Origin of the sequence: Okeania sp. SIO1H4 (assembly GCF_010672695.1) — a bacterium.
Taxonomy (GTDB): domain Bacteria; phylum Cyanobacteriota; class Cyanobacteriia; order Cyanobacteriales; family Microcoleaceae; genus Okeania; species Okeania hirsuta.
The window spans coordinates 1-57671 of the sequence record NZ_JAAHGB010000041.1; the positions used below are offsets into that span (position 1 = coordinate 1).

At 36.4% G+C, this 57671-nt stretch carries 52 protein-coding genes, 1 tRNA gene and 2 pseudogenes; 23 read left to right on the top strand and 32 right to left on the bottom strand.

Going from position 1 to position 57671, the window contains the following annotated elements:
- The first annotated feature begins 153 nt into the window (after positions 1-153).
- The 5 genes and pseudogenes from F6K06_RS22040 to F6K06_RS34145 all read left to right on the top strand — a co-directional run bounded on the left by F6K06_RS22040 (position 154) and on the right by F6K06_RS34145 (position 6210).
- The gene (locus tag F6K06_RS22040; RefSeq protein ID WP_205127252.1) at positions 154-360 is read left to right on the top strand and encodes a hypothetical protein; all 207 of its coding nucleotides are present in this window, start codon (positions 154-156) and stop codon (positions 358-360) included.
- A 21-nt stretch (positions 361-381) separates the two neighbouring features.
- Positions 382-507: pseudogene (locus tag F6K06_RS34140) on the top strand (CU044_2847 family protein); the annotation flags it as partial.
- Positions 508-533: 26 nt separating this feature from the next.
- On the top strand, positions 534-2450 hold the full coding sequence (locus F6K06_RS22045) for a trypsin-like peptidase domain-containing protein (protein ID WP_124143583.1): 1917 nt from the start codon (positions 534-536) through the stop codon (positions 2448-2450).
- Positions 2451-2598: 148 nt separating this feature from the next.
- Positions 2599-3633: a MoxR family ATPase gene (locus F6K06_RS22050; protein ID WP_124143584.1), complete on the top strand. Its 1035-nt coding sequence runs from the start codon at positions 2599-2601 to the stop codon at positions 3631-3633.
- Positions 3634-3636: 3 nt separating this feature from the next.
- Complete coding sequence (locus F6K06_RS34145; RefSeq protein WP_353734881.1) at positions 3637-6210, top strand: formylglycine-generating enzyme family protein; 2574 nt, start codon at positions 3637-3639, stop codon at positions 6208-6210.
- A gap of 646 nt (positions 6211-6856) precedes the next feature.
- On the opposite strand, the gene F6K06_RS22065 is transcribed toward F6K06_RS34145, so the two are convergent.
- Complete coding sequence (locus F6K06_RS22065; RefSeq protein ID WP_124143586.1) at positions 6857-7240, bottom strand: endonuclease domain-containing protein; 384 nt, start codon at positions 7238-7240, stop codon at positions 6857-6859.
- A 278-nt stretch (positions 7241-7518) separates the two neighbouring features.
- Here F6K06_RS22065 and F6K06_RS22070 point away from each other — a divergent pair, with 278 nt between their 5' ends.
- Positions 7519-8379, top strand: a complete 861-nt coding sequence (locus F6K06_RS22070) for a formylglycine-generating enzyme family protein (RefSeq protein ID WP_124143587.1) — start codon at positions 7519-7521, stop codon at positions 8377-8379.
- Positions 8380-8489: 110 nt separating this feature from the next.
- Here the strand turns inward: F6K06_RS22070 and F6K06_RS22075 are convergent.
- Positions 8490-8576: transfer RNA gene (locus tag F6K06_RS22075), tRNA-Ser, on the bottom strand.
- 214 nt (positions 8577-8790) lie between these two features.
- Between F6K06_RS22075 and F6K06_RS22080 the strand changes: the two genes are divergently transcribed.
- From F6K06_RS22080 to F6K06_RS22115, 8 genes are all read left to right on the top strand, one after another.
- Complete coding sequence (locus F6K06_RS22080) at positions 8791-9159, top strand: 2Fe-2S iron-sulfur cluster-binding protein (RefSeq protein ID WP_124143588.1); 369 nt, start codon at positions 8791-8793, stop codon at positions 9157-9159.
- On the top strand, positions 9149-9670 hold the full coding sequence (locus F6K06_RS22085) for a thermonuclease family protein (protein ID WP_124143589.1): 522 nt from the start codon (positions 9149-9151) through the stop codon (positions 9668-9670). The genes F6K06_RS22080 and F6K06_RS22085 overlap by 11 nt, the downstream gene beginning before the upstream one ends.
- Before the next feature lie 126 nt (positions 9671-9796).
- Positions 9797-10675 (top strand): inositol monophosphatase family protein, encoded by an 879-nt coding sequence (locus tag F6K06_RS22090; RefSeq protein ID WP_287239966.1) that lies wholly within the window; start codon positions 9797-9799, stop codon positions 10673-10675.
- Between the two features lie 237 nt (positions 10676-10912).
- On the top strand, positions 10913-11833 hold the full coding sequence (locus F6K06_RS22095) for a DnaJ domain-containing protein (protein WP_124143591.1): 921 nt from the start codon (positions 10913-10915) through the stop codon (positions 11831-11833).
- A gap of 333 nt (positions 11834-12166) precedes the next feature.
- Positions 12167-13558: a histidine--tRNA ligase gene (gene hisS / locus F6K06_RS22100; protein ID WP_124143592.1), complete on the top strand. Its 1392-nt coding sequence runs from the start codon at positions 12167-12169 to the stop codon at positions 13556-13558.
- Between the two features lie 506 nt (positions 13559-14064).
- Positions 14065-14220 (top strand): hypothetical protein, encoded by a 156-nt coding sequence (locus F6K06_RS22105; RefSeq protein WP_161564359.1) that lies wholly within the window; start codon positions 14065-14067, stop codon positions 14218-14220.
- 25 nt (positions 14221-14245) lie between these two features.
- Positions 14246-14614 carry a GNAT family N-acetyltransferase gene (locus F6K06_RS22110; RefSeq protein WP_124143593.1) on the top strand — a complete coding sequence of 123 codons (369 nt, stop codon included), beginning with the start codon at positions 14246-14248 and terminating at the stop codon, positions 14612-14614.
- Between the two features lie 301 nt (positions 14615-14915).
- Positions 14916-15431 carry a hypothetical protein gene (locus tag F6K06_RS22115; RefSeq protein ID WP_124143594.1) on the top strand — a complete coding sequence of 172 codons (516 nt, stop codon included), beginning with the start codon at positions 14916-14918 and terminating at the stop codon, positions 15429-15431.
- 205 nt (positions 15432-15636) lie between these two features.
- On the opposite strand, the gene F6K06_RS22120 is transcribed toward F6K06_RS22115, so the two are convergent.
- The 3 genes from F6K06_RS22120 to F6K06_RS22130 all read right to left on the bottom strand — a co-directional run bounded on the left by F6K06_RS22120 (position 15637) and on the right by F6K06_RS22130 (position 17907).
- Positions 15637-16059 carry a DUF4359 domain-containing protein gene (locus F6K06_RS22120; RefSeq protein WP_124143595.1) on the bottom strand — a complete coding sequence of 141 codons (423 nt, stop codon included), beginning with the start codon at positions 16057-16059 and terminating at the stop codon, positions 15637-15639.
- 159 nt (positions 16060-16218) lie between these two features.
- Positions 16219-17178, bottom strand: a complete 960-nt coding sequence (locus tag F6K06_RS22125) for a M48 family metalloprotease (protein WP_124143596.1) — start codon at positions 17176-17178, stop codon at positions 16219-16221.
- Positions 17179-17433: 255 nt separating this feature from the next.
- On the bottom strand, positions 17434-17907 hold the full coding sequence (locus F6K06_RS22130) for a hypothetical protein (protein WP_287239970.1): 474 nt from the start codon (positions 17905-17907) through the stop codon (positions 17434-17436).
- Between the two features lie 331 nt (positions 17908-18238).
- On the opposite strand from F6K06_RS22130, the gene F6K06_RS22135 reads away from it, so the two are divergent.
- Both F6K06_RS22135 and F6K06_RS22140 read left to right on the top strand, forming a co-directional pair.
- Complete coding sequence (locus tag F6K06_RS22135) at positions 18239-18676, top strand: DUF4079 domain-containing protein (RefSeq protein ID WP_124143597.1); 438 nt, start codon at positions 18239-18241, stop codon at positions 18674-18676.
- A gap of 147 nt (positions 18677-18823) precedes the next feature.
- A complete protein-coding gene (locus F6K06_RS22140) occupies positions 18824-20068 on the top strand; it encodes a WD40 repeat domain-containing protein (protein WP_124143598.1) in 1245 nt (414 codons plus the stop codon).
- 80 nt (positions 20069-20148) lie between these two features.
- Here F6K06_RS22140 and F6K06_RS22145 read toward each other — a convergent pair whose 3' ends face one another.
- The 8 genes from F6K06_RS22145 to F6K06_RS22180 form a co-directional block, all read right to left on the bottom strand.
- Complete coding sequence (locus F6K06_RS22145) at positions 20149-22650, bottom strand: CHASE2 domain-containing protein (RefSeq protein WP_287239972.1); 2502 nt, start codon at positions 22648-22650, stop codon at positions 20149-20151.
- Positions 22651-23240: 590 nt separating this feature from the next.
- Positions 23241-24644, bottom strand: a complete 1404-nt coding sequence (locus tag F6K06_RS22150; RefSeq protein ID WP_124143600.1) for a serine hydrolase — start codon at positions 24642-24644, stop codon at positions 23241-23243.
- A gap of 658 nt (positions 24645-25302) precedes the next feature.
- On the bottom strand, positions 25303-26064 hold the full coding sequence (locus tag F6K06_RS22155; protein WP_124143601.1) for an RNA methyltransferase: 762 nt from the start codon (positions 26062-26064) through the stop codon (positions 25303-25305).
- 300 nt (positions 26065-26364) lie between these two features.
- The gene (locus F6K06_RS22160; RefSeq protein ID WP_124143602.1) at positions 26365-27141 is read right to left on the bottom strand and encodes an amino acid ABC transporter ATP-binding protein; all 777 of its coding nucleotides are present in this window, start codon (positions 27139-27141) and stop codon (positions 26365-26367) included.
- 133 nt (positions 27142-27274) lie between these two features.
- Positions 27275-28540 (bottom strand): RNA-guided endonuclease TnpB family protein, encoded by a 1266-nt coding sequence (locus F6K06_RS22165; protein ID WP_124154183.1) that lies wholly within the window; start codon positions 28538-28540, stop codon positions 27275-27277.
- A gap of 85 nt (positions 28541-28625) precedes the next feature.
- Entirely contained in the window at positions 28626-29837 is a 1212-nt protein-coding gene (locus F6K06_RS22170; RefSeq protein WP_124143603.1) for an amino acid ABC transporter permease, read from the bottom strand.
- Positions 29838-30896: 1059 nt separating this feature from the next.
- Positions 30897-32063: an amino acid ABC transporter permease gene (locus tag F6K06_RS22175; RefSeq protein WP_124154182.1), complete on the bottom strand. Its 1167-nt coding sequence runs from the start codon at positions 32061-32063 to the stop codon at positions 30897-30899.
- A gap of 176 nt (positions 32064-32239) precedes the next feature.
- Positions 32240-33289, bottom strand: a complete 1050-nt coding sequence (locus tag F6K06_RS22180; RefSeq protein WP_124143605.1) for an amino acid ABC transporter substrate-binding protein — start codon at positions 33287-33289, stop codon at positions 32240-32242.
- Positions 33290-33514: 225 nt separating this feature from the next.
- Between F6K06_RS22180 and F6K06_RS22185 the strand changes: the two genes are divergently transcribed.
- Positions 33515-34780, top strand: a complete 1266-nt coding sequence (locus F6K06_RS22185; protein ID WP_124143606.1) for an RNA-guided endonuclease TnpB family protein — start codon at positions 33515-33517, stop codon at positions 34778-34780.
- Between the two features lie 18 nt (positions 34781-34798).
- Here F6K06_RS22185 and F6K06_RS22190 read toward each other — a convergent pair whose 3' ends face one another.
- The 10 genes from F6K06_RS22190 to arsS all read right to left on the bottom strand — a co-directional run bounded on the left by F6K06_RS22190 (position 34799) and on the right by arsS (position 45820).
- Positions 34799-35833, bottom strand: coding sequence for an amino acid ABC transporter substrate-binding protein (locus F6K06_RS22190; protein WP_124143607.1), 1035 nt, complete (start codon positions 35831-35833; stop codon positions 34799-34801).
- 290 nt (positions 35834-36123) lie between these two features.
- On the bottom strand, positions 36124-36360 hold the full coding sequence (locus F6K06_RS22195) for a hypothetical protein (RefSeq protein ID WP_124143608.1): 237 nt from the start codon (positions 36358-36360) through the stop codon (positions 36124-36126).
- A gap of 936 nt (positions 36361-37296) precedes the next feature.
- Positions 37297-38004, bottom strand: a complete 708-nt coding sequence (locus F6K06_RS22200; RefSeq protein ID WP_124143609.1) for an HAD family phosphatase — start codon at positions 38002-38004, stop codon at positions 37297-37299.
- 458 nt (positions 38005-38462) lie between these two features.
- The gene (locus tag F6K06_RS22205; protein WP_287239980.1) at positions 38463-38597 is read right to left on the bottom strand and encodes a hypothetical protein; all 135 of its coding nucleotides are present in this window, start codon (positions 38595-38597) and stop codon (positions 38463-38465) included.
- A gap of 75 nt (positions 38598-38672) precedes the next feature.
- Positions 38673-39398 (bottom strand): TVP38/TMEM64 family protein, encoded by a 726-nt coding sequence (locus F6K06_RS22210; RefSeq protein ID WP_124143610.1) that lies wholly within the window; start codon positions 39396-39398, stop codon positions 38673-38675.
- Between the two features lie 532 nt (positions 39399-39930).
- The gene (locus tag F6K06_RS22215) at positions 39931-40734 is read right to left on the bottom strand and encodes a DUF928 domain-containing protein (RefSeq protein WP_124143611.1); all 804 of its coding nucleotides are present in this window, start codon (positions 40732-40734) and stop codon (positions 39931-39933) included.
- Positions 40735-41276: 542 nt separating this feature from the next.
- Complete coding sequence (locus F6K06_RS22220; RefSeq protein WP_287239983.1) at positions 41277-43220, bottom strand: adenylate/guanylate cyclase domain-containing protein; 1944 nt, start codon at positions 43218-43220, stop codon at positions 41277-41279.
- Between the two features lie 100 nt (positions 43221-43320).
- On the bottom strand, positions 43321-43761 hold the full coding sequence (locus tag F6K06_RS22225; RefSeq protein ID WP_124143613.1) for a pentapeptide repeat-containing protein: 441 nt from the start codon (positions 43759-43761) through the stop codon (positions 43321-43323).
- A gap of 575 nt (positions 43762-44336) precedes the next feature.
- Positions 44337-44666, bottom strand: coding sequence for a helix-turn-helix transcriptional regulator (locus tag F6K06_RS22230; RefSeq protein ID WP_287239985.1), 330 nt, complete (start codon positions 44664-44666; stop codon positions 44337-44339).
- A gap of 167 nt (positions 44667-44833) precedes the next feature.
- Positions 44834-45820: an arsenosugar biosynthesis radical SAM (seleno)protein ArsS gene (gene arsS, locus F6K06_RS22235; protein ID WP_124143615.1), complete on the bottom strand. Its 987-nt coding sequence runs from the start codon at positions 45818-45820 to the stop codon at positions 44834-44836.
- Positions 45821-46088: 268 nt separating this feature from the next.
- On the opposite strand from arsS, the gene F6K06_RS22240 reads away from it, so the two are divergent.
- A complete protein-coding gene (locus tag F6K06_RS22240; protein ID WP_161564360.1) occupies positions 46089-46235 on the top strand; it encodes a hypothetical protein in 147 nt (48 codons plus the stop codon).
- Positions 46236-47908: 1673 nt separating this feature from the next.
- On the opposite strand, the gene F6K06_RS22245 is transcribed toward F6K06_RS22240, so the two are convergent.
- The 3 genes from F6K06_RS22245 to F6K06_RS22255 form a co-directional block, all read right to left on the bottom strand.
- On the bottom strand, positions 47909-48370 hold the full coding sequence (locus F6K06_RS22245) for a DUF2267 domain-containing protein (protein ID WP_124154179.1): 462 nt from the start codon (positions 48368-48370) through the stop codon (positions 47909-47911).
- Positions 48371-48523: 153 nt separating this feature from the next.
- Positions 48524-48781: a hypothetical protein gene (locus F6K06_RS22250; RefSeq protein ID WP_124143617.1), complete on the bottom strand. Its 258-nt coding sequence runs from the start codon at positions 48779-48781 to the stop codon at positions 48524-48526.
- Between the two features lie 1437 nt (positions 48782-50218).
- Positions 50219-51415 carry a methyltransferase domain-containing protein gene (locus tag F6K06_RS22255; protein ID WP_287240113.1) on the bottom strand — a complete coding sequence of 399 codons (1197 nt, stop codon included), beginning with the start codon at positions 51413-51415 and terminating at the stop codon, positions 50219-50221.
- Between the two features lie 533 nt (positions 51416-51948).
- On the opposite strand from F6K06_RS22255, the gene F6K06_RS22260 reads away from it, so the two are divergent.
- Together F6K06_RS22260 and F6K06_RS22265 are read left to right on the top strand one after the other, a co-directional pair.
- Positions 51949-52152, top strand: coding sequence for a hypothetical protein (locus F6K06_RS22260; protein ID WP_124143618.1), 204 nt, complete (start codon positions 51949-51951; stop codon positions 52150-52152).
- Between the two features lie 150 nt (positions 52153-52302).
- Positions 52303-52536 (top strand): tetratricopeptide repeat protein, encoded by a 234-nt coding sequence (locus F6K06_RS22265; RefSeq protein WP_124143619.1) that lies wholly within the window; start codon positions 52303-52305, stop codon positions 52534-52536.
- Positions 52537-52961: 425 nt separating this feature from the next.
- Here the strand turns inward: F6K06_RS22265 and F6K06_RS22270 are convergent, their stop codons facing one another.
- From F6K06_RS22270 to F6K06_RS22280, 3 genes are all read right to left on the bottom strand, one after another.
- Positions 52962-53168 (bottom strand): antitoxin, encoded by a 207-nt coding sequence (locus F6K06_RS22270; protein ID WP_287239990.1) that lies wholly within the window; start codon positions 53166-53168, stop codon positions 52962-52964.
- 4 nt (positions 53169-53172) lie between these two features.
- Complete coding sequence (locus tag F6K06_RS22275; RefSeq protein ID WP_287239992.1) at positions 53173-53457, bottom strand: BrnT family toxin; 285 nt, start codon at positions 53455-53457, stop codon at positions 53173-53175.
- Positions 53458-53560: 103 nt separating this feature from the next.
- Complete coding sequence (locus tag F6K06_RS22280; protein ID WP_287239993.1) at positions 53561-53722, bottom strand: hypothetical protein; 162 nt, start codon at positions 53720-53722, stop codon at positions 53561-53563.
- 200 nt (positions 53723-53922) lie between these two features.
- Here F6K06_RS22280 and F6K06_RS22285 point away from each other — a divergent pair, with 200 nt between their 5' ends.
- On the top strand, positions 53923-54057 hold the full coding sequence (locus tag F6K06_RS22285; protein ID WP_375340279.1) for a hypothetical protein: 135 nt from the start codon (positions 53923-53925) through the stop codon (positions 54055-54057).
- A 322-nt stretch (positions 54058-54379) separates the two neighbouring features.
- Positions 54380-55117 (top strand): annotated as a pseudogene (locus tag F6K06_RS22290) (Uma2 family endonuclease); the annotation flags it as partial.
- 553 nt (positions 55118-55670) lie between these two features.
- Here the strand turns inward: F6K06_RS22290 and F6K06_RS22295 are convergent.
- Both F6K06_RS22295 and F6K06_RS22300 read right to left on the bottom strand, forming a co-directional pair.
- Positions 55671-56129, bottom strand: coding sequence for a hypothetical protein (locus F6K06_RS22295; protein ID WP_124143620.1), 459 nt, complete (start codon positions 56127-56129; stop codon positions 55671-55673).
- On the bottom strand, positions 56122-56325 hold the full coding sequence (locus F6K06_RS22300) for a hypothetical protein (protein ID WP_124143621.1): 204 nt from the start codon (positions 56323-56325) through the stop codon (positions 56122-56124). The genes F6K06_RS22295 and F6K06_RS22300 overlap by 8 nt, the downstream gene beginning before the upstream one ends.
- A gap of 379 nt (positions 56326-56704) precedes the next feature.
- On the opposite strand from F6K06_RS22300, the gene F6K06_RS22305 reads away from it, so the two are divergent.
- Complete coding sequence (locus F6K06_RS22305) at positions 56705-56911, top strand: hypothetical protein (protein WP_124143622.1); 207 nt, start codon at positions 56705-56707, stop codon at positions 56909-56911.
- A gap of 66 nt (positions 56912-56977) precedes the next feature.
- On the opposite strand, the gene F6K06_RS22310 is transcribed toward F6K06_RS22305, so the two are convergent.
- Entirely contained in the window at positions 56978-57652 is a 675-nt protein-coding gene (locus F6K06_RS22310; RefSeq protein WP_124143623.1) for a response regulator transcription factor, read from the bottom strand.
- Between the last annotated feature and the right edge of the window lie 19 nt (positions 57653-57671).

Here is a 57671-nt window from a genome sequence, read left to right on the forward strand (position 1 = left end):
TTGAAGAAGGAGACAGGAGACAGGAGACAGGAGACAGGAGGAAAATTACATGGGGATTCTAACCCCAAGTAATTTTGAACACCGTGTAGACGGTGGGGTATTAAACCCACAAAGAAAATGATAAAATAAACTTTACTGACAGGAGACTAAATAGTGGCACGATTGGTTAAATTTCAGTTAGATGATGATGAACAGTCCTTTGTCTACATGGAAGTGGACGAAAAACTACCAGTAGGTAGCGATGAAGATAAAGATTTAATTGGAATTGGGGATGAGGTCGCTCAACAAGCTAAACAAACACTAGGAAAGGCTTTTTCTAGTATTAAGCCTGTGGCCAACGCAATTATTAAAAAGGTCTAGGATTTAAACAAACCTGCGGATGCTGTAGAGGTTAAATTTGGGGTAAAAATGAGTGGCGAACTGGGAGCTATTATTGCATCAGGAAGCGCAGAGGTTAACTATGAAATTACTCTGAAATGGAACAACACGGTGAGTAAAGCTGACTAGGGAAGCTCTCTATTGGATAAGGTTCTATGGGTTTAGAATTAGCTGTTGTTCGGGTTTTTAAGCTTGGAGGTGGTGTCGCTGGTTCTGGGTTTTTGGTTTCTACTGAGTATATTTTAACTTGTGCCCATGTAGTGGCTTACTGTTTAGCTTCTACTTCAGAAACTGCCAAAAAAATTATGAGGCAGAAAGAAATACCTCACCAAATTATTGAAGTTAATTTTCCTATTTTTACCAAAGGTAAGATAGGTCAAAAACTTCAGACAAAAGTGGCTTTTTGGCAGCCTCGAAATAATGATGAAAATGTACAAGATATTGCAGTATTAAAAGTAGTAAATCCCGGTCTACTTCCTCGAGGTGCTAAACCAATTAACCTAATTAAAATCGGAAATCAAAGTCTTTGGAACAATAAGTTTAGAGCATTAGGTTTCCCAAAAGAAGGGAGTGATGGGGAATGGGCTAAAGGAGAATTGAGAGAACGAGTAGGCCAAGGTCTTATCCAACTTGAGGGCACTACAGAGACAGGACTTCGTTTGGAGGGAGGGTTTAGTGGAACTGCTATCTGGGACGAAAGACTTCAGGGTGTTGTCGGTATGGCAGTAAAAGCAGACCAGGAACGTCCTGAAGCTAAGGTAGCCTTTATGATCCCGACGGACTTGCTGCTGGAAGTGGGGGATTTGGCCAATGTTTGTCAGGTTGATGGCAGGATACAACAGGCGATCGCTATCCTCGAGAATTATTTTCTAAGTGATGAGATACGTTATGCTTACTACCAATCTTTGCCAGAAAATTCTATTCCTCTGAGTTCTGGGAAATCTCTACACGAGTTTCCCGAATCTTTGAGGGAGATGATTCAAAATTTGGATAACTGGATGAAGGAGAATTATTCTTTACTGGAGAGATTTATTTGTTTTTTACTACTGCATCTCCAGGATTTAGAAACTCTTCCTAAACTTTGCCAGGAACTAGAAAAATGGTTAGAAAGTTACTTGCAAAATCATCAAAATTTGATGGGTGCTTTAAGAAAAGAGAAGGCGATCAAAAATCAGCAACCATTTCAAGTGGGAGAACAAGAAACTTGTTTATTAGTAGGGGCAATTGAAAAGAGTAGTACGTTTTTAGTGAAGGCATGGCTAATTGAAGATGCACGAAATTATACGCCCGAAAATGCTCAAGGTTGTCATTCTTTAATTGACGAAGAAGATATCCTGATCAATGAGAAAGGGACTATAATTAGTCAAAAAACTACCTCGGAGTCAAAAAAAGCTAAAAATTTAACTGAATTACTACAGTTATTTTGGGCTGATGTTCCGTCCCGTTGTAATTCTAACCTGAAAAAAATTTCAATGTTTCTGCCTTACAAGTTAATTGACCGAGATATCAAGCCAGTAGATCAATATTTGAGTGATGAGAATGTACCTGAGGATTACCAAAATCTATTGGGGACAGAATGTGAAGTAACCGTGAGGTTTTCCGAACGCCTTAAGTTATCACAAAAATCTAATCCTTATGTAGGTAAGTTTGAGGAAAAGTGGCGATCGCTAGCCAGCATACAGGGCGAACAAGCAGCTAATATTTTTCATCCTTCAGGCATTAGCAATGTTAAGAGGTTTTTCAAACAAATTCATCCTAATAACGTGCTTGCAGTAAGATTAACAGAAATGCTGCAAGCAGAGAAACGAGAATCAATTATGGAAGCCTTTTACTACGCCGGAATTCCTGTGGCACTGTGGATGAGGTCAGAAGCAGAAAATCTTGATTGTTGCGAGGCGCTCAAAGGTGTATGTCAAACTTGTAACTGTTGGTCAAAGTTACCTGAAGCTATAAAAGCCAAACGTTATGAAGCTTGGGAAGCAGAGGTTGACACGCATATTGGCAATCACTTATCATTACTCTGGGATGATCCTAATCTTGTACCACCTGTTCAACAACTGAGGATGCCTTAATCAGTTATCAGTTATCAGTAATAAATTTACAGTTAATTATTCTGAACAAAACTATAACAATTCCCACAGTTATTAGGTACATTGACGATCCCCCTAAATCCCCCTTAAAAAGGAGGACTTTGAAGTTCCATAATCTTTTCTACTAAAAATGAGTGATTGGGAAATTTTTAAACAAAACATAGAACCTCACGATGGCATCGAAAATTTGCCACCGCCTCCCAGTTGGCGACCCTTTGGTCAAAAGAGGAAACCTGGTGAAAGTCGCCTGAAACGACGGGGTGAAACTTTTCAGGTGCGTCCTGATGAGGTAAAAATGATTAACGCTGCATTATACTTGAGGCGACCGCTACTAATCACGGGAAAACCAGGAACGGGTAAATCTTCCCTCGCTTATGCTGTAGCTCGACAACTGAAACTGGGAGAAGTGCTTTACTGGCCAATTACTACCCGCACTACCTTGAAAGAGGGACTATACAGTTATGATGCTATCGGTCGGTTGCAGGAAGCTAAACAACAGGAAAACCAAAATAATCAAACTCTTTCCCCAGAGCAACGTCGAGAACAAATTCAACAGATTGAAAAATATATAACTCTTGGGTCTTTAGGGACAAGTTTGCTGCCCTCAAAATATCCTCGCGTTCTCCTGATAGATGAGATTGATAAAAGCGACATTGACCTACCCAACAACCTACTGGCTATTCTAGAAGAAGGGTCTTTTGAAATTCCGGAATTGGTGAGAATTAAGAAAGAGGTAGACAAGGTAACGGTGCGTACTGCTTACACTGACGCAACTGAGGAAAAGACAGCCTCTGAGATGGAGGCGGAGGTTGAGAATGGGCGGATAACTTGCACCGCTTTCCCTTTTGTGGTAATGACCAGTAACGGAGAGAGAGATTTTCCTGCACCTTTTTTACGGCGGTGTTTGCGCTTAAGGATGAAATCTCCCACAAAAGAGGAATTGACCAAAATTGTTACTGCTCATTTTAATAATGATACTGCTGAACAGGAAAAAATCCAAAAGCTGATTGAAGATTTTATTGACCGACGAGAGGAGGGAACCCTGGCAACTGACCAGTTACTCAATGCAATTTTCATGGTAACAGAGGGTCGCATTCCTGCTACAGAGGATAAATTAGTGCAGCAACTTTTCCAAGATTTAGGAAGAGTTGACGATGAGGATTAAGGGATGAGTGATTCTAGTTTTCATCGTACCATTGAACGTTTGATAGACCGACTCGATCAAACCGGAATGTTAAAACGTCTGGAACTCAGCAATGAAGATATTGCCGATAGTATCTGGTTAGCTTTACAAATGGGTACGGTAGAGACTCAACAAAAGCAGGAGCAAAAACCAGAACCCGAACAACTTCTGCCGATCGAATTTGAGGAAGGCGAACCCCAAGAATCTGTAACTGACAGAGAACCCATTGTTTCAGTAATCACTGAAGAATCAAGTTTTCAAACTCCCGAACAACCTCCAGTCAAAGGTTTATCTTTTCAAGCTCCAGCAGCAGCAGCTCTCCTGAATGTACTGGAATTAGGCCGTGCGCTGCGCCCTCTGATGCGGAAAGTTCCCTCTATCACAGGAAAAGCACTAGATGAAGAAGCAACCGTGAATTTAATTGCCGAGCAGGATGTGTGGTTGCCTGTGACTAAACCAGAACCTGAACGCTGGCTTGATTTAGAATTGGTGGTAGAAGAGTCTAGTTCGGCTTTTATTTGGAGAGAGACTGTTAATGAGCTACAACAAATCTTTGAAACTCAAGGAGCATTTAGAAATGTGCGAGTCTGGAGTTTGCTCAGTTCAAATAGCAAATTAAAATTAGTCCGGCGAGATAGCAGTGGAAAACCCAGGCAACGTGAACATAGTCACCGTGAATTGATTCATCCTAACCAACGGGGGGTAGTTATTTTCGTGAGTGACTGTACCTCTGCGGTTTGGCAAAATGCCACCATTCACAAATGGTTAAAAGTGTGGTCAGAGAAAAGCCCTACTACAGTGCTACAATTGTTCCCCGAATATCTTTGGGATAGTACCCAACTGGGAGCGGGAAGAAAATTATTTGGTACTACTATTACACCAGGAGTTGCTAACCCCCGTCTGATGTTGGAAAATCTACCCGCTTGGATACCTATAGACTGGAAAAATGCTTTGGTTTTACCAGTTATTCTGCCGGAACATGAACTGTTGAAAAGTTGGTGTCGGGTAGTGTCGGGAGCAAGTAATGCACGAGTACCTACATTTTTATTTGATTTAAAATTTGTCGAGGAACAATATTACGATCAACCTGAGCAACCCGAATCTATAACGGAACTTTCAACCACAACTAGGGTGAGGCAATTTCTGGCAACAACTTCTATTACTGCTCAACGACTGGCAGGAATGATGGCAGCAGCTCCCGTAAATTTATCTGTGGTTAACTTGATTCGCAAAAATCTATTACCAGAAGCTAACCCAGTTCATGTGGCAGAAGTTTATATGGGAGGTTTGCTTGCTGCAACTGACTCTAATGGTCAAGAACAAATCTATGAATTTTTTCCCGGTGTCCGGCAAGAGTTGAATCAGGCAATGGGACGCAATGAAACTACAGCCGTTCTGGATGCTATTTCTCGTTACATAGCTGAAAAAATTGACCGACCTATTCGTAGTTTTCGGGCGTTGTTGGCGTTATTGCCTCAATATGAGGAGGAAGACCGGGAGAAAGTTTTACCTTTTGCCCAAGTTGCTGTTGAAGTATTGGAAAATCTAGGGGGAGAATATGCCGAATTTGCCCGTGAAGTTGCCCAGAATATTTCCGGTGTTTCAGGTTCAACAATGGGGGAAACTGGAGAAGTGACACCAGAACCTCAAATTGAAATTGATACCTTTGACGTTGCCTTGATTGAGGTTGAGAAAACTGTAACGTTTGAGTTTGATGTGGCAACGTTGGAAAAAAGACGTTCAGGATGGTTGAAATTATTGGGAAATAGATGGGTAATCAAAAAACAACGCCGACGAGTTACTGGTATTGTTGAAAACTTGGGCGATGGAATTAAACTTGAACTGGTGGAAATTCCCGCAGGAAAGTTTATCATGGGTTCAAATGAATTCCGACGCGCTACATTTGCAAGTCCTCAACATGAAGTGAATGTTTCAGCTTTTCTCATGGGTCGCTATCCCATTACTCAAGCTCAATGGAAAGCCATTGTTAATAATGTGCCGAAAATTGAACGTGACCTTGACTCTAACCCCTCATATTTTAAAGGAAATAATCGACCTGTGGAAACAGTGTCTTGGTACGATGCAGTAGAATTTTGTGCCAGACTGTCCAAATATACGGGGAGAAACTATCGGCTTCCCAGTGAAGCTGAATGGGAATATGCTTGTCGTGGGGGAACAACTACGCCTTTTCATTTTGGAGAAACCATTACTACAGGTTTAGCAAATTATGACGGCAATTACAGTTATGGTCAAGGGGCAAAAGGTAAGTATAGACAAGAAACAACTCCTGTAGGTAGTTTTGAAGTGGCCAATGCTTTTGGCTTATACGATATGCACGGTAATGTTTATGAATGGTGCGAAGATGATTGGCATGAGAATTATAAGGGGGCACCCAATGATGGTAGTGCATGGCGATCGGGTAATCAAAGAACTACAAAACTCCTTCGTGGCGGCTGCTGGCGCTTCAAGCCTTTGTGGTGTTGCTCTACGTCCCGCCACTTCCATTCTCCCGCTGTCTCAAGCTACTATATTGGTTTTCGTGTATTGCGTGTCTCTTGAATAGCCCCTCTTTCACCCTCTTGAGTCCTGTCTTTGGCCAGAGAAAAGAGCGATCGCTCTTTCCCAAACTATGGTCTCCCTCTTTTCAGGGTTAGGGGGGATCGAAGCCCAAGGTAAAGTCAACAGAAAAAAATCCCTGCTGTTGATCGGAAATTTGAAGTAGGGGAGTGATCGATTGAGAGGTAGTAGTGGGAGTGGTTGAGTTGGGATTTGTTGTGGGTTTCTCAAAGCCTGTGTCGATCCCCCCTAACCCCCCTTAGAAAGGGGGGACAAGAGTAATACCAAATCCGCCTTAGAAAGGGGGAAAAAAGTAAGTTGCCTTAACAGTTATCAGTTGTCTATTAAAAGAGTGATGCTATATCTGCAACCCTGCGGGTTCTGCTCCTGACCAAAATCCGGACGCATTCCGGTTCCCCCCTTGAAAAGGGGGGGACAAGAGTAAGTTGTCTCCCTTAGAAAGGGGGGAACAAGAGTAAGTTGTCTTAAGAGTTATCAGTTGTTGATTAAAAGAGCGATGTTATATCTGCAACCCTGCGCGATCTTGTAGCGGCGCTAGCACTATTGCTCCTGACCAAAATCCCGACACATTCCGGTCCCCCCCTTTTCAAGGGGGGTTAGGGGGGATCGCAAGGAGTGTTATGAGGAATCAATCTCTCAGCTCATCAATCAAACCCTCCAACTGCCAACAAACCCCCTCAAATTCTTGCAAAACATCAACATTAGTAAACCTAACCACCCGCAACCCATAACCCTCCAAAACAGAAGTCCTCTCAGCATCATAAGCTTTTCCCTCTTCCGTAAAGTGGCTATCCCCATCAACTTCAATTACTAACCCAAGAGCAGCACAATAGAAATCAACAATAAAGTTATTAATAGGTCGCTGTCTCAACACGCGCAGGGGAAAAGTTCTGAGGAAATCTTGCCATAGTTTTTTTTCTGCCGGAGTGGGGTTTTTACGGAGTTGTTTGGCGATGGGGACGAGTTGGCGGTTGTAGGGGAGGTGGAAGTTGGAGTCGTTAAGTTTTGGCATGGTAGGTGTTTGTAGTTGGTTTGTTTGAGTTACCTGGCTTTTAGATCCCCCCTAACCCCCCTTAAAAAGGGGGGGACTTAAAAGCCCTTAAAAAGGGGGGGATTGGAGTAGTAAGATTAGGGAGTAATTATAGTTAAAGGATTTCACGGTTTTTCGATTAGCTCAATGTAAGGGTTTCAACAAACAATAGTAGGATAGGTTCTAAAATAGATAGGGCTAGAGCAATACTACTAGCCCTGATTATAATTATTCAACTGGACATGATATAATTCAAATTAATGGTAAGGATAACTATTCGTAAGAAGAGGCAACAGGCTGAATACTATATCGAAGACCTGGGCAATAATGTTGAGCTGGCTATGGTGAAGATTCCAGAAGGCAAGTTCCTTATGGGTTCCCCTGAAGATGAATTAGAGCGATGGAGTAGGGAAAGCCCCCAACATGAAGTTACAGTGCCGGAATTTTACATGGGACGTTATCCTATTACTCAGGGTCAGTGGAAAACGGTTGTTGAAACTACTGAAAAGATTGAACGTGACCTTGATTCTGACCCTTCAAGATTTAAAGATGACTATGAAAACTATAAGCGTTGGAGTCGCCCAGTTGAGAAAGTTTCATGGCTAGACGCTAAAGAGTTTTGTGCTAGGTTAAGCCAGAACACAGGGAGAGAATATCGCCTACCCAGTGAAGCAGAATGGGAATATGCTTGTCGTGCAAGAACGACTACACCTTTTCATTTTGGAGAAACCATTACTACAAATTTAGCTAACTACTGTGGAATAGATAGAGAGATTAATCAAAATACTGACAGTGGTTCCTATGGCAGAGGTCCAAAGGGAGAACATAGAGAACAAACCACTCCAGTGGGTTACTTCAAAGTTGCTAATCTCTTTGGCTTATACGATATGCACGGCAATGTTTTTGAATGGTGTGAAGATTATTGGCAGGATAATTATCAGGACGCACCCAATGATGGTCGTGCATGGCTATCAGGTAATCAAAATACTACAAAAGTCCTTCGTGGTGGCTCCTGGTACGACCTTCCGAGGAGGTGTCGCTCTGCGTACCGCAGCTACTATCTTCCCAGTGTCACGCTTGACCTTATTGGTTTTCGTGTATTGCGTGTACCTCACGTTTGATCAATTGCTGAAACCTATTGCTGGATATAAAAGATAGGCTAAATCGACTTATTTCAACCATTAAACCAGGGCAAGATTTTTAGGAAATTGCTGAAAGTTAATTTATAGAACGGAGAGGGGGGGATTCGAACCCCCGTATAAGTCACCCCATAACAGCATTTCCAGTGCTGCGCCTTAAACCACTCGGCCACCTCTCCAAAAAGCAAAAGTATTAAATTTTATATTTGCTCACAATTATACTATTGTAGCAGAATTATTCTAAATTTTGCAAGTCTTTCTGGCAAAAAAATTTTATATTGGATATTGGGCCTAAATAACATAAGATAAATATTAAATCATGTTTTAGTTTATTAATTAAAACTTAATTTCTAAATCGCCAGCAATAACTATAAATTATAGTCTCAAATTATTATGGCCCGTAATCACCAAATTCGCATACACGATCGCCAAAAAGATACATATCATACAGTCCAGGTTCCTGAAGACCGCTACATCCTCCACAGTGCTGAAAACCAAGGAGTAGATTTACCATTCTCCTGTCGTAATGGTGCTTGTACTACTTGTGCAGTGAGAGTTATATCTGGCCAACTCTATCAACCAGAAGCAATGGGACTATCATTAGAACTTCAAAAACAGGGTTATGCTCTTCTGTGTGTCAGCTATGCTCGTTCTGACCTACTTGTAGAGACACAAGATGAAGATGAAGTATACGAACTCCAATTTGGCCGCTATTTTGGCAAAGGAAAGGTAAGAGCGGGATTGCCATTGGATGAAGATTAGAATCATTTTTCTAGTTATAGCCTGGATACTTTTCGCTGGCTGCCAAAACTCAAATCCCCCCTCGGGCAAAATAATCAGAGTAGAAAGGGTTGTTAGTGGACAAACCATCGAGATAACTGACCGTTCTGCTGCTGTACCTATACTAGAACCCATTCGCTTGATTGGTATTCAGGCACCAGATGTCAGACAAAAACCTTGGGGACAAGAAGCTAGAACCCAACTAGAAAAGTTAACCTTGGGGCAAGAAGTTTTATTAGAGTTTGATGTCCAGAAAAAAGATAAATTTGATCGCCAACTAGCTTATATTTGGCTGAATGGGAAATTAATTAATGAATATATGGCAGAAGAAGGTTTGGCCTTGGCAGAGCCATATTTTCCTAACAATAAGTATACAGAACGTCTTGCTAATGCCCAAGAAAAAGCTAGACTGATGGGGCGAGGTATCTGGAATCCAGAACGTCCAATGCGTCAAACTCCAGCACAATTTCGTCGTGAAAATCTTAAACAGTAGAATTAATAAAGTCAAAAGTCAAAAGTCAGAAGTTATTGTTGTTATGGAGATGAGTTAGCAACCCTCCAAAAATATTTCGCTAATCAAGGTGGGGTTTCCTGTTAATTATGTAAGTTAATTATTTTTATGAGTGCAGAACAATTACAAGTTTTCTTAGATATTGCCACTGAAGCTGCTCTTGCTGGTGGTGCAGAGTTGATGTCTTATTGGGGCAATCTTCAAGATATTCAAGAAAAGGGCAGTCCAGTAAATTTGGTAACTGAAGCTGACAAAGCTGCTGAAAAGGCGATCATCAAGGTTTTACAGCGACATTTGCCAAACCATGGCATTCTAGCTGAAGAGTCGGGAGAGTTGGGAGATACAACAAGTAGATATCTATGGGCAATAGACCCTTTGGATGGTACTACTAATTTTGCTCACCAATATCCTTTTTCAGCATCCTCGGTAGGATTATTAATTGATGGGGTACCACAGGTGGGGGTGGTATTTAATCCGATTTTAGATGAACTTTTTCGTGCAGCTAAAGGTTTGGGGGCAACTTGTAACCGCAAACCAGTTAGTGTGTCTCAGACTACTACGTTAGAAAGAAGTTTGACGATAACGGGTTTTGCTTACGACCGACGGGAGACTACTGATAATAACTACAAAGAATTTTGTCAAATATGTTATCTAGCTCAAGGTGTACGACGTTCTGGTTGTGCTTCTATGGATCTATGTTCTATTGCTTGTGGTCGTGCAGATGGTTACTGGGAAAGAGGTTTGTCTCCTTGGGATATTGCTGCAGGTATAGTGGTGTTGCAAGAAGCAGGGGGTAAAGTTACAGCTTATAATGGTAGTCCTTTTGATATGAGTTCGGGTAAAATTTTAGCGACTAATGGCAAAATTCACGATTTAATGAGCAAAGCGTTGATTGAAACTCCGCCTCTATCTCATTGGTCTACAATAGACATCTCTAGAAAAGAGGCAACAGGCAACAGGCAACAGGCAACAGGGAGAAATAATTGATAATTTATTGATAATAATTAATTTTATTTTTGATTTTTGGAGATGTCTATTAGATATCTCCGAGAAAGAATAGACTTTTTGCAGAAGTAGGCAATAGGCAATAGGGAATAGGGAAGAAAATTTCTGAAAAAAGACACAAAAAATGATCTATATGTCTAATTTCCGGAGATGTCTAATTAGAGGTAAAAAGGATTAAGTTTAGATTCAATGTCATTTTGTTAAGGAAAAGTTGTTATTATGTCTTTTACATTTAAACAAGGATTATTCCAATTTGATTTCACAGACCATCACGCAATTTTAGGGGTTTCTCTAGATGCAGAATTTGGTGAGATTCGTAAACGGTATATGCGAGTGGCGCGTCGTTTACATCCTGATACTTCACCCTTTGAAAGTGAAACTGATAAAGAATTTGCTAATCAGTTGTTATCTAAGTTGGTGAGTCCTGCTTATAATAAATTTTCTAAGGAAGGCGATCGCGCTGAACTTTTTGTTGTTCTCAAAAATCTCAGTAATACTGTTTCTCAACAGCGCAGTCAAATTCAGTTGACTACTGATGCAGCAAAAAAAATTGCTAAGGCGGGAGATTATCAAAACATATATAAGGAAACTCTCAAGGAATTAAGCGATCGCGAATATGAATCTATTGACAAAACTTTAGATATCATTGGAGAAATTAGTGAACTGAATTTAGCTTATTTACTGCGCAAAAGTGGTTCTGGAGTTGTTAAACCCTCACCTCCACCTACACCGAAACCTCCTAGTGATTCTGCCAAACCCACAACTATAAAACCCTCAACTAAAAATCCTTTGGTAGAGCAAGCTTGTAATAGGGCTAAAATATTAATATCTAATAAAAATTATGTGAAGGCAATTTCAGAGTTAAAAGGAGCTTTGAAATTTGAGCAAAATGATAGTCTTTGTCATGCTTTATTAGGTTTTTGTTACTTCCAGCAAAAGCAAGGCACAATGGCGAAAATTGAAGTCAAAAAAGCTCTTTCATTAAATCCTCAAGAGCCAAAAGCATTAGAAGTAAAAAAATTATTAGAACAAGCGGCAACTGGCAATAATAAACCAAGTAAAAAAACAGGTAAAAAAGGAACTAAATCTGATAAAGGCGGTGGTTTATTTGGGGGTATTTTTGGTGGAAAGAAAAAGTAAGGAAGTAAGCAAACAGCGACCAGCTAGCCTCCTATGGTCGAAACTGCGTTATCAGCTATCAGCTTCCGAATAATCCTTTTAATAATTAATAGCCAGTAGTGCGTTAATTATTTATATTTTTCCCGATAAATTGTGGTCTAAAGCCTCCCTTTTTAAGGAGATAAAAAGCGGTCGAGAGATGGCGAAGTTTCCTCACCATATCTAATCGACCAAGAGAAGAATAAATTTTCCTTTGACTCAATCCTATCCGCTTTCAAGGAGAGGTAATTGTTAATTATTAATTATTAATTATTAGTTGTTGAATACTCCCCTACTCTAAAGATGAGGTAAAAAATGGCAAAAACAGATAAAATTAATTATAGTTGTCCTAGTGGATTTCCAGAATTCCTCCCTGGTGAAAAACGATTAGAATCTTACTTAATGGATACAATTCGTCAGGTGTTTGAACGCTACGGATTTACACCTATTGAAACTCCAGCAGTTGAACGTTTAGAGGTTCTACAAGCAAAAGGAAATCAAGGAGATAATATTGTTTATGGTTTATCTCCTATTCTACCTCCAAATCGTCAAGCAGAAAAGGAAAAAGCTGGAGATACTGGCTCAGAAGAAAGGGCGTTAAAATTCGACCAAACTGTGCCTTTGGCTGCTTATATTGCTCGGCATTTGAACGATCTAAATTTCCCTTTTGCTCGTTATCAAATGGATGTTGTTTTTCGAGGGGAGCGGGCAAAAGATGGTCGTTTTCGACAGTTTAGACAATGTGATATTGATGTTGTTGGTAGAGGTAAATTAAGTTTATTATATGATGCACAAGTTCCAGCGATTATTGCTGAAATCTTTGAAGCGATTAATATTGGTGATTTTCTCATCAGAATTAATAACCGCAAAGTTTTAACTGGTTTTTTTGCATCTGTGGGAGTAGCAGCAGAGAATATTGTGTCTTGTATTCGGATTGTTGATACTGCGGAAAAAGTGGGAGAAGTAAAAGTTAAAAAAGCTTTGAAAGAAATTGGGTTATCTGAATATCAAGTAGAAAAAGTTGGGGATTTTACTAATATTAAAGGTTCTGTTGATGATGTTTTGGATAAGCTGAAAAGTATGACAGAAACTTTGGATAATTCTGAGGTTTTAACTCAGGGAATTTCTGAATTAGAAACAGTAATTTCTGGTGTCATAAATTTGGGAGTTTCAGACAAACGTTTTTGTATTGACCTATCAATAGCTAGGGGATTAGATTATTATACGGGCACAGTTTATGAAACTACTTTAATCGGACATGAAGCTTTAGGAAGTATTTGTTCTGGGGGTAGATATGAAGAGTTAGTCGGAACTTTTATTGGAGAGAAAATGCCAGGAGTTGGTATTTCTATTGGTTTAACTAGATTAATGAGTCGTTTATTAAAGGCGGGTATTCTGGAATCTTTTGCTCCTACTCCAGCAACAGTTATGGTTGTGAATATGCAAGAAGATTTAATGGCAACTTATTTAGATGTTTCCCAAAAATTGCGTCGTAGCGGGATGAATGTTATAACCAGTTTTGATAGTCGTGGAGTGGGTAAACAATTACAACAAGCTGATAAGCAAAAAATTCCTTTTTGTATAATTATTGGTTCTGAGGAAGCAGCAGCTAATATGTGTAGTTTCAAAGATTTACGAACTGGCGAACAAATGAAAGTGCCAATAGCAGGTTTAGCAGGTGTATTAAAACAAAGATTGGTTCAATAATTGATAATTGATAATTGATAATTGATAATTACCTCTCCCTTTTAGGGAGAGGATTGACACGGTAGGGAAAAAATTTATTTTTTTACCCTTGAAAGGGGAGACTTTAAACCTGAATTATTTAATTATTAATTCTTCGGTAATGTTGTAGAGTAATTAATTAGTAGTCAGATATCAGCAATTAGCTTTTTTATCTGGCTATTAATAGACATTTCCATTAAGATTTAAACCTTTTCTGAAAAGCTTGTAGAGTCCTTCGGTGGAACAGCAAGCAATTCTGTTTAAGGAGACATTGATATGACTACCAACGATTTTTTGCCATGAAAAAAATGGTATAATATTGTTTATTGTTTGTAATTGCCAGAGATTTAGTTCTCAAAATTGTTATCAAATCAGAATAGAAATTGATCGCAAGTAAGTGAAAAAATAACAGAAGTTGAATCGATATAAATACTATGTTAGAAATCAGATTAGCTCGGACTCTTGAAGAAAGAGAATAAATTTTCAAATTGCGCTATCAAATCTATGCAGAAGAACTAGGATGGTTGGAAAATTTTCCAAACTATGAACCAAACCACCAACAAAAGAAAGTAGAAGACCTATTGGACTTATCTGCTAATCTATTTATGGCTCTCGATCATCATCAATTGGTTGGTACTATTTAGATGCAATTATACTAAAGACTTAGGCTTGGAAAACTTAGATTTAGACTACTATATAAAACTCTATCAAATGGAAAAAGTAGGAGATATAAATACCTTATATACATCAATTACTGGGAGATTTATGGTTCAAAGTAATTTTAGAGGAAAAGGTATAGGGTTGAAAATAATGCAAGCATTATACAAACAACAGTTGCTAGATGGAATCAAATTTGATTTTGTAGATGCCGAATTATACTTGGTTCCTTTTTTTGAAAAACTAGGTTATCAAACTATTAGTGAAATTGATTATCAAATGTATGAAAGTAGTGTGCTGATGGTGCTAGGCCTACTTGATTTTAAACATTTAGAGAAAGTTAAATCACCTTTTCAATCTTTGTATAGAAACTTGTTATAATCTAAGAAATAATATAGTTTTTTCAATAAAATGTAAATCTATAACGTGGTTTTTTATCATAAAAAAATGCTGTATTAAGTAGCTCTTCCCTTTTATTTTTCAGAATTTAATACTGTTTTTCATCCTTTAAAATTGCTAATTGCCTATTCCTTATTCCCTTTTTAAGAGGATTTGGTTTCCGCATCTCAAATAAAAACGCTATATCTCTAATTATGTTAGAAATCAGATTAGCTCAAACTCCTGAAGAAAGAGAAAAAAATTTAAATTGTGCTATCAAATCTATGTAGAATAACTAGGATGGTTGAAAAATTGTCCAAACTATGAACCTAACCACGAACAAAAGAAAGTAGAAGACACATTAGACTTATGTGCTAATTTATTTGTAGCTTTTAATAATCATGAATTAGTTGGTACTGCTCGATGCAATTATGCTAAAGATTTAGATTCAGACTATTATATAAAGTTTTATAAGATTAGTGAAACAGTAGGAGATGCAAATGTCTTATCTACATCAATTAGTAGGAGATTTATGGTTAAAAGTTATCTTAGAGGAACGCTAATAGCTTTGAAAATAGTGCAAGCACACTATAAACAACTGTTGTTAGATGAAATCAAATTTAATTTGATAGATAATTTAGCATACTTGGTTCCCTTTTTTGAAAAATTAGGTTATCAAACTATTGGTACAATTGATTCTTCATTTTATGAAAGTAGGGTGCTGATGGTATTAGATATAGTGAATATTGAGCATTTAGAAAAAATCAAATCACCTTTGTATAGAAATTTATTAGAATCTAAGAAAGAATATCAATTCTAAATATTTCGGAAAAAAAATATAGAGACGTTAAATAAAACGCCTCTACAAAGTTTGCTGAATTGGGTGCATTTCATATTTGCAAAAATACTTTTTTTTCCTATATATTCCCTATTCCCTGTTGCCTGTTGCCTGTTGCCTAAAAGCGATAAATTTTTGGCTTTATTCTTGCATTGAGATGCTCCCGCTGAAGTAGCATGAATTGTAATTAATTTTGCTCGATTTTCTCTGGTGGAAATGTCAGAAAATTTCCCACTGCTCCAATAGTCTGATATCTATTACCACGAAACTCAGTTGTATAAACACTAAATAATATTAAATTCTGACGTTGAGTGGCATTATCCATTAATTCTTTAATCGTAGTTCTTTGACTCTTAATTAGCTTTTCACAACTTTGAACTAAATCACCTGTAAAATCACTCAAAAAATCTGGAACTTTTGACTCTTTACAAACAGATTCTCTAATCTCACTTGCCAGTTTATTAGAAGCATAATTAACATATTCACTTCTAGGAGGATTAGTAAATCCCATGACTGTCGCTGCTACTGTCAGAGCGATCGCTCCTGCTTTGCTCAGACCCCAAAATATAGGTGCTTTGCTATAACCATTCTTATTTTTATCTTGTAACATAATTATAAATACCTGATTATTTTGTATAGTTTTAGATACAGAAAACAGTAGACTAATATTTCTTACTAAGAGAAACAAATATTTGTACATATTTCATACTATTAACTACATCTAGATACAAGCTAGTTTCCGGATAAATTTAGGAAGTAGAGTATATTTTTAATTCCCCTTAATTCGATTAATTTCCTTTTGCAGTTCCTGAATTTGACGGCGCAACTCTTCAGATTCATTTTTTGGGGATTCAACTTCAACCTCAACAGCACCCTCAGCACCAGCTCTTTTGTAGTTACCAGCACGAATTTGACGATATTCTGAAGAATTTGCCCAGTTTTGTAAATACTGTAGCCTTTCTACAGGGAAAGGATGACTCAACATTACACCCTGACCACCATTATAAAGCAAGAATTTATACACTTGATTTAGGCCATCTTGGTCTAAGTCTTGATAATTATCGGACTGACGAATAAACTCTTGTAAACTACACTCATTGGCATACTTACTACTTACCCCAGCCAACTTCATCATAGTTTCCATGACTAAATTTAGGTCATCCATCACTAACAAAGCCGCCCGGTCTGCTGATAACTCAGCTTTGCGTCGCCACTCATAGAAAGCATAAATCAATCCACTACTAACTACATTACCCAAACCAAATGTTACTTCCCCAATCATAGAAGCTATACCCATTGCCCAAATTGCCATCTGGTTTAAAGTTGGGTGGCCACATTTAATATGTCCTAATTCGTGAGCTAGTACAGTCTTTAATTCTTTCTCATTTAATAAGTCTAAAAGACCAGTATTTAGGATAATTAAAGGTTGTTCTTTGCCTAGAGAATAGCTATTTACTTGAGGATTTTGAGATACAAATAAAGTAGGTTCGGGGAGTATATCTAAATCTCTAACGCATCCCCGAAATATCTGATAGATACTAGCATATTGACGAGGCCCAACTTGAATACTATTTCCCATTAAATAAACATATTGTGGGCGTTCGTAAACAAATTCTACAAATTTGCTGGCAATCAAGTCAAACCCAGGCACGCTGCGTAAAGCATTTTCTGCTTCCCGGTCCAAGGGATGGCGAAAAGCTTCACTAGAAATTCCAGTATAGGTAGGCATGATAAAATTTTTGGCGTTGCTGAATTAGTGTATGATATTAATTTTAATACTTTAGGAGTCAGGATTCAGCAGAGGAGTAGGGGAGTAGGGGAGTAAGGGAGTGTGAGAAGTGTGGAGAGTTCAAAATTTTCTACCTTAATACTGTGACAATTTCCCACAAACAAACAGCACCAAGCCTGCTGAAGTTATTGTCAGTTGAGCTGCTCTGAGCGAATAAATATTTTTTAGTGATGATATTCTATCTTTGAAAGCAAACTAGATGAAAATTTGTTTGCTAGATTGCCTTGCAGTGGCTGGATTGGATTGAGTATCTATGAATTGCACAGAATCAAAAGTATTAATCCACAGATGAGCGCCACAACCTGCTGGTTTATAAGGTCGATAGACGATTTGGCAAGGACCTGAAATATATAACTCATAACCATAATAGTTATGACCGCTGTGCTTGAGTGACACTACAGGTTCCAATTCTGTTGGAGGCTTACCTTTATTACTTTTAATTATGTTTTGATTGACATGAATCATTTTTGGTGTAGTAGATTCTTGCTTGCGCCACATACCTTTCGGACCGCGCCGAGCCGGAATTATTACAGGCATTCCACTTTCTGATACTGGTATTTCCCAGAATCTACCTTTTTTCTCAGCTCCTTTAACTCTTCCTTGAGCAAGTAAAACTAATAAACGTTGACGAGATATACCTAATAAAAAAGATGCTTCTCTAGTACCCATGATTTTTTTCCTTAACTGTTGGACAATAGTTAAATGTCCAAAAATAGAACAACATTAAATTAAGTTATCTAAATATTTTTTTTGCTAATTTTAGCTATGTTAGTGTTAATTATTATTATGTTTACTTCTCCCCCACTTCCCTACTTCCCCTCCTGGGAGCAGTAGGGGTGGGTCTCCTGCTCAAGAAAGCGTAGAAAAGTTTTTGAGAAATGGTCTAATTTATTAGACATCTGGTAAAAATCAAGAATAAAATCAATTATTATCCATAAATTATCAATTGCTCCTCCCTGTTCCCTCTTTATCTTGAATGTAAACATTACAATCAATATACATGAATTTACCTTCTTTTCTCTGGCTATGGAAAATAGCAGCTTGGTCTATGGGTCTTTCCCTATTTGCCTATTCATTATTAGCAGTAACAGGCGGTTGGATGTTTTTTGCCCGCCATAACAAACAAAAACGCCCCCAATGGTTACGAGGTTTTCATTATATTATTGGTGGTACAATGGTATTTCTAGTAATTTTGTTACTGGCAATTGGTTTGGTGGGAACTATTGGTTATTATGGTAACTTGGGTCATTCTGCTCATTTACCTGCTGGTTTAACTGTTGTAGCTTTGGTTTTAGTTTCCGCGTGGAGTGCGACTCAGATTGATCCTAAACAACCTTGGGCGCGATCGCTCCATATCACGACTAATATTATTTTGTTGTTTAGTTTCGCAACAGTATCTTTGACTGGTTGGAGTGTCGTGCAGAAATATTTGCCTTGAAGCAAAGAATTAAGGTAGGCATTATAACATACGAAACTCGATCTTAAAAAAATTGGTAAATCCACTGATGCAGAGCTAACCAGAAAAAGTTTATGTTGAAATCAAACACACATTTTTCTTGACCCAAACATTAGTGGGTTTCTAGCAATGAGCAAAAATTTACCTGAAAGTCTTCCATATATATCCATAGGCGCAACAACTGGCGCAACCTTTTCTACCACAGTCGGCAATATTGGATTAATAGGTAGTTTTGGAGGTATCAGCATCGGCGCAACTCCTATTATCGGTGCAGGTGCAGTTGTCGGTGCAGCAACTTATGGAGCGGTCAAAGCTATCACAGAATCAGACCCCACTGCTATTGGTTTTATTGGTATGGGTAGTTATGGAGGAGTTACTCTTTCTTCTACTATTGGTGGTATAGGTTTGGGAGTTGGGGGGACTGCTTTTGGTGTTGGTATGGGAGCAATGGCAACTTTTGGTGGAGTAGTTGGTCTTGGTCTTTATGGATTTTTTCAAGCGATTAACTCATCCCCACAAAACCGAATAGTTGATTCTTTTGCTATTTTTGAGCAGATGGAGGGGAAATTTTTAGATCGAGTTTCGTGGCAAGAAGCTTATAATCAAACCATGGTTGAATTGGATTTTGTCTTGACTGAAACTGTGGCAAAGCAAAAATTTACTGATTTGGAAATAGAGGCAGAGTTGACACAACTGAAGAAAAATATAGGTTGCCAAAATAAATCAAGTTTTTCTACCTCACCCACAGAAACTTCGGAGCTACAACCGCAGCAAAAATTAATTTGGAAATGTACAAAAGTTATCAAAGCACATACCGCCTCAATTAATGCTGTGACTGTTAGTGGAGATGGTCAAACTTTTGCCACAGCAAGTAGCGATCGCTCAGTCAGCTTATGGAATATCAAAACTGGTAAACGTCTCTACACTTTTTTCGGATATTCACAGGAAGTACAAACTGTCGCTCTTAATATCAAGACTCCCATACTCGTTAGCGGAGACTTCGACGGAAAAATCACCACATATAATATAGAGACAAAACAACATTGTCACACTTTTTTTGCTCCCAACTCTCCTACCAGTCATGGAGACTCAGTTTTTGCAGTTGCTATTAGCAGCGATGGAAAAAATGTGGTTAGTGGGAGTGCCGATCAAACTATTCGGTTGTGGCAACTAGAAACAGGAAAACTCAAACGTATTTTTAATGGTCATCAGGATAAGGTTTGGGCAGTTGCTTTAAGTAGCGATGGTAAAACTATGGCTAGTGGAAGTGCTGACAGAAGTATTCGTTTGTGGAATATCAATAGCTATCAACCACCTCGTATTCTTCAACAGCATTCTGGTTGGGTAACGTCTTTAGCTTTTCACCCGAATTGATTGATTTTTTTATTATATTTTCTGTCTTTTTTCCTTCCCTACACCATTTGTAATATTTTTTTTCAAAATCATATAAAACCTCAATTAAAATAACGTGACTTACGGTTAATCAAATATAAAAAGATATAAATCCAAAATGTTAGACTAGGTAACAACCAAGGTAATAAAATTGCTGCTGAAATATAAATTTGTAGACTCGCCAGTGCATAAATTAAAGTTAATAAAAACAATAACAGAATAATTTCTTGTTTTTGAGTATTAGTACTATTCCCTAATACTAATACTGTTCCTTTTCCTAACAAAGCAGCTAATACAATTAACCATAAATTAGGAATAGGTATAACTAATCTTTGATTGAGCAAATGATGAACCATATAAGCATGAATTTCCCCTCCAGTAAATACTGTACTGGGGTTTGCAGGATGTTGAGAGCGCCAGAAACCAACAGCAGCAGGTAAAGGAAAATTGTCTCCTCCTGGAGCAACTAATCCTGCATCTTTATATCTAGCAGCAATAATTACTATTGATGGACGTTTATCTAGTGTAATTAGTGGTAATAATGGGGAATCATTACTCTCCAAAAGTTGCCAAGCAGGTAAACGTTGAAAAACTGCTTCTGGGGGAACAGAAAAATCTATAATTGGATGCATCCACATTTGCCCTAATTTATAGGAAAATTTAGTTAAAGGTTGTAAGCGAGATGAATTGGAAAATAAATCCAAAAATCCATATTCACCTGTGGTCTGATTAATATGATTTTTCACTTGAGATACCCAACTCTCTGAAGAATTAATCTGAGGTTGAAGCAACTCCCCAGATTGTTCAAAGTTTAACCGGTGAGCAACTGCTAACCAATAAGCAAAGGGCAATGGTCTCTTGCTAGAATATTGCCTTGGTAGCAGTGTAAAATGGGTAACGTAACTGTCATAACCGACAACAAAAGTATCTCCCTGTAGTTGCCAATTTGGAGATGCTAACTCTGGCAAGGGTTCAAACCAACTACCAGCTAGATTACGAGATGTCGCTAAAACAAACCAAGTATTTTGTTTTTTTATGGATGAGCGCAGAGTACGAGCTAGTTGTCGGTCGTTTTTTGGTTGATGGCGATCTAATAGATAATCAACACCAATGATTTTGGCGTTTATAGATGTTAGTCGATCGATGATTTTGGCTATATAGCTACGATCCATAGGTCTAGGATCGGATATTTTGGCTTTTTTGATGGACTCTTCGTCGATTTCAACTAATAGCACGGGAGGCGAATTTTTGCTATCAGGTTGATTGGTAAATTGCCGATACATAGCTTGCACTAATACTCGCTTTTCAATTAAAAAGCTTTGAGTTGATAATTGCCAACTGCATAAAATTAATGAACCGAGCGCCATCGCTTCTTGTTTGCTAGGTAACCACCGTTTGCATTTGTCTTTAATTCTAGATGGTTGAAGACAAAATAGTGGAGCATCCGGGTGGCAAAACAAAGACGGTATTAAATATGTACTAGGATAGGTGAGATTTTTCTCTAACTTTAAAAATTGACACGCTGATAATAATGATTCGTGAACATCTTTGTATTCGGCTAAACTTTGTAGAAAGCGCACTAAAAATTCTTGGGCGACTTGGTTATGAATAGGTTCTCGCATGACGGCAACTTGACTTAAACCCAAGTCTATCAAGGTGTTAGCGATGCTTAAACCACTACAGGAATTGAAGATGGCAAATTGTAAACCTCTCTGTTTGGCTATAGTTAAGGATTGAGCAATTTCGATCATGGATAGAGATATCCCTGGAGCGATCGCTAGTTCCCCTCCTGTATTCAGATTTTCATTACTGTGTCCTGCGAAAAATAAGATATCCCACCCACGTTCGTCTTTTATTGCTTTGACAATTTTGTCTTTTAGCTGTGCTTGACGCTCATGAGGTTGCCAACCCACAAACTCTACTTCTGCTATTGGGGATAATGATTTTACTGCTTCTCTATCTACCTGGAAATTTAAACCTGTATCATCTCCCAGTATTGCTAATACCCTAGCTTTACCTCGACAGGGTTTGGATTGATAATTGACTGGTGTATCGTGGATATTAATAGGTTGGCGGACTATTCTAATTTTACTGGATGCAGCAAATTCTGTAATTTCCCATACTTCCCAGGGTAAACGACATAATTCTTGGCAGTTACAAGTTAAAAATATGTCAATAGTAGGTACATGAGTGTTGTGCTGTGATGGTAGGAAATTTTCTGTTTTTTGTTTGGCTGCTTGAGCAATAATTGCTCTAATTTCAAACAGTTCTTCGTGTCTTAACCAACGATGAAATTCACACAGAAGTTTTGCTTCTGCTTGGACCAATTTTTGTTCCCAATCAACTTGTCTGATTATTGTTCCTGTACTTACTACCCTTCCTCGTAAAGCTCTATGATAAAAACTTAGATATTTTGTTTGCCAATCTTGATAAAATATGGTAAGGTTTTCAGGATAAGGAATAGTTATACTTAATTGTTGTCCTCTACCCCAGGCAAGTTCAAATAAGCAGACTTTTTCAACTTGTTGAATCTTCAGGTAGAATCTATAAGCAGTCTGAGTCATTTTTCTTTGATTTTGATCGCATACCTCTTTACTTTAGCAATTATCAATTAATTACAGAGAACTTAGAGATATATAAGGACAACTCTATTAAGCTATAAAAACAGCGATCGCTATATCTTTTCTTCCGTAAAATAAGCGATCGCCAAAGTTTTAAATAGAAAGTTGAAAGGGAAAACGCACGATGCAAGAGAATATTAAAACATCCGAACCTGTATTCACAGTGTTATACCTTCTTTTTATACTAATTTTCCCTCAATAATTCTATAACACTAGTTAGGGCTTGCTGATTAAATCTAAAAGCACTGACAGGTAAAGGTTTTAGCTTTTTTACACCGAAAAAAAGTGCAACTTTTTAAGCTTGAGCGACTAAAAAGTTAGGATAAAAGGCAGAATAATTGTAGAAAAATCAAGGGATAAAATATCCGACTCCCTCCTCTAAATTCCCTATTCCTCCTGGCTTGGTCTTCCTGAGGACTGACTCCTACCCCATACCAAAAGACTTATTCAGCAAACCCTAAGTTAGCGAAATATAGCAATTTGTAGAACACCTAGAAGACTTATTTGTAATATCTTACTTACATAACAAACAACTATTGCTCTGAAGATTCAAGATATTGATAAGTTTTTTTGGATACATCGCGAATCAAGTCTACGGCAGTTTGTTCGTCATCTAGGCGTTTCACCAATACAGCCAATAGATAGCGCTTGCCATTGAGCAAATCAATCATACCCACATCTGCTAATACGGACTTCAGGTTACCTGTTTTGTGAGCAATAATAGTACCTCTACCTATGCCCCGAGGTAACAATGAATCATTTTTAGTCCTTTCCATAATTCTAAACAGGCGATCGCGAGACTTTAGAGATACCAACCCACCTTGATTTACCTGTGAAATTAAATTTATCAAATCCTTGGGAGTTGTTGTATTAGTGCCAGAGAGGTCTGGTAAGGAGTCATTAATAGTAGTATTCTTCAAACCCCAACTCTGAAACAACTGATTCAAAACTTCAGATCCACCAAGTGTTTCAATCAACATATTGGTTGCGGTATTATCACTAATCACGATCATTTTTGTCGCTGTTTGCAAAGCCGTATATTTAGTACCAGGTCTGCGAAACTGCATATCTCCCGAACCCTCAGCTACATGAGATTCCTCCATTGTCAACATATCATCTAGTTTGATGCGGCCTTGGTCCACAGCTTGAAAAAAAGCTACTAATATTGGCACCTTAATGGTACTAGCTGCTGCAATAGCGACATTTCCATTAATATCTAGATAAGCACCAGTATCAACATCAATCAGGAATATTCCTGGGGTGAGTTTTGGATATTCTGCGATGACTGTATCTAGCTCTGTTTTCAAAGCTGTAATTTCTCTAGTTTGTTGTACTGCTAAAGGTACAATGGAGGGAGATTTCCATTCTTGATTTGGTTCTATATCTGCTGCTTGAGAAAGGACACTAGAACTACTTCCAGGTTTCAACATTGATAGCAATGTTCCACTAATTACCGCTATTCCCATACCCAAAATTAACATCCGAGTTGTGTACAACACTACCGAAGAAGACACAGAGCGTTTACGACTTGTGAGTGGGGACTTTTTTTGGAGTGGTGGCTGAGAAATAAAAGATTGGGCTTTTTCTAGCCGTTTTTGGGGTCGAGTAGATGTTTTGGGTTGTTGTTCTGCGATGGATCTTAATCTAGCCAGTTCATCTCTTCGACTACGTTTAGCTCTGTGAGATTGAAATCTAGGAACTTCTGTTTTTAAGGTTCTAGGGGGAACAACTTTCTTTCTTGGGGGGACAGACCTAAGATAAGGTTCCTCAGAAGGTGGTAGAGGAAATTTAGCTACGTTACGCTTTCTTTTGAGGGGTAGCTGCGGTTGTACGGGATGATTTTGTTGTCTACTACTAGATTGCTTCGATTGAGAATCTGGCCTAGTAGGGGATGATACTACTGAAAGAATTGATGGACTAGGAAATCTCTGAACCACTCCAAATACCTTAATTTATAACTATAATTTTGTTTATCTAACAGAAGTAAATCAAAATCAACAAAAATTGACTATTTCTGCATGAAAATTTATTGGACTTTCAGTTTTCAAGAGGTATATTAATTTATTCCATTTCACAAAAGTCAAAAGTCATATAACTAATATATCAAGGGAAAAAACTTAAGACCAAGAGAAAATATAGATAATTATTTGATTTCTCACGGGTTGTGACATTATTAATATTATTAATATTGAGTTAGATTGGTTAGAACTAGAAAACTAACTTAATCTCAGATTAACTTTGCTCGATCGCCTATAATTTAGGTAAGTTATCTATTACTTTAGCGCAAGTCGTAACTATATTTTGACTATTCTAGACAAAAAAACACTTTACAGATAAATCCAGAAGATTTTCACAAGCATCTCTAACTTGGTTCTCAGATATTTCTATTCAGCCATTTATTTATATATTGGACTTGTCGCTTTATAACTTAAAAATGTCGCTTTATAACTTAAAAAAATCCCAAAAACCTTGTTCTGTAAGGATTGTAGCTATTATTATGCAAAAATGCTTGTATTTATTGCTCTGTCTAGGTTAGAGTGATTTTTTCCCTTTATTTAGCGACAACTCTATTAAAGAATACCCAGAAAAAATAGATTAACTATCATTTTCACAATGATTAGAAAGTGCCCAATTCATTTGCCTAATCATTCCGCGTAACATGGCCACTTCTTCAGTAGAAGGATAGGCGCGATTGAATAGACGACGAATTTTTTCCATCCTGCTAGATGCTGTATGGGGATAAAGATAACCTATTTTCAGTAGCAGGGTTTCTAGATCCTGATAATATGCCTCTATTAAATCTATTGGAGCTTCTAAATTAGGGGCCGGGTTAGGTGGACTATCCTGACTTTTTTGGTCGCTCAGTGCTATAGTTTGCAAATGATATAGTTCATAACAACAGATAGCTACTGCTTGAGCCAGATTTAGTGAACGATAGGTATTATCTGATGGAATACGGACAAATCTTTGGGCATAGTTTAATTCTACATTAGTTAAGCCTCTGTCTTCTCTGCCAAATATTAAGGCTGCTGGATATCCTAATAGCCAAGGTAGGGAATGTCGGGGGTTTTCTAGCTTGGTGGGTAATGAACGGTCTAGGGATGTTGTGGCGATCGCTCTTTGACATCCTTTCAGTGCTTCAGGTAATGTTTGAACTATGGTGGCCGTTTCTAAAATTTCTGGGGCATGAACTGCCATTTTCCTGGCTTCTAGTCCATGGGGGTCGCATTGAGGATTAACTAAGACTAGGTGATGGAAACCCATATTTTTCATAATCCGGGCTACAGAACCAACATTCAGTGGTCCGGCAGGTTCTACTAATACTATTCTTATTTGTGTTGATTGTTGTTTAAGCATTAAGGGAAGAGGGAAGAGGGAAAATCTGGCGTTATCTGAGTTTGACAGCGCAATTCATTATATGTATTTGGTTTTTACTCTGATTTTTTAGTTGAATAAAAAGTCATGTATATGGGCAAACGCAACCCAATATATAATTCTATTCTCAGATTATCACGATTTTTTGTGACATACAACCCCTAATTTTTTGAGCTTCAGAAAATGAAGTTGATGAGTAAATCAAATCCCTTCCATTTGTTCTGTGCTTCTGAAAGCGAGAGAACTCAAAGGCATATTTTCTCAACTCCAGCTTTTTGAAACCTACAAAATCTGTGACAAAAATTGGCGCGTGCGCTCCTCCTTCGGGTTTTGAAAAAATTCTTCTGGGGTCGCCTCCTCTACCAATAACCCATCAGCCATTAATACGATCCGGTCTGCCACCTCCCTGGCAAAACCTACTTCATGAGTCACAACTACCATCGTCATTCCCGAATTTGCCAAATTTCGCATTACATCCAAAACTTCTCGCACCATCTCTGGGTCTAATGCAGAAGTCGGTTCGTCAAACAACATAATTTTTGGTTGCATCGCTAAAGCGCGGGCGATCGCCACCCTTTGCTGCTGACCGCCAGAAAGTTGACCGGGAAATTTTTTTGCCTGTTCCAAAATACCCACTCTTTCCAAAAGTTGCATTGCCACTTCTTCCGCTTTGACTTTTGGCCATCGACGCACCCATATTGGCGCTAAGGTGACATTTTGCAAAACTGTGAGATGGGGAAATAAATTAAACTGCTGAAATACCATTCCCACATCTCGCCTAATTGCCTCAATATTTTTCAAGTCATGGGATAAACTGATGCCATCAATAATAATGCTACCTTTTTGATATTCTTCTAAAGCATTAAAAGTACGGATAAAGGTGGATTTACCTGAGCCACTTGGCCCCATAATTACTACTACTTCTCCACGTTTTACTGTGAGACTTACTCCACGAAGGACATGAAAATTATTGCTGTACCACTTTTGAACATCTCTAGCAACTATTGCTAAATCAGAATTTATTTGTGCTTCAGTTTGTTTGGTTTTTGTTTCTGTCATGGAAGGGAATAGGGAATAGGGAATAGGGAACAGTAGGAAAAATATTTCCCTGTCTAAAGATAATTATCAGTATAAGTCCGCGCCTTATCTGTCTATTTCTATAATACCTGTGACATCCTCCCGACGCTGACCTCTAGGAGGTGCAGTGCGGGCTTCCAACATCGCTGTTAGACATTGCTGCCCTGCGCCACTTGTCTAGACAAAAAGTCCCCGACAGCCCGACTTGACAGCCCATTTCTTGCCCCCAGAGTCCCTGGGTACTAAGTTGCTCATAACCTCGGTTACATATTTCCTGTGCTGAAGCTACGTCTCTATCAGCCTCATATTTGCATTCTGGACAGCTATGCCATCTATTAGAGAGTTCTTTTCTGACTAGACTACGGCAGTTTGGGCAAGTTTGAGAAGTACCTTTGTGGTCTACTTGAGCAACGTATACTCCCCGCTGTTTCCCAACATCAAATAAAATACTCCTAAACTGTCCAAAACCTGCATCAACAGTATGTTTACCCAAGAAACCTTTAGCCATGGTTCTAAAATCTATGTCTTCTACAAAGATAGTCTCAGCCATGTCGCATAATTTATGGGCTAATTTGAGCTGATAGTCTTTGCGTCTGAATGCAATATGATTATGCTGTTTCTCTACTTTAATCCTTGCTTTCTCATAATTAGCAGAACCCTTATTTTTCTTAGACAATCTGCGTTGTAGCACTTTCAGCCGACTATGCTCTGTCTGGAAAAATTTTCGTCCAGGTTCTACGAAACCATCACTGGTCGCTAGGTATTTATCCAGTCCTACATCTACCCCGATGAAATGCCCGTGGGGTAGGGGTTCTGGAATAGAAATATCAGATTGAATAGTAATTACAGCAAACCACCCCATTGCCTTCTTTAGTATCCTGACCTGCTTGACAATAAAATCTTCAGGTATTGGACGATGCAAGTTTATTTGGACTTTTCCTAATTTAGGGAGTTTGAGAAGCCATCCTGTAATCGGATTGACTTTAAATTGAGGAAACAACATAGACTTCATTTGTCCGTACTTTTTGAAGCGAGGAAATCCATAACCTCTGTTCTGGAAAAAGTCCCAAGCATCGTGCAATCTTCGGATAGTTGTCTGCAATACCTGAGAAGGAACAGCAGCTAGTCGCGGAAACTCTTTCTTAGCCTTGGGGAGATTGTTTTGCTGTTGCTGATATCCAGGGAATGGGTAATCAGCACTCATAATATACTCACTGTCCAAACTACACCGGTCTATTGGACATTTTCTCGAGGCAATCCAATCCTTAAGTTCTCGAAGAGCATAGTTATAAGCACTACGAGAAGTTTCGAGCCATTCATTCAATAACTCGACTTGTTTTTGGTCGGGATAAATTCGATAAGTGTAGTTGAGTACGAGCATAGTTTGAACGATACCACAAAGCGCAATTGCTGTAAATGCTGATTTGAAGGGATCGATAGATAACTTTTGACTACTTTTGTTTTTGTTAATGATCGGTATTTAATTTTTTTTCTAACTGCCGACTTCCAATTGACATGGCATAACAAATAATCCAAAAAAGTATGCCGTTAAATAAATAAACTTCTGCATAATCTCCTAAAAATTGTGGTTGAGCTAAGATTGAGCGACTCATGCGTAATAATTCTGATAATCCGACGATTGATAATAAAGTTGTATCCTGAAATAGACTAATAAACTGACCTACAATTGAGGGAATAGCAACTTTTAATGCTTGGGGTAATACAATTAATCCTAATGCTAATGGAGTATTAAAACCTAATGCTTTTGCTGCTTCTGTTTGACCTCTTGGTACGGACTGTAAACCTCCTCTAATATTTTCTGCTAGGTAAGCTGAACTAAATAAAGTTAATCCTAATATTGCTCGTAAAATCCGGTCTGGTCGCATTCCATCTGGTAGAAATAGGGGAATCATAATTTGCCCCATAAATAAGATTGATATTAAAGGTAATCCTCGGATAATTTCAATATAACCAATAGAAAATATTTTGATTACTGGTAATTTACTTTGTCTGCCTAAAGCTAATAAAATTCCTAGAGGAAAAGATAGAAAAATGCTAACTATAGCCATTAATATAGTTAACATTAAACCTCCCCAGTCGTTTGTAGATACAGATTTTAAACCTAATCCTCCTCCGATTAACCAGATAATTAAGAGAAAGGCTATAAACCAAATAAAAGATATGTATTTACCTATATTTGGAATTTTTTTGCCTAAAATTTTTCCTACCCATGCAGTACTAATAACTAAAATAACTATTCCTATTAGTAAGAGTTTGAATGGGGTTGTTACTGGAATTAATAATAAAATGGCAGGTATGACAGCTAGAAAAATTAATACTGGTTGGGAAAATAATGTGGCTGAGTTTCTGGCAATAATTCCCCAAGAGAAACCAGATAAACTAGAAATTATGCTAACTATTAACCAGATGCGCCAATATTGGTCTTTAGGATATCTACCTACCATTAATAATGGCAAATTAACTTTGATTACTTCCCATTCTGCTTGAGTTGTTGCCCAAGAGATAAAACCTGTTATTCCCTTGGTAATAATGCTGAGTAAGATAATAGTTAATAAGGTGTTATACCAGGTACTAAAAAAATTTTGTCTGAGCCATTCTATAGGATTATTTTCCTGAAATGGAGGTGCTGATGATTTATTAGTATTAATTGTTTTCATATAATTAGGGTTTACCGAATAATTAATAATTAATAATTAAGAGTTGATAGTTGATAGTTGATAGTTGATAGTTAATAATTATTAATTCAACAATTCACGCCTTGAAGCAGCCCCTTGGATAGGGGACAAAATAAGTGCTTATGCAAAATTAATTACACATTAGTTCTTATGCAAAATTAATTACACATTTTATTATATATCTCCAATCTTATCCAGAAGTTATCAATTATTTCTCCCTGTTCCCTGTTCCCTGTTCCCTGTTCCCTGTTCCCTCTCTCAACTAGGAAATTGATTTTGCACGACTACTTAAAAAAATCATTTTAGTCAATCCTATCCGTTTTAAGAAGAAGTAATTATTAATTATTAATTGTTAATTGTTAATTGCTGAACTATCTAATCTCAAAGCATTGACTGATATTGGCTAAAGTCTTTTTAGGGTTGAAAAAACTGCCTGGTTTTCAGTCCAAAACCCTCAAGGGGAGCGGAGGAGTTAGGGAGATGGGAGGATTTTTCGCTGGTGGTGAATTGCCATTATTTTTGTGACGTAAGGAGAGTTCATTAATTGATAATGGATAATTGATAATTACAAGAAGGTTAAAACCGTTACGGAATTGAAAATAAGGAAATATTATTTCTTCTCTTGGTCGATTGGATATGGTTAGGAAACCCATCCATCCCACCCTTCGGGAAGCTCCGAATATCGACCGCTTTTTTGCCTTTGAAAGGGGAGGCTTTAAAGCAAAATTATTTAATTAATAATTATTAATTATTCGGTAATTATTAATTAGGGCTTGCTGATTTAATATTAAAGCATTGACTGATATTGGTTGTAGCATTTTTTTGTCTAAAAAAGTATGAGCTTTTCGGTGGAAAGAGCTGCATAAAGCTATTGTTTCGGGATGATTATGACAGAAAAATTAAGGGAAAACTTTTCCGACTACCTCATTTATAATTCCTATTTTTCCTGATTTATGACTCCTGACTTCTACCCCTAGCACTCATACTTGATTCAGCAAACCCTAATTAATAATTATTCATTATTCATTATTCATTGTTTTGTTATCTTTCTTTGAGTTGAACGCTTTTATTTAAGGAATTCATAGACAATGAAATTATCAAATTTATCAAAAGATAAACTGCCATAATTAGAATAAATACTTCTACTGGACGACCTGTTTGATTATAAGTAGTATTAGCAACGGAATATAAATCTGGATAACCAATAGCTATTGCTAAACTAGAGTTTTTTGCTAAGTTCATATATTGACTATTTAATGGTGGAATCATTACCCTTAATGCTTGGGGAAAAATTACCAACCGCATGACTAAACTAGATTTTAATCCTAAAGATTTTGCTGCTTCCCATTGTCCTTTTGGTACTGCTTGAATGCCGGAACGAACAATTTCAGCAATAAATGCACCTGTATAAAATACTAATCCTACCAGTAAAGCTGACAGTTCTAATGTTAAATTTAATCCCCCTTCTGTTGCGCCTGTTTCTGTTGCTATTGGTGGTTGCCAACCTAGAGCAAATATAATAATTAATAATTCGATAATTCCAATACTAATTACAGCGATAAGTTGAGGTTGACCAGAGGTAGCTTTTTCCGTCATTAACTTATTTCGCCACTGCCAAATAAATATAACAGCGATCGCTCCTAAGACCAAAACTATTAACCATAACCAAACATTCTGAGTATTTTCCGGCCAAGGAATAGATATTCCTCGTTTACTCATAAATATTGGTCCTGGTAATTCTAATTTTTCTTCTGGTTTGGGAAGAGTGAAAAAAACTGCAAAATACCAGAAAAATAACTGTAATAGTAGAGGGGTATTTCTGACAACTTCTACATAAACCCGATTCAAATTTCGTAGTAACCAGTTTTCGGAAAAGCTAGTAATTCCTGCTAATATTCCGACTATTGTTGTGAAGAAAATTCCCAAAATCATTACCCGCAGAGAATTAATCAGACCTGCTAATAATACTTGATTATAGGGGTCTTTTGCTTTGTAGGGAATGAGACTTTCACTAATACTAAATCCAGCTTCGTTTCCTAGAAAACTAAATCCAAATTTTGTACCTTGTTGTACTAAATTACGGTTAAGATTGCTAATCATTATAGCTACAACCGCAACAAAAATTACTATAGCGATAACTTGTAAGGCAATACGCCAAAATCTTTCATCTCGCCATAGTGGAATTTTTTGATTTTCCTGGTCAATCATTTTTATACCAAATTCAAGAAAGATTGTTACAGTAAAATATAGATGCTGAACGGAATTGAAAAATCTTCACTGTTTATTTCTTATACCTACCACCTACCACCTAACACCTAATACCTTGAATAGCCAATGTAGCAATATTTTTTGAAAATGGCATTATTGTTTAAAATTTAAAATTTTTAGCGAAAGGGAGGTGAATAAAGTAAACCTCCATTAGTCCACAAATTATTTTGACCGCGAGGCAGTTTAAATGGAGAATTTTTTCCTAGGTTTCGGTCATAAATTTCACCATAGTTGCCTACTTGTTTAATTACACGATAGACAAAATCATTACTTAAACCTAGACCTTCACCTATATTTCCTTCTACTCCTAAAAAACGTCTTATTGTTGGGTCATCAGAATTTTTATTCTCGTCTACATTTGCTTGAGTAATACCTAATTCTTCAGCTTCTATCAAAGCATAAATTACCCATTTAATTACATCAAACCAAGCTGAATCATTATTCTTTGTTGCTGGACTTAAAGGTTCTTTTGAAAGGTTAGTATTTAAAATAATATGTTGTTCGGAATTAGGTAAAGTGCTACGACGACCCAATAACTGAGATTTATCGGAAGTTATCCCATCACAACGTCCTTCTTCTGCATAAGCAGCATAAGCTGAGTCTGCTTGTTGAAATGTTAATGTCTCAGCTTGAATATTTCGTTTAAGGAGATTATCTGATAAAATAAGTTCTCTGGTCGTACCTGCTTCAACACAAATTGATTTACCTTCGAGGTCCTTTAAAGATTTAATTCCACTATCAGCACGAACCATCATTCCTTGACCATCATAAAATGTTGTGGGGGCAAATTCTAGACCTACGGTGGTATCTCGACTTACTGTCCAAGCTGTGTTTCGAGAAAGCATATCTACTTCTCCACCATTGAGAGCTGTGAAACGCTCAGTTGAATCTAGGTTACGATACTCTATAGCATTTTGGTCATTAAATAAAGCTGCTGCTACTGCCTTGCAAATATCCACATCTATTCCGGAATAGTTGCCATTTTTGTCTACAAAACTAAATCCGGGTATGTATCCTTCTACACCACAATGTAGTTTGCCACGTTCTTTCACAACATCTAAACGACTTTTTCCTGGTGGGGTTGGTTCAGATTGGGAATTTTCACAAGATGTCAAGTATGTGGAAAATAGCAAAATTGTCAATAGCAAATATACCCATTTTTGCATAATTTCTTTTCACTCTCCTGCTAAGAACTTTTCATTTACCGAATAATTAAGGTTTAAAGCCTCTCCTTTAACTTTTGAGGGGGTTTGGGGGAGCTATAAGTCCCGCGCTATATTCGCGGATAATTAGCGCCGGGATACATCGACTCCCCCAAGCTAATTTTATCCGGTCAAACCCGGTAAAATTAGCAGTTACTACAATCTGTTTTTTGTGGTAAGATTCTTTTCATGCTAAATCTAAACTACACCTATCGCATTTACCCCGATCAAAAACAAGTCGAGTTGCTCAATGAATGGCTCGAAACTTGTCGAGTAACTTACAACTACGCGCTCAGGGAACTGAAAGACTGGATTGCTTCTAGAAAGTGTCCAGTAGATAGGTGTAGCTTGGAGTCAGAGTACATAATGAGCGCCGATTATCCATTCCCTGGGTATCAGCAACAGCAAAACAAACTCCCCAAAGCTAAAAAAGAGTTTCCTCGTTTAGCAGCAGTCCCCTCTCAGGTTCTGCAAACAACCATCAGGAGATTGCAGGATGCTTGGGACTTTTTCCAGAATAGAGGTTACGGATTTCCTAGGTACAAAAAGTATGGACAAATGAAGTCGATACTTTTCCCTCAGTTTTCCACCAACCCAATTACAGGGTGGCAAATCAAGTTACCCAAGTTAGGGAGAGTCCAAATCAACTTGCATCGACCAATCCCTGACGGGTTTGTTGTCAAACAAGTCAGAATTCTCAAAAAAGCGATGGGGTGGTTTGCTGTTATTGCCATTCAATCTGATATTTCTATACCAGAACCAGAGCCTCATGGTCATTTCGTGGGAATAGATATCGGACTGAACAGTTATCTGGCAACCAGTGACGGCTTTACAGAACCAGGACGCAAATTCTTTGCAACAGAGCATCGTCGGCTGAAAGTGCTACAACGCAGATTGTCGAAGAAGAAAAAACGTTCTGCTAACTATGAAACAGCCAGGATTAAAGTAGAAAAGCAGCACAATCATATCGGTTTCAAGCGCAAAGACTATCAGTTCAAGTTAGCTCACAAATTGTGTGACATGGCCGGAACAATCTTCGTTGAGGATATTGATTTCCGAGTTATGGCAAAAGGATTTCTTGGCAAACACACGATTGATGCGGCTTTTGGGCAGTTTCGGAGTATTCTTTCTTATGTGGGAAAAAAGCGAGGGGTATATGTCGCCGAAGTAGACCACAAGGGGACATCTCAAACCTGCCCAAACTGCCGAATTGAAGTGAGGAAAGAACTGTCTGATAGATGGCATAGCTGCCCAGAATGTAAGTATGAGGTCGATCGCGACATAGCCTCAGCTCAGGAAATCTGTAACCGAGGCTACGAAGCACTTAGTACCCAGGGACTCTGGGGGAAAGAAATTGGCTGTCAAGTCGGGCTGTCGGGGGCTTTTTACCTAGACAAGTGGCGTAGGGCAGCAATATCTAACAGTGATGTTGGAAGCCCGCGCTTTATCTATTGATTCAGCGCCGGGAGGATGTCACCGGAATGGAGGAGAATAAAGTAATCCACCATTTGTCCATAAATTATTTTGACCGCGAGGTAACTTAAATTGAGATTGTGCTCCTAAATTACGGTCATAAACTTCACCATAGTTGCCTACTTGCTTAATAACTCTATAAGCAAAATCATTACTCAAACCCAAACCTTCACCTAGGTCTCCCTCTACTCCTAAAAAGCGTTTGACTGTGGGGTCATCAGAATTTTTCTTTTCATCTACATTTGCTTGGGTAATACCTAACTCTTCTGCTTCTATCAAAGCGTAAGTTACCCACTTAACCACGTCAAACCAAGCTGAATCATTATTTTTCGTCACAGGACCTAAAGGTTCCTTGGACATAGTAACATCTAGGATAGTATGAGTATCTGGATTAGGTAGAGTACTACGACGACCCAATAACTGAGATTTATCAGAAGTCATCCCATCACAACGTCCTTCTGCATAAGCAGCATAAGCAGGGTCTGCTTGTTGAAATGTTAATGTCTCTGCTTCAATGTTTCGTTTACGGAGATTGTCTGTTAAATTTAGTTCTGTGGTTGTACCTGCTTCAACACAAATTGATTTGCCTTCCAAACCCTCCAAAGAATTAATCCCACTATCAGTACGGACCATCATCCCTTGACCATCATAAAATGTTGTGGGGGCAAACTCTAGACCAACGGTGGTATCCCGACTTACTGTCCAAGTTGTGTTTCGAGAAAGCATATCTACTTCTCCACCATTCAAAGCTGTGAAACGTTCAGTTGAATCTAGGTTACGATATTCTACAGCATTTGGATCGTTAAATAAAGCTGCTGCAACTGCCTTACAAATATCCACATCTATTCCTGAGTAGTTGCCATTTTGGTCTACAAAGCTAAATCCTGGTATAGCTCCTTCTACCCCACAGTTTAATTTACCACGCTCTTTGACTATATCTAGACGACTGGTGGTTTGTTGACTTTCTTCTTCGCAGGCTGTTAATGGTAGTACCATTAACACAGTTGCTATTAGTAGAGATAAGCATTTTTGCATAGTTTATTAAGATTTTTTTAATCTGGGAAAAATAACCTATTCAAAACTACCATAACGTTTAACTTAGCGATCGCTTCTGGAGGATTTCAAGTAAATACTTTCCACATTTAGCAGGGAACAGGGAACAGGGAATAGGCAATAGGCAAAAGTTGGAAAAACATTTTCTAATCTAAGATTTGTCATTAGTTTATGTCTTAACCAATTCTTTCTTAGCTATATTTATTTAAATAGTTTCTACTTATATTTGACATTATTTGAATATATAGGACTATATTTCTGTAGAACTTTTACTATACCGATGGTGAAGGTTCGCTACCCAAACGTTCTTCAGCTAAATCTCTAATTAAAGACAGCCGAGACTGGATATATTCGTTAATTAAATCTGCTTCCCTGCCATTTAGGGAATTTCTAGTTTTCAACTGTTTGATTAACCACTGAACTAGGGTAGCATCATCTAGGGATATTAAGGTTGTAGCTTGGGAGTTCTCGATTAAAGACCAAAGCTGACGCAACATTGTGGGAGTCATAGAACCTCCATATAAGTATAAATAATCATCTTTTTGGCAGATTGGTACAGGCTAGTTAGTAACCAGGACGTAACCCAAAGCATATATATTCCCAATCTTATGCTTTCTTAACTATTCTTTTATATTTAGTTAATAGTAACTGAAATCTACTAATATCAGAAGCAGTTAAACACAATAAGTTACAATTATTACCAATATCTTTACAAACCGATGTTGTTCTTTACTTATTTTTGATGGGACTCAAAAGGTTTCATGGGTATTTTATCGGAACGAAAATTAAAGTTAAAGCAGTTTCCAAGTTGATTAAGTACATATATTGATGGTTTTAGGGAGTAGGGAGTAGAGGAGATGGGGAGGGAGGATAGGGAACAAACAAAAAAAATATTTACCCCGTCAGTGCTACCACATTAATCACCTAATCTGTTGCAGGTTGATGTACATATTTGTGAGGTAAATGATACTTTCTTTTGTATAAAAAACAGTATTCTTCTATACAAATATCTAATAGACATAGGAGTGGAAATTATACATATTAGAGATATCCAGAAAATAAATCTTTTAATTAGAGCAGACTAAGGATACGAAAAATTCACCCTAAAAAATCTTTTTTCGTGCCTTCGCGCGTAAAAACATCTTACCTGTTGCCTGTTGCCTTTCGGAGCTGTTGCCTACTCCTGCAAAAAATCTATATCTTTTTCGGAGATGTCTATTGATCATTTTTTGTGTCTTTTTTCAGAAATTTTCTTCCCTATTACCTCTGTTGGTCAGCATTCCCTTGCGTCTGTCGCCGAGGCGGGGTCTGACCACTTGTGGCTAGCCTTTTCCAGAGGAGCTAAAACTAACGTCGTCGCGGGGTCGCACCGCTGTTCCCTGTTACCTGTTCCCTACTTGTGCAAAAAGTCTATTCTTTTTCCCAGATGTCTAATATACAAATATCTAAGAATTAATTTGTTGATCAACTTTTTGTATTCTGTCCAATTCAAGGTCTGATAGATAATCTACACACCAGTTGGCCAAACGCTGGAGCATATGAAAAGGATAAGTATGAGCGACACCAACTACAGACATTCCTGCGAGTTTAGCTGCTTCAATTCCGGCAAAAGTATCTTCTATTGCTAAACATTCTGAAGGCTGTAGATTCATGTCTGGATATTGTTGATTTAGAATATTTACTGCCAACAAATAAGCATCGGGTTTTGGCTTACTAGCTTCTACATCATCTCCAGCAATAATTGTCTTAAAAAAATCAATTAAATTAGCTTTATTTAAGACTAATTCTACTTCGGATCGAAGAGCGCCACTAACTACAGCCATTTTCAGATTAGCTTGAGCGACCTGAGAAATAAAATCTATCGTATCTGAATAAATTGGTAACTCTTCAAGACTTTCTAATTGTTGTTGATAAGCTAGAGCTTTACGTTTAATTAACTGGTCTAAATACCCTTCATTAATATATCTACCTCTTTCCGTAAGTATTCCTTCTAAACAAGCACGATCGCTTCTTCCTAAACAGAATTGGTTGTATTCTCCTGGTCTAAGTAGCAAATTTTCATCAATTAATACTTGTTCTATTAATTTTTCATGGAGAAATTCATCATTAATAATTACACCATTAAAATCGAACAAAATAGCTTTGATAGTCATAAATTATAGCCATTTATATTTCAACTAATTATAATCAAAAAAAAATTCAGAACTCATATTTTTAGTGGTCTAAAATTATAGTAATTTAAAATAAGAATGAAACAGTTTTTATACTGAAAGTCTTTCAAGGCAAGAAACCCTATCTCAATCTAAATTTAAATGACTATATAATACTAAATAAGGTGGCAAAAACCAACTTTTCAATATTGATAAATATTTTTATATCAAGCAGTTACGGTATAAAAATAAGACATTTATGAAAACCGGATTTAGTATCAATAAGAAAAAAAGTATCTCAGGTTATAAGTTGACCCAATAACCTCTGGTTGTATAAATAGCTGTTTTAGCATTAAGGTCATTTCAGTTATCAGTTTAAGAAGAGGATTGACTAAAAAAGAATATTAATTATTTTCCTCCTTAATTTAAAGAGAGACTTCAAACCTGAAATTATCAATTATTCAGTGAGGCGATCGCTTTATGCCTCCCAACATAATACTATTGCGGAATAGTTCCATAGCTTCTTGGTAAATTAAAAAGTTGCTGACCAATGGCGCTAGAAATTTTTCGTATTTTGTATTTTTCTTAACGGCCATCAAATTTTTCCTGTCTTAATTTCCTAAATGTCAGTATAAGGTGAGTTTTTCTTGCTTGCACTATGGAGCAAAAAATTAGGAAATTTTCTTCTGTAGAGCTTTTCTAGCAATTTTTGTCACATAAACGGTTACAGCAACTGTAGCTATTAGACCTATTCCATAAAGAATCCATTCTGCTGTGGTACGCGTCCCTCCTTCTGTGCCCAAAGTTGCCAAACTGCCAGCTAGGGAACCAAGATATACATACATTACTGTTCCTGGCATCATCCCAATCCAAGAAGCGAAAAAATAGTCTCGTAAAGATACTTGAGTTACGCCAAAAGCATAGTTTAGTAGGTTAAAAGGAAAAATAGGAGATAAGCGAGTTAGTCCAACAATTTTCCATCCTTCATCAGCTACTGCTTCATCAATGGCCTTAAAGTTTTCATTTCCTTCTATCTGTTTAGAAACCCAACCTCGTGCTAGATAACGACCAACTAAGAAGGCACAAGTTGCACCTATAGTTGAAGCAACAGAAACGTAGATGGAACCGAAAATAGGGCCAAATAACAGACCTGCACCTAGAGTTAGTAGTGAGCCTGGAAGGAAGAAAACTGTGGCCAGAATATAAATAATGATAAAAGCTATGGGACCCCAAGGGCCAAGAGTTTTTATCCAATCTAGGGCATTTATCAAGAGTTGTTGAGCGTTAAATTTATGAGCAATAACTAGGAGAGTTGCGACTACAAAAACGATTAAGAGTGGTTTGAGTAGTTTGTTTGATTTTGACTTTTTTTCTGTTTCTTGTTCTAGGTTATTCATCTATTAGTATATACGACATTTACAATAATCTTAGTATTAATGTATATGATACTCGTATATAGAGGTAAAAACCTTTATTTTCATCGTAGTCTTATCAGATTTTTATCTAATTTTCATGTAACATTGATTCTGACTATGGGGTATTTTGGGATAATTTTTTTGACGATTTCTTAGATATCTCTGATACTCATTTTTGACTGAGTTGCTTTATCAATAGAGATGTTTGGTAAACATTTAAAATTGAATGATTCCTAGAAAGAGGATTTAATTCAAGTTTAGATGTTATGCCTACTTTTCTAACAAATATAGCAATTAGAAATCATTTGTAAAAAATCTAAGGATATATAAAAACTCTGAAACTTTTACCTCTATTCCCAGCTCCGGTGTTCCCTAAATTAAAAGATATTTTTACCCGCAACTGAAATAGGATTGCTACATTTTTATAGTCATTCTAAAATAGTTATTTTTCTCCATACCTTATTTGTTAAGTAGTGTAGGTGATATGACTAATTCGAGTCTTCAAATTAACTTGCTAATTAGTTGAAGTTAATGGCTCTGTAGCTACATCATTTAAACCTACTGAATTAAGTAGATTTTGCCATTCTGATTTAAGTTTGTTATCGTTCGGATTCAAACTAATTTTTTCTGCTAAGGCATCCAGTTTTTCGTGCCATATACCTGCGTCCGAATAAATTAACCAGCGGTCTCTCTCTGATTTTTGCTGTATTTCTGTTGTCAAATTTGGATTGGGATTAACTCTTTTAATTGAGCTTTGAACAATAGTTCCAGAACCACTTCCTTCGCAGCTCAAAGAGAATGTCCATTGATAATTTTCTCCTACTTTTAATTCTGGTTGATTGTTGGGAATTTTAATACGTATAATGCCCTGACTATTTGACACTGGTAGTAGCTTTTCATAAACTATTTTTTGACTAGAGTCTTTCAAGATAAATTCTCCAGCTATAGCTGTATTTTCTGGCACATACATATAAATTGTTGGATGTGAGGCTAAGGTTACTAGGGTTAATTCTTGTTTTTGATTTATCTTGGGAATTAGAGGAGTTAGAGGTTTTTGACCTTCATCTATACAATTATTTGCTCCTCGCGATCCTCCACCATAAGTACCTGTTGAACCACCTTCGACTCTAGGAACAATATTTGCTAAGGTATTTTGAGAAATACCTAGAGTAGTATTTGCTTTCCTATTAGTTGAACTAGCAGAATGAGTAGAGTTTGCTGATGTACTGTTGGGAAAAGAAGTAGTAAATAATCCTAAAACTAATGTCAAAATCATAGTTTTGAGAGTAATAGAAAAACGGAAATTTTGTAGATACATATTCTAAATTCCTTTTTTGGGTAACTGTTTTAATTACTTATTACTATTATAGTTTATCCATTTATGAATTGTGTAACTAGCTAGTTGAAGAAGGAATAAAGCAGGAAGAAGAAGGTAAGAAAGATTGTACAATCAGCTTTTTAAGCTGATTTTAAGTGGTTATACCGATTCCCATGCATTAATGCTATACTCGCTATACTTAGGTAAAGTTCAGTTATTAAGTAATTAACACAGGCCGAATCACCTTTTTACTAATTTGAGTCAAATTAATGTTAATTATTCTTATGTTTACTTCTCTGTAAGGATGTTGCATACAACGTCCTGTACGGATGTTAACGACCGCACATACTTCCCAGGTGCCCCTACTCCCCTACTCCCCAGCTAAAGAAAATGTAGAAAAGTTTTTGAGAAATGGTATTAGTTATTTCCACCATCCTGCACTAATGTGTGAAAAAATAGTTTAATATTTTTTTGTGGTTGTAGAAAAATAGCAACATTGATGAGGAGTCAAAATTGAAAATTATTTGTTGTTTATGGTTAATTTAAAAATAGTTTTTCCCAGTAACTAAATATACATTTACTGGTATTTTTTTTCCTTTTAAATTTAAATTACCCCAAGCTTCTACTGAAAATTTTCTATCTAAATATTCCAAAGTTTCTTGAGCAATCAAAACTCGACAAATTCCTGGATGACGTTCTTTATCAAAACTTTCTAAGCGAGAAGCAATATTAACACCATCGCCAATTACTCCATATTCTAAGCGATTTTTTCCACCTAAACTACCAACTGTAACAGTTCCTGTATAAATCCCTATACGCATTTTTAATTCAGAAGAATTTTGTTGTTGCCATTTTTGATTTAATTGTGATAGATGTTGACCCATTGCTAAAGCACAATTAACTGCATTTTGGGCATCTATAGCAATCTCTTCAACACTGGTACGAGGTACTGGTATTCCAAATACTGCCATAACTCCATCTCCAGTAAATTTGTTGACTATTCCGTGATGATTTATGACAATATCTGTCATGGCACTCAGATATTCATTCAACCAATTCATTAAAGCTTCTGAAGTTTTTTTTTCAGAGATAGTGCTAAAGTTTTTTAGGTCAGTAAATAAAATTGTTGCTGTAACTGTTTTTGGAGGCAAAATTCCACTATTAATCAGATATGAACGTTCTTGCCAAAGAGCTTGAGCAATCTCTGGAGAAGTTTGTTGACCTAATAATTTCATCACCATATTTTGTTGTTGCCATGATGCCTGAATTTTGTAGACTATTACTACCCCAGTTGTCATGATTATTCCTAATATTGGTGCTGCTACAGGTATCCATCCCATCTTGATAAAAATGCCATAACTAATAGCTATTAAAGCTCCTAAAGCTAGAACATTAATTAGCAACAAAATAAAAGGTCGTCTGATATGCCAAGCAATACTACCACTGACTATTGACCAACTGAAAATCCATAGTATTTCCGTTGATTCATCCCAGTACCAAAATAGCTTTTGATCGTCAAGAACTGCACTAATAATTTGACTAGTAGCTTGGGCATGAATCTCTACACCTGACATCTTTGACTTTAATAAGTTTAACTGAGCAAAACTGTAAGGAGTAAAAAAAAAGTCTTTGCTACTAGAAGCTGTATTACCAATTATGACAATTTTGTTTTTAACTAATTCAGGGTCAAAGTTACCTAATAAAACATCTTTGATTGTAATTTTTGGAGCTATAGATTGAGAATTACGATAATTAATTAAAATTGGATATCCCTGAGCGTCTATTTGTTGATATCCTCCAGAGTTAGGTTGTAATTTTTTAAATATTGCGTCACCTAATTGATATTCGTTATTTTCAGTTATCTGAGGGGATATTTTGTATTCTTGGAGATAAGCGAGAGCTAAATGTAAGCCAAACGCCACCATTGTTTCTTGATCATTATTAATAAATAATGAATAGCGACGCACTACACCATCTGGGTCTAGAGGAATATTATTAAAGCCAATTCTTTCCTTTGGAATACTAGGAGGTGGCGGTGTTGTACTCACAAATTGATTGCCAATAAAAGTAATACCAAAAACATTCGGTTTCTGTAGTTGTTCTACTAATTGTGTATAACCGGGATATTTAGGGAAATCTCGGTATAAATCTACACCTATTACTGAGGGTTGATGCTCTTGTAGAGAGGCTAAAACATCTGCTAAATTTTTGTCGGATATTGGCCACTGTCTTAAATACTGTATATCTTCTTCAGTAAGCTCTACTACTAATAATCTGGGGTCAGAGATTTCATCAGGCCCCAGACGCACCATCCCATCAAATACAAATAGCTCTAGTCGCTGTAATACTCCTAAGTACCTGAAAAATAATAAACTCAGAATTGCTCCACCAGAAACTAAAATTGCTGATATTGGTATTCCGTAAGAATGGACTTTTTTATCTATCCACTTAACAAAATGTATAGGATGCATAATTTTGATGGCCATTCATCCTGAATCTAATTAGGATGAAGCAAGTATTCTCCACACTCTTGGTCAACTTAAACAGAAAAAAGCATGGGAATTACTCAACTTCACCTAATTGCACTTACTCATGTCTTCCGCCATCTGGCATAATTGCACCGCTGAGGAGCGCCCCTTCTATACTAGCTCCTTCGAGGTTTGCTCCCCCTAAATTTGCTCCTTCTAGATTTGCTCCTGCTAAATTTGCACCTTCCAAATAAGCTCCTCCTAAGTTAGCTCCTGATAGATAAGCTCCTTCTAAATTTGCACCTTCCAAGTAAGCTCCACCTAAGTTAGCTCCTCCCAGATAAGCTCCTCCTAAGTAAGCTCCTCCCAGGTTAGCTCCTCCCAGGTTAGCTCCTCCTAACTTTGCTCCTGCGAGGTTAGCTACTGGTAATTTTGCTTCTCCAAGATTAGCTCCTCCTAAATTTACACCTCCAAGTCTGGCTCCTTCTAGGTAACAGTTTGGACATTCGCGAGTTTCGAGCAACAGTCTAATGTTTCGTTCTATTTGTTGGTTAGTCATTATTTGGAATAATAAAATATAGTCTAGATATCTATTTTATAAACTATAGTGCTATAGAGTGGATTAAATATTTTTACGACTGCTTATTAAGATATGATGTTAGTTAAATTATGAGATTAGTTAAAGCACCTATCTGTTGAGGATTAATTTAGAGGGTATTATTTTATATGTATTATCTATAATGTTGATTTTTATAAAAACTGGAGTCATATTATATCAGCTTAGATATTTGTAGTACTAAATTTGATTTACTTAAGATTGTTGATGAAAGGAGGAAGTAGAGCAAAATCATCAATTTTTTTTCATGTATGATACTTAGTATGAATCATGGGAAACAAGGAAAAAAGAGAAGACAAAATGAGGATTGGATAGAATTTTTTGGATTTTTAATTAAGCGGTGATGATATTAGTATTACCCTGATTTTCAGATTTGCTGCCAAATTTTACTGAAAAATTTGTGGGTATGCGCCTCCCCTTTTAAGGGAAAAAAAAGAGAATATTTCTTATGCCAAGCATCCTGATTGTAGAGGTACTGATAACTGTTAACTGATAACTGAAATAATCAGGCATTTCAGTTAATCATTATTGACACAAAGGTGAGCTGGTAAGGGGCTAATTTTTTGATATTCTGATAGGTACTTTTCTAAACTTTCAAGTTGAGATAAATTAAGACTGTAATATATCCAACGACCATCCTGGCGACTTTTAACTAAAGCAGCTTCTTTGAGATTTTTGAGATGAAAAGATAGTTTGGACTGAGAAACTTGAAGGCGATCGCATATATCACACACACATAGTTCTTGTGTACGCAACAGTTCTAATATTTTAATTCGTAATGGGTCAGAAAGTGCCTGAAAGCTTGCTGCCATAGAAGTAGGGGATAAGTTTAGTGATGTTTCTAGCATTATTCTTGTGATAATTTGCTGGCTTTGTATATAAGTTAGTAATATATAGTATTGCTAATTTAGATATTATCATAGATTTGGGAATTCAGGAAATTAAACATCTCTAAATTAATCCTTTAGTAGTAGCTTGGGGATTAATTTAAACTATATTTTTTACTTGCTCTAAATTATATTAATGACCCACTGCAACTAGAGCCACAACCTGCTGTACAACCGTAACAATAATTTTCTGTCTGCACTTGTTCAATTATGTCTAAACTATTAGCTTCTAATAACTTAGCTACTGTGATTTTTTCAATTTTGTTAGTTTGAGCTGGGATCTTTTCCATCTGATTAAAGTCACAGTCATAGACATTACCTAAATAATCAATTGATAATTCATTTCGACACATTAAATTTTCTACAGTCTCAGAATTAAAATTTGACTCCAAAAAATCTAGATAAGGCTGATATATTTTTCTATTTTGCAGATATAGCTTAGTTCTACCTATGGGTAAATTGGTAATTGTAAGAAGTTGGTTAAAGTAGATGTTAAAATTCTCTTCTAAATATTTTTTATAATCTTCCTCTAGATTTTTTTGATTAGGAGGAAGGGTAAATTTATTTTTCTTTGGAACGGGAGGATTATAAACTAAATCTAAGATAAGATGTCGATCTTTTCCATATCCTAATTTGTTTAACCATTGCAATGCTTTAATTGATTCACTATAAACGCCATAACCGCGCATTTTATCGACATTATCTTCTAAATAACAAGGCAATGATGCCACAATTCTCAGTTGATTGTCAGCACAATATTCTGGAATATCTGCAAATCCTTTAACAAAATAAATTGTTAAATTAGAACGAACAATCACTTCTTTTTTATTTGTTCTAGCAGCTTTAACTAATTGTTTAAAACCATAATTCATTTCCGGTGCACCGCCAGTCAAGTCAACTGTTTGAATTTGAGGAAATCTATTAATTAGTTCAATTAATTGTTCACAAATTTCTGGGGAAAGTTCTTCTGTTCGTTTCGGACTCGCTTCAACATGACAATGGGTACAGGCAAGATTACAACGTTTGCCAAGGTTAATTTGTAAAACAGTAATTTTTTTCTTAGTTAAGGTTTTATCAAGTTTGGTTTTGAAAGGTGTAAAAGCTGTCTGAATCATTGTTATTATTTAATAATAAGGAGTTTAAAAAATTGTGATCTATTTTTTTTACAGATAAGTATTGATTGAAGTAAATTTGATATTTACATTTTTATGATTTTTTTCATCATTATATTTTGATTAATGATATTAATTTTAATAATTAATTACCACTTTTCTAAAATGGCTAGGCATCTATTTTTTCAATAACTTTTGTACTCCTTTACTATAGTTTAAATCAAGTTTTTCATTAACAATTGTATTTACCGCTTCCTCGCACTAATTAACTTTGACTAAAGTAGGTTATGAGGTCAGTGCTACAGATAGCTATTCTATTTTTTTTGTAGATGTTTGTTTAAGAATTTTTACCAGTACAGAGATTTTTACTAGGGTCAGAGTTTTGGGCGATCGCTCCACTTGTATTATACCAATTTGAAAAAAGAATGTTACGAATAATAAGTGCGATAAAAATATTTTACAGTAAATGTTCCTTTGACAAAAAAGATAATTTACACTCTAAAAATGGTATTAAAGCCATTCATTATGACTCCTGACTCCTGACTTCCCCTCCTGGGAGGGGCGCGCGGGTGGGTTGACTCCTAATAAATAGCCTAGCTATTTGTAGCAAACATTTATCAAATTGGTATTAGTATTTGATTCAATAGTTGGTTTAGAGTTAGGAAAACAATCATTAGTTATTCCTACACTCAAATATAACAGTAATAGCAAATGTCATAAAATAGTGATGTTTGATAAAATTCAATTTATAGATTTTTTAATTTAATTATTAATTACAGACATTTATAATTAAATCTAGATAAACTGAGTCTAACCTGAGAAATAATTAAGAAATAGGCGAGGATATATAAGTATCTGTGGTTTAAGTTAGAGAGTCAGGAGTCGGCATAAAAGCAAATTATTTAATAGTTTGGCAGGTAATTTTGTCAATAATTTAAGGTTTAAAACTTCTCTTTTACTTTGTCACTAGCTGTCGCCCTACAATATAAAAAAATTCTTTTAGTAAATCTTGTTCTTTTCAAAATAAATAATTAATCATTATTTATTTTTGAATATTAGCACCTTTTTTTAATTTTGCATGACTGCCCTGATAATCCTAAAATTTATACAATTTTATCCGCCAATTTTTTGGAGAGTGAGAGTAAGTTTTTTAATATTCAATCTGGGATAGATAAAAAATAAAAATGTCATTGTTTTATCCAGATTTTTAACATTTGCTTTAATACTAAATTCAGAAAATGTAGTTGCGTCTCTCTTGGTGGATTGGATATGGGGAGGAGACCATTCCCTACAGGACGCTGACGCGTTAACGTAGTTGTGCGCTATCAAAGCTATCCTACCCCTCGGGAAGCTCCACTTTTTCCTAGGCCATGCTCCGCAAAGATGTCGCGCAGCGTTAACGCAGTTGTGCGCCAGCAAAACAACCGCTTAATCTATATTTTTGGCCTTAAGTCTAAAATTTTCTCACTCGCAGATATTGTAAATATTGAAATAGGTAGTTTATCGGATTGGAGAAGTTATTTTTAAGCATGATTTTCAGCTTTTTTTTTGTAGCATTCTTTTTTCAAATTGGTATAAGACCTCTACGCTTATTTAAAGAAATTAGTGGTGCGCCTTTGTGACAGGTATGAAACCCGCATTCTTCAAATGTTAACACAGTTCCTCCGTAGGAGGCTAACTGAGTCAAAATCTCAAAAATTATTTTATGGAAAGGATAGTTGTTGTGATTAGCAGGATTTTGTTTTGATCGAGTATAAGATTAAATTTAATCCTTGTATTTACTATGATTAAAAATTAGGAAGAAGGATGAAAGCTAGAAATAAGTTAATTAAAATTATCAGCAAATCTTTGCGGCCTGAAGATGATTATATATAGCTGTCCTAAATAGATTTTGAACAAATTTTAGTTATCTAAATACTGAGGATTAATTCTCTTGATCTATAGCTAATGTTCATATTCTATCTAGGATAGCTATAGCAGTGCTGAAAATCAAAAAAAAATCTTTTCTATTCCTTCTTTATTCCTCCTTTCCTAAAAAATGCTGCACTAACAAACCTAGTTATTTTAAAGAGTGGAAAAAATATTAATCCCCTAAGCTTCGTTCCACATAACCTTAACTTTATCTGGCATAAAATTAGCTATTTCTTGAATTCTTTCTGGAGAAAGTTCTTCCTTTATCGCAGAAAAAACAGCTTTAATTACAGTTTCCGGTGCTATTCCTTTAGGAACACCTGATTCTTGATTCACTCGGAAAATAAAAGTATCACCATCAAATGTAAGTGGTGGTCGAATTTTACTCAGAAAAGCAACAAGTGGATTATTATCTTTCCAAAGTTCTGCTATTTCATCTGGGTCTGGTTTTTCACTACCAGAATTTAAATCTGAAGCTACCTGATTAGATGCTTCTGTTGTCATTAAATCTCGCATTGTACGAAAGACAATAACACTAATATCTCTGGCATCATAAATATCTGGTAATCCTGCTTGAGTTTGAACTTTCTGAAGAAAAGGCACAAATTTTTCATCTACAGGAACTTGTTGAGAATCTGTCATAATTAAATCCCTAAATATTATTAGATTATTAGATATTATCACATAGGTAAATACAAAAAAATAACTACTCAGGTAGTTTTTATCTACTCACTAATATGTTTGCCATCTAGATAGATAATAATTGAGATAGAATTGAGATAGAGCAGTCGCTTTTTAGTTTCCTAGATTTATTGGTTGTTGACTGGGGGGAGTTGTAAATCCAGTTTTATCAAGAATATAAACAACTCCAACCGATAAAATTGCTCCTACGATTAATCCAATTGCTATTAATACTAAAATAAACCGCTCCAGCATTACCTTAGTTTCAGGATTATAAGATTCTATAACTTCCATTTCGTCATTTTGGTCGTTTTTATTTTCTTCTGACTCAACTGAATAATTATCTAAAGGTTGAAAATTTGAATTAGGCATTTTATTCATTCATGGGTAATGGATAATTGGTAATAGCTCAAACACCCTCAAAATTTATGAAATGGTAGGTTTGTAGAACTGGATATAGTTATGGTATCTTATCATAACTGATTAGAAGAAGTAAGAAGGAAGAGATAAAAAGGAAAAAGGAAAAATCTTACTTTGTCTGAATTTTCAGCTTTTGATAAGCCTTAACCTTTCTTTCGACTGCTATGTATCAAAAGTTTTGGCAGTTCAAAAGTGGTTAAATATCAAGAATATTAGAACTATTCCCAACGTGGTAATTTCAGTTATCAGTTAACAGTTATCAGTTATCAGTATCTCTGCAATCAGGAGGCTTTAAATAAGAAATATTCTCTTTTTTTTATTCCCTTAAAAGGGGAGGCGCATACCCACAATTTCTCGGTAAATATGTAGCAATATTCTAAAATTGGGGCGGGCATTGCATCAGAATAATACCATTTTTAACGCATTATTGTTAAATATCCTTGAGAGTAGGGAGTAGGGCGAAAAGAAATAAGATATTTTGCTTTAATACCGATAATCGCATGCAAACATTACTGAAGCATTATTATCACTTAATAACTGAATTCGCATATAAACTATAGCATTATTTTTGGGAATTGGTATAATGTATTAAATTTCATATAGAGATTAAATGATTTTCCAATTTTTTTTTTAAAGGATAAAGTCTTCCTAAAAAGATGGGAAATTCACTGACGAAGAGTATGATTAAAGCGTTCAATATAAGGGTGCATCTCAATTTTGAATAAAGCCAAAAATTTATCGCTTTTAGGCAACAGGCAACAGGCAACAGGCAACAGGGAATATATAGGAAAAAGTATTTTTGCAAATATGAGATGCACCCCAATATAACTTGTTGTACCTATTTATTTTTCTACTGTTTTATGTCTGATTGATAGAAAAACTTGATTATAAACTGACCAAAAATATGTACAGAACTAATTTGGCATCTATATCGATCGACTTTATATTATGAGAACCTCAATTCTGCCAAATTAAACAATGATTTTTAGAGAGCGATCGCTCGCCATAAATATTTCTTTTACCCGGTGGTATGCCTAAACTATAAAAATTTAAAAAAAATCAAAAATTAAGTATTTTAAAATTGAATAATTTTTATGACCGCTACATATCTACCACTTCCCCTAAAAGCTGAAAACTCAGACAACGCCAGATTTTTGCTTCTTCCTTCTGTTATACAAAAAAATACAGTAGAAATTAGTCTCTCGTTTCTACTGTATTTAAAGTCAAAGCATTGATATTAGATCCGCCTAATTAGTGATGAAAAAAATCATCTTCTCACTTCAACGGCAAATCTATCCCTGCTCTGCTACTCAATGATTTATAAGTATTAAACCAGACATGATATTAGAATTATCCCAGTCTGTAATTTAAGACTATTTTTGATTTAATTCAACCACAATCTGAAGGACTACAACAATCCGTATTATCATTAACACTTGTAATTCGATAATCTAAACCTTTAGTTTCCTTCGGATGCCTATTTTTAGAACGTCGGCAATCAAATTGTTGTGCTGAATTTAATGGAATATCTGTATAAGGTTCAACAGGCAAAAAATCTTGATAATAAGGACCATTTTGGTCTGTATAAATTTTGAAAGTTTTATCACAAACAGCCATTCTTTGACCTCTGTACAAAGTATGACCATCATCATCAACCACCTGTTTCCAATGACCTTTGTAAATTACAGCCTGATTCCTTTCTAAACATTCTCCTTCTTTTCCTTTAAAAGCACGAACTGTCACAGAATTAAATTCAATTCCATCTATTACTTGCCATGGTTTTTCTTGACGTTTGAGAATTTCAACTCCATAAAAACCAGCCTCTTCAAACATTTTTAGAAAAACATCTTCTCGAAATGCTCCAGCAATACAACCACTCCATAATTCCGGGTCATTAATAATGTCTGGAGTGGGGTCTTCATCACAGACAATATCAGAAATAATTGCTCTACCACCTCGCTTTAAAACTCTATAAATTTCACTAAATAGTTTTTCTTTATCTTGGGGGCGAACTAAATTCAACACACAATTAGAAATTACTACATCAACACTATTATCTCGAATTAAAGGTTGTTCTTTGCGGAGAGCATTACATTCTGATTCAAAAGCTGCTAGAGCATCAATAGAAGTAATAGGATTTGCAGTAAGCCACTGTTCAACTATGTCTAAATCAAGGGCTAAATCCTGAATTTTTCCTTTGACAAATTTAGTATTTTTGTATCCAATTTTAGTAGCTATTTCATTTTGATATTTTCGAGCTAATCCTAACATATCATCATTAAAATCTACTCCTATTACTTGCCCTTCAGCACCAACTTTTTGAGCAAGAATATAGCAATTTTTTCCAGCGCCCGAACCTAAATCTACAACTGTTTCTCCAGGAGAAATATAACGAGTAGGGTCTCCACAACCATAATCTTTTTGAATAATTTCTTGAGGTAAAATATCTAGATAATTTTCCTCATATTCAGTCGGACAACATAGATCTGGTTGTACTTGTTGAGCGCCTGCTTGATAACGCGTTAAAACTGCATTTTCAATATTATAGTTAGCAGTCAATTTTTCATTTGTGGTTGTATCGGTCATAAATAAATCTTGTTCAAAATTTTCCCAATTCATTATATCTACCAAATAATCAAGCTGAAGATGACACACATTAAGTAAATTTTCACAAAGTATGATTTATATATTGTGAAAATTTATCTAGTTATATATTTTTATTTAAAACACTTTTAAATGAGTATTTGCTGAGAAAAAGTAAAGAATAAGAGAATAAATAGGGTTTGCTGAATAAGTTTTTTGGTATGAGGTAGGAGTCAACCCACCCCTAACCCCTCCCAGGAGGGGAAGTCAGGAGGAATGGGGAATTTAGAGGAGGGAGTCGGATATTTTATCCCTTGATTTTTCTACAATTATTCTCCCTTTTATCCTAACTTTTTAGTCGCTCAAGCTTAAAAAGTTGCACTTTTTTTCGCTCTTTAATAGAATTGGGCTAAAGAAGGCTGGCAACAGAGGGCAAAATAGAGCAGGCAATTTCTATCTTCAAACAAGCCCAAAAATGGTCGCCGGAAATTGACCTTGACCCCGATACAGAAACAAAAGAAACAGACCCAGAAGTTGTGGCGAAAAGGTTAGCTGCTCCTGGTAAAGTAGAACAGGGAAAAAAATTAGTAATAGAGGGCAAAATAAATGAGGCAATTTCTCTCTTTAAAGAAGCACAAGAATTCTTACCAGAAATTGACCTTGACCCCGATACAGAAACAAAAGAAACAGACCCAGCAGTTGTGGCGAAAAGGTTAGCTGCTACTGGTAAAGTAGAATAGGGAAAAAAATTAGTAATAGAGGGAAAAATAGAACAGGCAATTAGCCTTTACAATGAAGCACAAAAATTAGATTCAGACTTAGAAATAGGTGCTCAGGATTGGAATTCAATCTGTTGGTTTGGTAGCTTATATAATCAGGCTCAAGATGTGATGTTCGCTTGTGAAAAAGCAGTTGAATTGAGTCCTAATGATGGTGGAATTCTGGATAGTCGCGGTTTAGCGAGGGTATTAACAGGGGATTATCAGGGAGCGATTTCTGATTTTCAAGTATTCGTAGATTTGGTGGAAGATGGGGAGGAAAAAGCAAAACGTCAAAGTTGGATTTCGGCGTTGAAAAAGGGTGAAAATCCGATTACTTCTGAGGTATTGGAGAATTTGAAATAGAAGTCAGAATTCGGTAGGGACTTGAGAGTCAAGTAGGGTGTGTTAGACGGCATTAATTACTCGCTATCATAAGGTATTTAACAATCCGTTGTAACGCACCATTTTTAATTAACCGGGTATCATAATCATGCTGCTTTACATTTCATTAACGCACCCTACTAGACTGATATCATGTCCGCTGGGGCGCGTTTGTGTAAACCCAAGGGTGAATATCTACAGGGAATTTAAGTTTTTTTTATTGCCCTTAAGTATTCCTGCCTGTTCCCTGTTCCCAGTTAAGTGTTCCCTATTTTTGCTATACAATACTGATGCTACCGGACATGATATGAAATATCAAGAGCGATCGCTCTGTGTTAAAAAAGAGAGAAATATCTAGCAAAAAACTTTAGTCAAGCATCCTACAAGATTGCGATCGCACCATTGTTTCAAAAAGATAATTCACGTTTGCTATTCACACAATCTTGAAGGTATAAATCAATTAATTGTTGATCATAAATTCCTTTTTCTTGTGCTTTTTTCTCAAAATATTCTATTACTTCAATCCCTAAAGATAAACTTATTTGTTGCTTTAGTTTTTTAGCATAAGGATTAGGACGACTTTTCATTTTAGTTAGGTCATATTCTGGTTTCATAGTTTTATCCTTCATATAGTTTACTTTCATTTTTAGTTGCTTTGCGGGCAGAAATAATTCTGATTACAGATTCTTGTTCTCGATCACAATGAACTATCAATAATATTCGCATTTTTGAGCTGATACCAAGCAACAAAAATCTATCCTCAAAATCAGAGTGTTGTTCATCCCAAAATTGAATAGCATTATCATCATAAAACACTGATTTTTCCTCTTCAAATGATACACCATGCTTTTTTTGATTAATCAGATTATTTTCCTTATCCCACTCAAATCGCAATTGACTCATCTTTATATTTTAAAACAAACTGTTTGATTAATTTAGAGTATTTTAAATAAATATTTGTTTGTATCTAAAAAAATTATCCTCACCCATAACGCTCCTGAAAAAGTTATTGCTTCACTTCACGAATCAGCTCTAAAACTTGTTCTTGAGTTTCGATACCAGCTTCTTTAAAATCAGCTTGCATTTTCCTACGAACTTCTTCTAACTCAATTGATTGATTTTCATCAGAAACAATAATCACCACTTCAACCTCCTGATCATTCGGCAAATTTTGATGAGGTTCAGTTAGAATTAATTATCCATTTTTAACTATAGCTTTAGTTTGAATAAACTCCATATTTAATTTCCTAGCATTCCTCATTTGATTGACTAAATTTATCTGAATTTATTTGATCATTGTTTTCTACTTGGACTAATGTAGTTGTGATAAAATTCAGGTAATAATAGTCACCAAAGGTAGAATTTTTTATGAGTGAGACAAAAATAAAAATAGACCTACCACCACCTTTTCCCGATCATACTCAATTACCAGATGAAGACGGCACCTTTGTGAAAAACTTCCAGGAGCATCCCCAAAGTATCCTTTTAATACCAATTTCATAAAATATTGCAAAGCGTGAGGACACAGGGAACAGGGAACACGGGAGCTGGGAACAGAGAAAGAAAAACATAAATATTAGAGTTGTTGGGAATTAAGCTAAAAAAATGGCTAAAACCCTTATTGGTCAAAGTTTATAGCGTTTTTCACTCCTAGAATCATGAAAACCTTATAGAATAAGCTTTTGAGCATTGTTCAATTGTTATTTCCCAACAACTCTATTAAAGAGGAAAAAAGGTGGAAATTTTAGAATTTATGGAATTTATAATTTTTTCTTTTAAGAAGAAATCACAAATTAAGATGTAACTGCCTTTGCGTGAATTTGGTATAACTGATTCCATCGCACCAATTTTACAACAACAACACCCAGATGGAAATTATGCCATCGGGCAAGATAGTGGTATCTATTGGCGAGAAACAGAACCCCCCGAAAAAGGTGCAGAAGCACCAAATTGGTTTTACATTCCCGATGTACCACCACTATTAAACGGTGCAATTCGTTGTTCCTATTGTCTGTGGCGAGAATATATGGCACCTTTAATTGCTCTAGAATTTGCTATTGGAGACGGAACAGAAGAATTAGACAAAACACCTTTGTCAGTTTCCGAAGATGGTCAAACAACAAAACCACGAAAATTTTGGGTCTACGAGCAGATTATCAAAATAGATTACTACGGAATATATCTCATCAAAACTGGCAGTTTAGAAATGTATCATTTAGAGGATAAGTCTTATCGCTAGATGTCTCCTAATGAGCGCGGTCACTATTTCATTGAACCCCTGGGAATAGAATTAGAAAAATTGGAAGGTTCCTATCAAAATCAAAGTTTATCATGGTTGCGTTGGTGGGACTCTGAAGGTAATTTGTTGTTAACAGGAACAGAAAGAGCAGAAGTAGAAAAAGCGCGTGGCGATCGCTTTGCCAACCAAACTGAACAAGAACGCCAACGTGCAGAACAAGAACGCCAAGCACGAAGAAATGCTATTCCTCAATTATTAGCAACGGGAATGAGTGTGGAACAAGTAGCACAAATTCTGAGTTTAACTGTTGAGGAAGTGAGGAAAATTTCTAATAGACATCTCCTCCAAAAGAGGGAACAGGGAACAGGGAACAGGCAACCCACCCCTCGCCCCTCCCCCTCCCAGGAGGGGAATAATTGATAATTTATGGATAATAATTGATTTTATTTTTGATTATTGGAGATGTCTAATAGTTAGGTAATACAGCAGATTTCAAGTATATGAAGTACAGATATTAACAATTAAATCTTCCCAGTGCGGGCATCTTGCCCGTTATGAGTGTACCTCACCCTTGGTGCAATCTGCTGTATTATCTAGTCTATAGAACCCATTTGAGGTCTATATAATTATGGTAGTCAAGTCTTTTCGCGCATCAATGAGTGAGGAACAATCATCAGCAAGGAGTGTTGAATTTTTTATATTATTTCTCCCCACATCTACCCTCTTACCTCTTACCTTCCCCTCCTGGGAGGGGTTAGGGGTGGGTTGTCTCCTGTATTCCCCTCCTGGGAGGGGTTGGGGGTGGGTTGTCTCCTGTCTCCTAGCTCAAAAAACGCGCATATTTATGAAGATACGATCGGGGGTTCTATAAATTTTCTCAAGTTCCATTTGATTTCAACCACTCTTGATAACGCTGTTCATTACCGCCAAAAGATTCAACTGAAACTTGACCTTCTCGTTCATAAACTAAAGATTTATATTCCTCAATAGTCATTGGTTTTTTCTCACAATATGCAATAATAACTTCACGGAATAATGGCATATTTTGCAGGTCTGGTTCATAACGTTCTACATGAGAAACTATCCAGTCCGTAGGAATTGCCCTAGAAGAACGAAGAGTAGCACCAGAACCAGTAGAATAGAGTCGCCGACCAATTTCTTGTTCATACTGTCTTTTTTCTACCGGTTGCCAATCATAACTAGCACGAATAAGACGAGTTGTTTCATCTTTTTCAATTAACCCTCCTGAATGTCGAACCCATTGCTCCCCTTGTTTTACCATGTAAATAATGAGAGTTGCTTGATCGTCTAATAATTGTTCAATATTTTCAGTCATTGTCTTTCTCTTTGTGGTCTGCAAATGATGTTTCTCCCTCAAAAATACATTCTGTATCAAGAATAGATTTACTATCGTCTTTCCTAGTTTCTAATAATTTCCATTGATTTCTTTCTGCCATATTTTCACAATCTTCTTCTGAAACTGCCCAATGGCTAGATGTGTTGTTTTTATCACTATTATTCGGCTCTGACATTTGCTAAGATTAGAGTGTATATTTTGTTTGTTACTTGGGCTGAAGCTATGACTTCAAAGCCCAAGTTTTTTTGTACTAAGTCCCTAGTTAACTTCCAGGGATGCTTCATATTTTTATATTAAACGATGTATACGTCTGTATATAGCTTTTTTTGATAAATATTACTGATGTATACGTCAGAATAGAAGATTGAAGAAGGAGACAGGAGACAGGAGACAGGAGACAGGAGGAAAATTACATGGGGATTCTCACCCCAAGTAATTTTGAACACCGTGTAGACGGTGGGGTATTAAACCCACAAAGAAAATGATAAAAAAATATGACCGATGTATACATAGTATTATAGTATAATAGATGGAAAAATCATTAGCAAAAAATTATGTCCAAGTTAGTCAGAAATAAAAAAGGCCAAATAATGACCGTATTAGGTGAAGGTGAAAAGCCAAAAGCTGACAAACCTTTATCTGTAAGAGTTCCACAGGATATTGATCAGTATGTGCGATCGCTCCCTAATAGAAGTCAGTGGTTAGAGGAAGCTATAACAGAAAAGGCGAGAAAAGAAATGCACGAATATAGTAGGGAATAGTTTAACAATTAATAATTAATAGTGGGAAAAACATTTCTCCAGATAATATTTTTCCTTATTCCTAAATTATTCCCGCAAAACATAACCCACTCCTCGCACAGTTTGAATTAACCTTTTTTCTTCATTAGATTCTAACTTCAAACGTAAGTAACGAATATAAACTTCAATAATATTTGAATCGCCCATAAAATCGTAACCCCAGACAGTTTCTAAAATTCTATCTCTTGTCAAAACTTGTCGAGGATGAGCCATTAAATATTCCAATAAATCAAATTCTTTTGCTGTTAATTCAATTGCCCTATTATCCCGATAAACCTCCCTTGTACTTCGATTTAAACTCAGGTCTTCAAACATTAATAAATCGGGATTAGGTTCTTGAGTACGTCTAAGATGTGCCCTAACCCTAGCTAATAATTCTTCTACACTAAAAGGCTTTAATACATAATCATCTGCCCCTGCATCTAAACCAGCTACGCGATCGCTCACATCATCCTTAGCTGTTAATAGAATAATTGGTACTTTATCACCAGTAGTTCGCAAACGACGACATAATTCTAACCCCGATAAACCAGGTAACATCCAGTCAAGAATTATCAAATCTGGCTTAATTTCTCGTGCCATTGTTATGCCAGCGAATCCATCATTAGCCACCGTTACTTGATAACCTTCATATTTAAGTTCTAGCTCAATAAATTGAGCTAGTTTTGCCTCATCTTCAACTACCAGAATGTTAGATGACATTTGTTTTTTAATCTAAACA

What these genes read in the sequence shown, in the direction of transcription:
- F6K06_RS22155 (WP_124143601.1), bottom strand. Translation starts at nt 26,064, where the DNA reads ATGCTTAAACAACAATCAACACAAATAAGAATAGTATTAGTAGAACCT.
- F6K06_RS22265 (WP_124143619.1), top strand. Translation starts at nt 52,303, where the DNA reads ATGTTCGCTTGTGAAAAAGCAGTTGAATTGAGTCCTAATGATGGTGGA.
- F6K06_RS22145 (WP_287239972.1), bottom strand. Translation starts at nt 22,650, where the DNA reads ATGACTCAGACTGCTTATAGATTCTACCTGAAGATTCAACAAGTTGAA.
- F6K06_RS22175 (WP_124154182.1), bottom strand. Translation starts at nt 32,063, where the DNA reads ATGATTGACCAGGAAAATCAAAAAATTCCACTATGGCGAGATGAAAGA.
- F6K06_RS22190 (WP_124143607.1), bottom strand. Translation starts at nt 35,833, where the DNA reads ATGCAAAAATGCTTATCTCTACTAATAGCAACTGTGTTAATGGTACTA.
- F6K06_RS22120 (WP_124143595.1), bottom strand. Translation starts at nt 16,059, where the DNA reads ATGTTACAAGATAAAAATAAGAATGGTTATAGCAAAGCACCTATATTT.
- F6K06_RS22310 (WP_124143623.1), bottom strand. Translation starts at nt 57,652, where the DNA reads ATGTCATCTAACATTCTGGTAGTTGAAGATGAGGCAAAACTAGCTCAA.
- F6K06_RS22140 (WP_124143598.1), top strand. Translation starts at nt 18,824, where the DNA reads ATGAGCAAAAATTTACCTGAAAGTCTTCCATATATATCCATAGGCGCA.
- F6K06_RS22125 (WP_124143596.1), bottom strand. Translation starts at nt 17,178, where the DNA reads ATGCCTACCTATACTGGAATTTCTAGTGAAGCTTTTCGCCATCCCTTG.
- F6K06_RS22200 (WP_124143609.1), bottom strand. Translation starts at nt 38,004, where the DNA reads ATGACTATCAAAGCTATTTTGTTCGATTTTAATGGTGTAATTATTAAT.
- F6K06_RS22230 (WP_287239985.1), bottom strand. Translation starts at nt 44,666, where the DNA reads ATGCTAGAAACATCACTAAACTTATCCCCTACTTCTATGGCAGCAAGC.
- F6K06_RS22080 (WP_124143588.1), top strand. Translation starts at nt 8,791, where the DNA reads ATGGCCCGTAATCACCAAATTCGCATACACGATCGCCAAAAAGATACA.
- F6K06_RS22285 (WP_375340279.1), top strand. Translation starts at nt 53,923, where the DNA reads ATGAGTGAGACAAAAATAAAAATAGACCTACCACCACCTTTTCCCGAT.
- F6K06_RS22050 (WP_124143584.1), top strand. Translation starts at nt 2,599, where the DNA reads ATGAGTGATTGGGAAATTTTTAAACAAAACATAGAACCTCACGATGGC.
- F6K06_RS22185 (WP_124143606.1), top strand. Translation starts at nt 33,515, where the DNA reads ATGCTAAATCTAAACTACACCTATCGCATTTACCCCGATCAAAAACAA.
- arsS (WP_124143615.1), bottom strand. Translation starts at nt 45,820, where the DNA reads ATGATTCAGACAGCTTTTACACCTTTCAAAACCAAACTTGATAAAACC.
- F6K06_RS22245 (WP_124154179.1), bottom strand. Translation starts at nt 48,370, where the DNA reads ATGACAGATTCTCAACAAGTTCCTGTAGATGAAAAATTTGTGCCTTTT.
- F6K06_RS22210 (WP_124143610.1), bottom strand. Translation starts at nt 39,398, where the DNA reads ATGAATAACCTAGAACAAGAAACAGAAAAAAAGTCAAAATCAAACAAA.
- F6K06_RS34145 (WP_353734881.1), top strand. Translation starts at nt 3,637, where the DNA reads ATGAGTGATTCTAGTTTTCATCGTACCATTGAACGTTTGATAGACCGA.
- F6K06_RS22220 (WP_287239983.1), bottom strand. Translation starts at nt 43,220, where the DNA reads ATGGCCATCAAAATTATGCATCCTATACATTTTGTTAAGTGGATAGAT.
- F6K06_RS22165 (WP_124154183.1), bottom strand. Translation starts at nt 28,540, where the DNA reads ATGCTCGTACTCAACTACACTTATCGAATTTATCCCGACCAAAAACAA.
- F6K06_RS22065 (WP_124143586.1), bottom strand. Translation starts at nt 7,240, where the DNA reads ATGCCAAAACTTAACGACTCCAACTTCCACCTCCCCTACAACCGCCAA.
- F6K06_RS22085 (WP_124143589.1), top strand. Translation starts at nt 9,149, where the DNA reads ATGAAGATTAGAATCATTTTTCTAGTTATAGCCTGGATACTTTTCGCT.
- F6K06_RS22250 (WP_124143617.1), bottom strand. Translation starts at nt 48,781, where the DNA reads ATGCCTAATTCAAATTTTCAACCTTTAGATAATTATTCAGTTGAGTCA.
- F6K06_RS22300 (WP_124143621.1), bottom strand. Translation starts at nt 56,325, where the DNA reads ATGTCAGAGCCGAATAATAGTGATAAAAACAACACATCTAGCCATTGG.
- F6K06_RS22090 (WP_287239966.1), top strand. Translation starts at nt 9,797, where the DNA reads ATGAGTGCAGAACAATTACAAGTTTTCTTAGATATTGCCACTGAAGCT.
- F6K06_RS22295 (WP_124143620.1), bottom strand. Translation starts at nt 56,129, where the DNA reads ATGACTGAAAATATTGAACAATTATTAGACGATCAAGCAACTCTCATT.
- F6K06_RS22180 (WP_124143605.1), bottom strand. Translation starts at nt 33,289, where the DNA reads ATGCAAAAATGGGTATATTTGCTATTGACAATTTTGCTATTTTCCACA.
- F6K06_RS22275 (WP_287239992.1), bottom strand. Translation starts at nt 53,457, where the DNA reads ATGAGTCAATTGCGATTTGAGTGGGATAAGGAAAATAATCTGATTAAT.
- F6K06_RS22070 (WP_124143587.1), top strand. Translation starts at nt 7,519, where the DNA reads ATGGTAAGGATAACTATTCGTAAGAAGAGGCAACAGGCTGAATACTAT.
- hisS (WP_124143592.1), top strand. Translation starts at nt 12,167, where the DNA reads ATGGCAAAAACAGATAAAATTAATTATAGTTGTCCTAGTGGATTTCCA.
- F6K06_RS22195 (WP_124143608.1), bottom strand. Translation starts at nt 36,360, where the DNA reads ATGACTCCCACAATGTTGCGTCAGCTTTGGTCTTTAATCGAGAACTCC.
- F6K06_RS22305 (WP_124143622.1), top strand. Translation starts at nt 56,705, where the DNA reads ATGTCCAAGTTAGTCAGAAATAAAAAAGGCCAAATAATGACCGTATTA.
- F6K06_RS22130 (WP_287239970.1), bottom strand. Translation starts at nt 17,907, where the DNA reads ATGGGTACTAGAGAAGCATCTTTTTTATTAGGTATATCTCGTCAACGT.
- F6K06_RS22170 (WP_124143603.1), bottom strand. Translation starts at nt 29,837, where the DNA reads ATGAAAACAATTAATACTAATAAATCATCAGCACCTCCATTTCAGGAA.
- F6K06_RS22215 (WP_124143611.1), bottom strand. Translation starts at nt 40,734, where the DNA reads ATGTATCTACAAAATTTCCGTTTTTCTATTACTCTCAAAACTATGATT.
- F6K06_RS22135 (WP_124143597.1), top strand. Translation starts at nt 18,239, where the DNA reads ATGAATTTACCTTCTTTTCTCTGGCTATGGAAAATAGCAGCTTGGTCT.
- F6K06_RS22205 (WP_287239980.1), bottom strand. Translation starts at nt 38,597, where the DNA reads ATGGCCGTTAAGAAAAATACAAAATACGAAAAATTTCTAGCGCCATTG.
- F6K06_RS22270 (WP_287239990.1), bottom strand. Translation starts at nt 53,168, where the DNA reads ATGAAACCAGAATATGACCTAACTAAAATGAAAAGTCGTCCTAATCCT.
- F6K06_RS22255 (WP_287240113.1), bottom strand. Translation starts at nt 51,415, where the DNA reads ATGACCGATACAACCACAAATGAAAAATTGACTGCTAACTATAATATT.
- F6K06_RS22095 (WP_124143591.1), top strand. Translation starts at nt 10,913, where the DNA reads ATGTCTTTTACATTTAAACAAGGATTATTCCAATTTGATTTCACAGAC.
- F6K06_RS22225 (WP_124143613.1), bottom strand. Translation starts at nt 43,761, where the DNA reads ATGACTAACCAACAAATAGAACGAAACATTAGACTGTTGCTCGAAACT.
- F6K06_RS22160 (WP_124143602.1), bottom strand. Translation starts at nt 27,141, where the DNA reads ATGACAGAAACAAAAACCAAACAAACTGAAGCACAAATAAATTCTGAT.
- F6K06_RS22045 (WP_124143583.1), top strand. Translation starts at nt 534, where the DNA reads ATGGGTTTAGAATTAGCTGTTGTTCGGGTTTTTAAGCTTGGAGGTGGT.